Here is a 57,671-nt window from a genome sequence, read left to right on the forward strand (position 1 = left end):
AGGCGGCACTTGGTACGCGGTCTCGCCCGAAGGAAAGCTGGTCGGCGCGCCGAAGCAGTAGATCACCTCCCCAGGGTCGATCGCCTCACCCAGGCACCCTCGGAACGTGGAAGGGAGTGGACACAGACAGGCTGGAGTGCCGGAAGAGAAGAATTGCGCGCGCGGACCCAGGTCCGCTCCCTCCGCACCGCACGGAGGGAGCGGGCCACTTGGCGTGCCCGGACGAGGGAATCCCCGGCGACTCTTCGTAACTCCCGGAGCCTTTTTGGAATGCTTCGGAGCGATTTCACGGTTACGCCGGGCGGCGGGTTCGAAGGCTGTTCACAGGGCGCCAATTGGGCACTTGCCGGAGGCAGTGACCGGGAACGGACGGTCAATTTCCGTTTTGGCTCGCTCCTTTGGCAGGCGATCAGTAGCCTCAGCTCGAACACCGGATCGCCTACGCCGTCGACAACGCCTTGGAGAGATAGATGGAGCGTCCCGCCTGGGCCCCTCGGAGCATTGACATCTCAGTGCCGAGCGTGTCCCGCATATACGACTACTACCTGGGCGGTTCGCACAACTTCGAGGTCGACCGGGACGCGGCTCGCAGGGCGATGGAGTTCATGCCGGGACTTCCCAAGATCATGCAGGCGAACCGGGCGTTCATGCGCCGCGCGGTGCGCTTCGCGACCGGCGAGGGCATCACCCAGTTCCTCGACATCGGTTCCGGCATCCCGACCTTCGGCAACGTCCATGAGATCGCCCAGGAGTCCAGACCCGGCGCGCGCGTCGTCTACGTCGACAACGACCCCGTGGCCGTCGCGCACAGCCAGGCCGTCCTGGAGGGCAACGAGGACGCGGACGTCCTCGCCGCCGATCTGCTCAAGCCCCGGGAGATCCTGGCGAGTTCCCAGGTTCAGCGTCTGATAGACCTGAACCGGCCGGTCGCCCTCCTGCTCGTTGCCATACTTCACTTCGTGGAGGACGCGGACGACCCGTACGGAGCGGTGGCCGAGCTGCGCGACGCGCTCGCGCCGGGCAGCCTGCTCGTCGTCACACACGCCTCGTACGAGGGAATCCCACTTCCTCAGGAGCAGGCCGAGGGCACGGTCGACGTGTACAAGAACATCCGCAACCCGCTGATCATGCGCTCGCGCGAGGACATCGCGCGGTTCTTCGAGGGGTACGACATGGTGGAACCGGGACTGGTGCCGATGCCGAAGTGGCGGCCCGACACGGCACCAGAGGACGAGGATCCGTTTTCCTTCTCCGGTTTCGCCGGCGTGGGGCGCACGGCGTGACCGCCGAACCGGACGGGCCGGAGGACAGACTCCGCAGATTCGCGACGATCTGGAGCCGGGCGGTCTTTCCGGTCACTTCGACGTCGCTGACCAGGCTCGAGTTCGAGGTCCAACTGATGCCGCTCGCCCGGCGGTTGAGCGACGCGTTGCTGGCCAGGACCTTCGAGGGAGCCGAGGGCCAGGCGGTCGGCGCCGCGCTCATCGACGCGCACTGCACCGACCCGGAGGCGCTCAGCCGCACGCTGGACTGTGTCGACGCCTATCTGGTGCTCTACTGCGGCGAGGACGGGCCCCGGGAGGCGCTGCGGACTCGCTCGGCGCGCTTGCAGCACGCCATGGCCGCCGGGTTCGCGCAGGCGCTGCGGGAACGGACGCTGGCCGAGCAGGAGGCCATCTCCCGGGCCGCCCTGAACGCCCGCAGCCTGGTGGCGGAGGCGCTGCACGCGAGCGAGGCCCGCTTCCGCGCGGTGTTCGAGGGCGCGGCCATAGGGATCGGCATCGCCGACCTCGAAGGCAACATCCTTCAGGTCAACGGAGCGCTGCTGCGCATGTTCGGCGGCTCCGAGCAGGCGATGCGCGGCCGCCGGGTCCAGGAGTGGACGCACCCCGACGACGCTCCGCAAGTGTGGCCGCTGTACGAGGAGTTGGTACGCGGCGAGCGCGAGCACTACCACGTCGAAAAAGCCTTCTACCGTCCCGACGGCACGGCCTTGTGGACCAATCTGACGGTCTCTCTGCTGCGTGACGCGGACGGCACACCGCAGTACCAGCTCGCGCTCATGGAGGACACCACCGAGCGGCGGCTGCTCAATCTGCGGCTGCGCTACGAGGCCACCCACGACGCGCTCACCGGACTGCCCAACCGGACCCTGTTCTTCGAGCGCCTGGAGAAGGCGCTGTCCGCGGGCGCGGGCCAGCGCTTCGGGCTCTGCTATCTCGACCTCGACGGTTTCAAGACCATCAACGACAGCCTCGGGCACGCGGCCGGCGACCGGCTGCTCGTCGAGGTCGCCGACCGGCTGCAGTCCTGCGCGACGGCCTCCGGTGAGATGGTCGCCCGGCTCGGCGGTGACGAGTTCGTGGCGCTGACCACCGGACCCGACACCGAGCGAGAGGTCGACGAACTCGCCGGGCGCATCATGAACGCCCTGGTAACCCCGATCAGCATCGACGGACGTGACCTGACCGTGCGCGGCAGCATCGGCGTCGTAGAGGGTCCTGCCGGAGAGCGCGGCCCCGCGGAGGTGCTGCGCAGCGCGGACATCACCATGTACCGGGCGAAGTCCGCGGGCGGCAACCGCTTCGAGCTCGCCGACCCCGAGGCCGACGCCCGCGCCATCACGCGGCACGGGCTCACCACGGCGCTCCCGGCCGCCCTGGACCGGGGCGAGTTCTTCATCGAGTACCAGCCCCTGGTCCACCTCGGCGACGGCAGCGTGCGAGGCGCCGAGGCACTGGTGCGCTGGCTGCACCCGCAGCACGGTGTCCTCGGCCCCGACCAGTTCATCCCGCTCGCCGAGCACACCGGACTGATCGTGCCGCTCGGCCGCTGGGTTCTGGAGCAGTCGGTCCGTCAGGCCCGCCTCTGGCAGGATCGCCACGCCGACGCGGGTTCGCTGCGGATCAACGTCAACCTGTCGCCGTGCCAGCTGACCCACCCCGGCCTGGTTCAGGACACGGTCGACATCCTGGAGCGGTCCGGTCTCCACCCGGACGCGCTGTGCCTGGAGGTCACCGAGTCCGCGCTGATCGGTGCGGACGACGACCTCCTCAAGCCGCTGCGCCGGCTCGCCGAGATGGGCGTCGACATCGCGCTCGACGACTTCGGCACGGGCTACTCCAACCTCGCCAACCTGCGCCGTCTCCCGGTCAGTGTCCTCAAGCTGGACCGGTCCTTCACCCAGAGCATGCAGCAGTTCCCCGCGGACCCGGTCGACCTGAAGATCGTCGAGGGCATCGTCACCCTGGCCCACAGCCTCGACCTCGCGGTCACGGTCGAGGGCGTGGAAACCGGCGCTCAGGCCGAGCAGTTGCGGATCCTGGGCTGCGACACGGCCCAGGGCTGGTACTACGCCCGTCCGGGCCCGCCGGACCGGCTGCACGATCTGGCGCTGGTCGACGCGATCAGCTGACCTCGCGCCCGCGCCCCGCAAGGGGCGCGGGGCGGTTACATCATGCGGCTCCGCCGCGTGGGCGCGACCAGCCACGAACGACCCGCGGACCCGGATGGCGCTGAAACGTACGGCGCCGAAAGGTACGGCGCCGAAAGGTACGGCGCTGATGGGTACGGCGCTGGCGGGGACACGGCTTCCAGCGGAGCGTCACCGCTCCAGCAGCATCCGCTGGAGTTCGCGGGCCGCCCGCGGCGGAGCCACATCGCTGCGGTGCGCCAGCGCGATCGTGCGGTGGAGTCCGGGCCGGGCCAGCGGGGTCACCCGCAGTCCGCGCCCGGACCGGGTCGCGACCATACGGGGGACGACGGCCACGCCGAGCCCGGCCCGGACGAAGCCCAGGACCGCGTCCATCTCACCGCCCTCGACGGCGAAGTCGGGCTCGAAACCCTCGGCGCGGCACGCTGCGACCGTGAGTTCGCGCAGGTCGTAGCCGTGCCGGAACATCACCAGGCGCTCGCCCTCCAGATCCGAGACGCGTACGGTACTGCGACCCCACCCGGGCGCGGGCGCGGCTGGCGAGGACACCACCACCAGGTCCTCGCGCAGCAACTCCACCGTCGTCAGGGCCGGGGACGGCGTGGGCAGCGGCAGGACGACCAGGGCGAGGTCGAGGGCGCCGCGCGCGAGTTCCCGTACGAGATCGTGGGAGCCCCCTTCCTCGATCAGCAGCCGGATGCCCGGGTAGCGGTCGTGGAAGGCGCGCAGCACGTCCGGGAGCAGGCCCGTGCACAGGCTCGGCGTCGCGCCGAGGCGGACCCGGCCGCTGCGCAGCTGGGCCAGCTCCTGCACCTCCTGCCGGGCCGTGTCCGCGTCGGCGAGGATGCGGCGGGCCAGCGGGAGGAGCGCCTCCCCGGCGTCCGTGAGCGTGATGTTGCCCCGCGCCCGCAGGAACAGATCCGCCCCCAGCTCGCGCTCCAGCGACTTGATCTGCTGGGAGAGCGACGGCTGCGCGACATGGACCAGCTCGGCGGCCCGGGTGAAGTGCCGGGTCTCGGCGACCGCCACGAAGTACTGAAGCTGTTGGAACTGCACACCAGACACGATAGGGCATGCCTATGGAAACGAGCCGGACCATGTCTTGGACCGATCGCCCTCTTCGGCCCTAGCGTGCGTGGCATGGCACTGGCAACGCGGACGGACCGAAAGCCGTCCTTGACGCGCACTGTGTGGGACTCGTCCGTCGGCAAGAAGACCGTGATGGCCGTCAGCGGTCTGATCATGCTGCTGTACCTGGTCGTCCATATGCTCGGCAACCTGAAGATCTTCTTCGGGTCGTACGAGTTCAACCACTACGCGCACTGGCTGCGCACCCTCGGCGAGCCCTTCCTGCACTACGAGTGGGCGCTGTGGATCATCCGCGTCGTCCTCGTCGTGGCCGTCGTCGCGCACGCCACCGCCGCCTACCAGCTGAGCCGCCGCGACATCAGGGCGCGCCCCAGCGGTTACGTCCACAAGAAGCGGCGGGCCAGCTATGCCACCCGCACCATGCGCTGGGGCGGGATCATCCTCGGCCTCTTCATCGTCTGGCACATCCTCGACCTGACGACCGGCACCGTGCACCCGGACGGCTTCCAGGCCGGACACCCGTACCAGAACGTCATCGACACCTTCTCGACCTGGTACGGCGACACCATCTACATCGTCGCGATGCTCGCCCTCGGCCTGCACATCCGGCACGGCTTCTGGAGCGCCGCACAGACGCTGGGCGCCGGCAGCCGCTCCCGCGACCGCGCCCTCAAGACCGTCGCGAACGGCCTCGCACTGGTGCTGACGGCCGGCTTCCTCGCCGTACCCATCGGCGTCATGACCGGATTGGTGAGCTGACCATGACCTCTTACGCGGACTACGCGACCGGTGAGCCGGTTGTCGACGGCAAGGCCCCGCAGGGCCCGATCAACGAGCGCTGGGAGACCCGCCGTTTCGAGGCCAAGCTCGTCAACCCCGCCAACCGCCGCAAGCACACGGTGATCGTCGTCGGCACGGGCCTCGCGGGCGGCTCCGCAGGCGCCACGCTCGCCGAACAGGGCTACCACGTCGTGCAGTTCTGCTACCAGGACTCGCCCCGGCGCGCACACTCGATCGCCGCGCAGGGCGGCATCAACGCGGCGAAGAACTACCGGAACGACGGGGACTCCGTGCACCGGCTGTTCTACGACACCGTGAAAGGCGGCGACTTCAGGGCGCGGGAGTCCAACGTCCACCGGCTGGCCCAGATCTCGGTCGAGATCATCGACCAGTGCGTCGCCCAGGGCGTGCCCTTCGCGCGCGAGTACGGCGGCCTGCTCGACACCCGTTCCTTCGGCGGCGTCCAGGTGTCGCGGACCTTCTACGCCCGCGGGCAGACGGGCCAGCAACTCCTTCTCGGCGCGTACCAGGCGCTGTCGCGGCAGATCGCCGCGGGCAACATCGAGATGCACGCGCGGACCGAGATGCTCGACGTGATCGTCGTCGACGGCAGGGCGCGCGGAATCGTCGCCCGCGATCTGATCACCGGGAAGATCGACACGTACTTCGCGGACGCCGTCGTACTGGCGAGCGGCGGCTACGGCAACGTCTTCTACCTCTCGACCAACGCCATGAACTCCAACGCGACCGCGATCTGGCGGGCGCACCGGCGTGGCGCCTACTTCGCCAACCCCTGCTTCACCCAGATCCACCCCACCTGCATCCCGCGCACCGGCGAACACCAGTCGAAGCTCACCCTGATGAGCGAGTCGCTGCGCAACGACGGCCGGATCTGGGTACCGAAGGCGAAGGGCGACACCCGCCCCGCGAACGAGATCCCCGAGGACGAGCGCGACTACTACCTGGAGCGCATCTACCCGGCCTTCGGCAACCTCGTGCCCCGCGACATCGCCTCCCGGGCCGCCAAGAACGTGTGCGACGAAGGGCGCGGTGTCGGCCCCGGCGGCCAGGGCGTCTACCTGGACTTCGCCGACGCCACCCAGCGGATGGGCAAGGCCAAGGTCGAGGAGAAGTACGGCAACCTCTTCGACATGTACGCCCGGATCACCGCCGAGGATCCGTACACCGTGCCGATGCGGATCTACCCCGCCGTGCACTACACGATGGGCGGACTGTGGGTCGACTACGACCTCCAGACCACGATCCCCGGCCTGTTCGCGATCGGCGAGGCCAACTTCTCGGACCACGGCGCGAACCGGCTGGGTGCCTCGGCCCTGATGCAGGGTCTCGCCGACGGCTACTTCGTCCTGCCGTCGACCATCAACGACTACCTCGCCCGCGACCCCCACCACGCGCAGGTCACCGACCAACACCCCGACGTCCAGGAGGTGCTGGCCGAGACCGAGGACCGGCTGCGGCTGCTCCTGGCCGTCGACGGTGACCGCACCCCCGACTCCTTCCACCGCGAACTCGGCGAACTCATGTGGGAGTTCTGCGGAATGGCTCGCACGGAGACCGGGCTGCGCAAGGCACTTGAGCGCATCCCGCAGATCCGCGAGGAGTTCTGGCGGCGCATCAAGGTGCCCGGGACCGGCGAGGAGTTCAACCAGTCCCTGGAGAAGGCCAACCGGATCGTCGACTACCTGGAGCTCGCCGAGCTGATGTGCCTCGACGCGCTGCACCGCGACGAGTCCTGCGGCGGGCACTTCCGCGAGGAGTCCCAGACCCCGGAAGGCGAAGCGGCCCGCAGGGACGAGGAGTTCTCGTACGCGGCCGCCTGGGAGTTCAGCGCCACCGGCGAACCCCCCGTCCTGCACAAGGAAGACCTGGTCTTCGAGTACGTCCACCCCACTCAGCGGAGCTACGCATGAAGCTCACCCTGCGCGTCTGGCGGCAGCAGAGCGCCGACGCCGACGGAGCGATGTCCACCTACGAAGTGGACGACATCTCGGCCGACATGTCCTTCCTGGAGATGCTCGACACCCTCAACGAGGAACTCATCCTCAAGGGCGAGGACCCCGTCGCCTTCGACCACGACTGCCGCGAGGGCATCTGCGGCGCCTGCTCGCTCGTCATCAACGGCGACGCGCACGGCCCCGAGCGCACGACCTCCTGCCAGCTGCACATGCGGTCCTTCCGGGACGGCGACACCATCGACGTGGAGCCGTGGCGCGCCGCGGCGTTCCCGGTCGTGAAGGACCTCGTCGTCGACCGGTCCGCCTTCGACCGGATCATCCAGGCCGGCGGCTACATCACCGTCCCGACGGGCGCGGCCCCCGACGCCCACGCGACGCCCGTGCCCAAGCCGGACGCCGACTTCGCCTTCGAACACGCCGAGTGCATCGGCTGCGGCGCCTGCGTCGCGGCCTGCCCCAACGGCGCCGCGATGCTGTTCACTTCGGCGAAGATCAACCACCTCAACGTGCTGCCGCAGGGTGCGCCCGAGCGCGAGACCCGCGTCCTGGACATGGTGGCGCAGATGGACGACGAGGGCTTCGGCGGCTGCACTCTCGCCGGCGAGTGTGCGACCGCCTGCCCCAAGGGCATCCCGCTGGTCTCCATCACCAGCATGAACAAGGAGTGGCTCCGCGCGACCCGGAAGTCGGGCAAGCGGTAGCCGTAGGACGTTCGCCGTCAATGTGCGGACGGGCGGGACCGGGGGTGGTGCTCAGCCCCGGTCCCGTCTCGCGTTCGCTGAGGGACCGATTCCCTGCGGGCGCTCGTATCGGCCGTCCCCTGGCATTCAGCATCCTCACATCCTGGCTCTCGGCACAGGTCACGCGCAGGCCAACCGGCGTCGGAAGAACAGGAGCGCGCAGACCGAACAGATCCGGCCTGCCACCGCTCCGCCGAACCGGCCCGTGACCAGGAGAGTGCCATGACCGGCGTATCCACCCTCGACAGCCCCCCACTGTCGACCGCTCCCACCCGCTACACCGTGACCCTCGCCCGCGACGAGGACGACGTCCGCGCCGCACAGCGGCTGCGTCACGACGTGTTCGCGGGAGAGATGGGCGCCCTGCTGACCACCCCCCAGCCGGGTCTCGACATCGACGCCTTCGACGCGTACTGCGATCACCTCATGGTCCGTGACACGGTGACCGGTCAAGTCGTCGGAACCTACCGGCTGTTGCCGCCCGAGCGGGCCGCCCTCGCCGGACGCCTTTACTCGGAGAACGAGTTCGACCTCGGCCCGCTGGCCGCGATCCGCTCCGGGCTCGTCGAGGTCGGCCGCTCCTGCGTGCACCCCGACCACCGCGACGGCGCCGTCATCGGTCTCATCTGGGCCGGGATAGCGCGCTACATGGTCGAGGGCGGCCACGAGTGGCTGGCCGGCTGCTGCTCCATCCCGCTCGCCGACGGCGGCGCCCTCGCCGCGGGCACCTGGGACCGGGTCAGAGCCAAGCACCTCGCGCCCGAGGAGTACCGCGTACGGCCGCTGCTGCCCTGGAGCGCCGAGGGAGTCGCCCGGCCTACGCGCACCGAACTGCCCCCGCTGCTGCGCGGCTATCTGCGGCTCGGTGCCTGGGTCTGCGCGGAGCCCGCGCACGACGCGGACTTCGGCGTCGCCGACCTGTACGTGCTGCTGTCGATGCGCAAGGTCAACCCGCGCTATCTGCGGCACTTCCTCTCGCTCGTACCGGCCTGATGAACGCCTCCCGCACCGGCGTCCTGGGCGCCACTCGCAACGGGGTCATCCGCGCGTCCCGGGTGGGCGTGATGCTGCGCCCTCGCCGTGACACGGCGGCGCTCGTCGACCCGGGAGTCCGTACGGCGGCCTTCCTTGCCGCCCCCACAAAGGTGCCGTCGCCTCGCCGCGCCGGCGTGCGACCGATCGCCTTCCGGCCCGTTCAGACGCCCACCAGCGCCTGGCTGCCCAGCGCCCCGTGCACCCCGCGCCGCTGCGTGGACTCCACGGGGTCGACGGCCGGCGTGCCGCGTGCCGTACTGCGCCTTGCCACCCTCCTGGTCGTGCTCACCTTCGGGATCGTGCTGATCCCGGTCGTCGGCCGGATCCCGGCCGCACTTCGCGACCGGCTCATCAGGACGTGGTGCCGGACGATGGTGCGGGCCGCCGGCGTGCGCCTGCGGGTCACGGGTGCCACCCCTCCCACCGGCGGCCTGCTGCTGGTCGCCAACCACATCTCCTGGATGGACATCCCGCTGCTCGCCGCCGTCCGTCCCGGGCGGATGATCGCCAAGGCCGAGATCCGGCAGTGGCCCGTGGCGGGCGCGCTGACCGCGAGCAGCGGCGCGCTGTTCATCGAGCGCGACCGGCTGCGGGCACTGCCGCGGACGGTCGCGCGCATCGCGGACACCCTCCGCGACGGGTCCACGATGGTGGTGTTCCCGGAAGGCAGCACCTGGTGCGGCCGGGCACAGGGACACTTCCGGAGGGCCGTCTTCCAGGCCGCGCTGGACGCCGGCGTGCCCGTCCAGCCGGTGCGTATCCACTACCGGCTGGACGGGGGAGCGGCGAGCACCGCGCCCGCGTTCGTCGGGAGCGATTCCCTGCTCACCTCGGTGTGGCGGGTCGTCTCGGCCCGCGCCCTCGTCGCCGAGCTGGACCTGCGACCCGTACTCGCACCGGCCGACCACAAGGACCGCCGCGATCTGGCCCGCGCCGCGCAAGGAGGGCTGCGGTCGCCGGGCCCACACGCCCACCCTTACGGGGCTTGACAGAGCGCGGGCGAGGAGTGGGGAGCCGTCGTGCTCCCCTCCGCCCGCGACTCTAGGTCGCCGTCAGCCCCACGACCCGGGCGAGCCTCCGATAGGAGTCCAGGAGGGCGTCCCGGTCGTACGTACTGGTGGTGACCAGCACCTCCTGCGCGCCGGTCTCCTTGATCACCGTCTCCAGCTCATGGGCGACCTGTTCCTCGGTGCCCGTGATGTGACCCGTCAGCCCGGACTCGTAGAAACCCCGCTCCTTGCCCGTCATCGCCAGGCCCTCGACCCGTTCGGCGGGCGGCAGCGGGGGGAACGTGCCGTGGGTGCGGGAGTACGCCATCGACCAGGCCTCCGGGAGGAGGAGACGGCGGGCGTCCTGAGGGGTCGCGGCGACCGCGACCGTGCCGGAGATCACGACGTACGGTTCCCGGGCCCAGACGGACGGGCGGAACGTCTCGCGGTAGTGATCGATCCCGCGCCGCATCTTGTCGCGGTTCCTGAGGTCGCCGATGACCATGGGCAGGCCGGCCCGCGCGGCGATCGTGGCGCCCTCGCCCATGGCGAGTACGAAGGGCGGCACGGTCAGGCCTTCGGAGGGGCGGGCATGGACGCCCGTCGACGAGGTGCCGCGAAACCAGTCGAGCAGCTCGGCGAGTTGCGCCGCGAAGTCCTCGGCGTCGTCCTTCTCCCGGCCGAGTGCCTTGCGCACCCCGTCGGTGAAGCCGACGGAACGGCCCAGGCCCATGTCGATCCGGCCCGGGAACAAGGACTCCAGGACGCCGAACTGCTCAGCAACAACCAGCGGTTGGTGGTTCGGCAGCATTACGCCGCCGGTGCCGACCCGGATCGTATGGGTGGCGGCGGCGACCGCGGCGGCCAGTACGGTCGGCGCGGATCCTGCGACGCCCGGCACGCCGTGGTGCTCCGAGACCCAGAGCCGGTGGTAGCCGAGCGCCTCCAGGTCCTGGGCCAGCCGCACGGTGTCCCGCAGGGCCTCGGGAGCGTCGTGGCCCTCACGGGTGCGGGAGCGGTCGAGCACGGAGAAGCGCACGGCTTCAGGGCGCGGCCCCGGTGAGGCGGGGTGCTGGTGCGGGCTCGGCATGAGTGCTCCGGCGGGGATAGGTCGCTGTCGTCGTCACGGACGTCAACCACGGATCTCCGCCGGAGCTTCCCGGCCGCCGACCCTCAGACCTGAGGCTCGGCCGCCAAAAGCCGGCCGTCCCTCACACCTGGGGTTCGGCAGCCAAGAGCTGCGTCGCCGCCAGTTCCCGGTAGAGCTCGTCGTCGTCGACGAGGGTGCGGTGGGTGCCGACCGCGCGGACGTCACCGTGCTCCAGGACCACGATCTGGTCGGCCTCGGTCACCGTGGACAGCCGGTGCGCGATCAGGAGGACCGTGCACTGCCCGGCGGTACGGCCGACCAGTTCGCTCAGTGCCTGCTCATTGCGGGCGTCGAGCTGGGCCGTCGCCTCGTCGAGCAGCAGCACCTGCGGGCGGCGCAGCAGGGCGCGGGCGATGGCGAGGCGCTGGCGTTCGCCGCCGGAGAGTGTGACACCGCGCGGGCCCACCGCCGTGTCCAGGCCCATGGGCAGCCGGGCGACCAGACCGTCGAGGCGGGTGACGGCCAGGACCTCGGACAGCTGCTCGGCGGTGGCCTCAGGCGCGGCGTAGAGCAGGTTCTCGCGGAGGGTGCCGGACATGACCGGGGAGTCCTGCTCGACGTACGCGATACGGCGTCGCACCTCGCCGCGCGGCAGGGTGGAGATGTCCTGGCCGCCGATCCTGATCGAGCCCGCGGTCGGCTCGTAGAAGCGCTGGAGGAGCGAGAAGAGCGTGGTCTTGCCGGCGCCCGACAGACCGACGAGCGCGGTCTGGGTGCCGCCGGGGACGGTGAAGCTCACGCCGCGCAACGCAGGGGCGCGGCCGGGATAGGTGAACTCGACGTCGGTCAGCTCGATGTCCGGCGGGGGGCCGAAGGCGGAGGCGGCGGGGGAGTCGATGTCGTCCTCGATCGGCAGCCCGGCGGCCTCCTGGATCCTGCCCACCGCGCCGAGCCCCTGCTGAAGCTGGGCGGCGCCGCCGACGAGCTGGGAGACCGGGCTCGCCAGGAAGAACACGTACAGCAGGAAGGCGATCAGTTCGGAGACCGACATGGTGCCGTTCGCGACGAAGGCGCCGCCGACTCCGAGGACCACGAGGAAGGCGGTCTGGATGGAGGCACCGCCGACCATCGTGACCAAGGCGCTGTAGCGGGCGCCGACGAGTCCGGCGGCGTACGCCTCGTCGACCGCTTCCTCGGCGGCGCGGGTCTCGCGGCCCTCGGCGCCGTTGGCCTTGACCGTGCGGGCCGCGCCGAGGGTGCGGTCGAGTACGGCGCCGACCGCGCCGACCGACGCCTGCGAGCGGGCCACCGCGGCCTTGATCCGGGGCAGGATCATCGTGATCACGATGCCGACCACGGCCAGGACGAGAAGTGTGATGCCCAGCAGGCGTACGTCCAGCGTCGCCATCATGAACAGGGCCCCGACGAAGGTCAGTACGCCGTTGACGGTCATGATCAGGCCCTCGGTGGCGGCGCTCTTGAGGAGCGTGCTGTCGGAGGTGACGCGGGCGATGAGGTCGCCGGGCGCCCGTGTGTCGAGTTCGGAGACCCGCAGCCGGATCAGCCGGTGCACCAGGCCGGTCCTGACCTGCCGGACCACGCGCTCCGAAGTCCGTTGCTGGAGCCAGGCGTTGATGCCGGTGAGCAGGGCGCCCGCCGTCAGGAACACGGCGAGCAGCGCGACCGGTGCGCCCACGTCGGTGCCCTCGTCGAGCCGGTCCAGGATCGCCTGGGCGAACTTCGGCTGGACCAGGCCCGAGACGCTGGCCAGCAGGGTGAGGACGAGGGAGAGGAGCAACACCCGCCAGTGCGGCCTGGCGTAGCCGATCAGGGCGGCCAACGTGCCGGTGGGGGTGCCTGGTTGGGCAGGGGACGGGCTGATCTCGGTCATGCGCCTCGTACTCCGGTCACGGCCGATTCGGCCAGCACTGTTTTGAGCCGGGTGGCGGCGGCCGCGCTGCCGCCCGCTGCCCGGAAGGACTCCCCGATCGCCTCGGCCGCCTTGCGGTGACCGCCGGAGGGGTCGAGCACGGTCTCGACCGCGGCACCGATCTTCGCCGCGTCGGCCCGCCCGAAGCGCAGCCGCACTCCGGCGCCCGCGTCGACGACCTGGCCGGCCACGATCGGCTGGTCGTCCCGGATGGGGGCGACCACAAGGGGGACGCCGTGCCACAGCGCCTCGCAGACGGTGTTGTGGCCCGCGTGGCAGACGACCGCGTCGAGCCGTTCCAGCAGCGCGAGTTGAGGCACGTGCGGGCACAGCAGGATGTTGTCGGCGACCGGGCCTTCGACGACCCCGCCGGGATCGACGAGCACGGCACGCACCCGGTCCGCCATCCCGGCCAGCGCCTCGGCGGCCGTGTTGAGGAAGCGGGCACCCGCGTCCGTGTTCGCGGTGCCCAGGCTGACGAGGACCAGAGGCAGCGTGGACGCGTCCAGCCACTCCCAGGGAAAGTCGTCGGACCGCTTCGGGCGGGCGGCCACGGACGGGCCCACCAGCCAGACCCGGTCCGGGAGTTCGGCCGGCCCGAGCAGCGCGCGCGTCGTGTACGCGAGCACGCCGTGCGGCGAGAAGCGGGGGTCCGCCCCGCCCGAACCGCCCGCGATCCGCACGCGCAGGTCCGCCAGGAGTCCGTCCAGCCAGGCAGCGACCTTGGGCATGCCGGCCAGCGGGTCGATCAGCTCGGCGGAGGTGGTGGCCGAGGTCACCCAGGTCAGTCCCAGGGATTCGGCGATCAGCGCGCCCGCCACCGCCTGCTGGTCGCTGACGACGACATCGGGACCGTACGCCTCGATCGCCGCCCGCACCCCGGGCGCCATCGCGTCCGCGAGCGGGATCAGGAAGCTCTCCCAGAGGAACTGGAAGGCGGCGGGGCCCTTGAGCTCGGCGGGCCGGGACAGCGTGTCCTCGGGCAACGCGCACGGGAACACGACGGCGTCGGCTCCCGCGAGGCCCCGGATCAGCTCGGGGTGACCCGCCCAGGCGACGTCGTGCCCGCGGGCGGCCAGCGTCGCCGCGGTGCCCACCGCCGGGTTGACGTGCCCGACCAGCGGTGGCACCACGAACAGGAATCTGCCCATCTAGCGGGCCTCCCGCAGGGCGTGCGTCTCCTGGCCGAACAGCCAGTCGCGCACCAGGACGTACGTCTCCTTGGTGGCTTCCACCAGCACCGAGTGACCGCGGTCGGGCAGCACGACGGTACGGCAGTCCGCCAGTGAGGCCTCCAGCATCGCGGTCTGTGCGGAGAGCTTCGACGCGCCGCCGAAGACCGCGAAGACCGGGCAGCGGATCGCGGACAGGTCCTCGTCGATGAGGTCGCTCTGCGGGATCTCCTGGGCGAGGGCGGTCTCGTCGAGCACCCGGCCCGCGGCTCGGAACGGCCGGGCGTTGCGCTCACCCGGGTTGTCCCGCAGCCACTCGGTGACCTCCTGGACCACCAGGCCGCCCTGCTCGCCGACCAGGCCCTCGTACATGCTCTGCGCCCAGGGCCGGGCCGGCGGTTCGGCCTCGATGGCGACGACACTGGCGACCCGCTCGGGGTGCGCGGCGGCCATGCCGTACGCGACAGCTCCGCCGAAGGAGTTGCCGACGAGGTGCACCGGACGGTCGATGGCGAGCGCGTCGAGCAGCTCGTCCAGGTCGGTGACGAAGTCCTCGATCCGATAACCGGTCGCCGGTCTGGAGGTCTTGCCGTGCCCGCGCAGGTCGTACATCACGACGTCCATGCCCTCTTCGGCGAGCTGCGGGGCGAGGCTGAAGTAGTAGCTGGCGAGGCTGTCGATGAGCAGGCCGTGGATGAGGACGACGACGGGACGCGGTACGTCACCGGTGTGGCCGAGACGCTGGACGTGGACGTCGAGTCCGTTCACGTGGATCGTGGGCACGGTCAGCTCACCTCCGCGACGGCGAGGGAGCCCACCACATAGCCGACGAGATCGCCGACGGTCAGCGCGATGATCTCCTCCAGGCCGCGGTCGGCTATGAACGCGGCGAAGTTGACGCGCTCGCCGTAGAACTCGCGCAGCTGGGCGGAGAGCGTGACGAGGTCGATGCTCTCCAGCTCCAGGTCGTCGTGGAAGGACGTCTCCAGGGTGATCTCCGCGTCGTCGAGCCCGTACTCCTCCAGCACGGTGCGCAGGATGGCCGAGATGTCCGCGAGCGCGGTCGCCTCGTCGGGGGCGGCCGGGCGCGCGGCGACTACCAGTTCGGTGAGTTCAGTGGTCATCTTCGTTCTCCTGATCGTTGACGGCCGTCCAGGCCACGACGTACTCCTTGCCGAGGTGGCCGGACGGCTGGGGGGTGGTCAGCTCGCGATACCGCACGAGGTACTCCTCGCCCGCGGTGCGTACGGTCAACAGGGCGCCGTCCGCCGCGGTGATCTCGAACTGCTTGGGCTCGCCGCCGAGTCCGGTGCCGCGCGCCTTTGCAACGGCTTCCTTGGCGGCCCAGAACCGGGTGAACCAGAGTCGCTCCGGGGCGTCCTGCGAGAGCGCCTGGAGCAGCTCGCGCTCGTTGCGGGTGAGCGCGACGGCGAGGGTGCCCTCGGGGCGGTCGGCGATCTCCTCGATGTCGATACCGCAGGGCCCGTCCGTCCTGGCCATCGCCACCGCGGTCTCGCCGCGGTGGGCGAGGGAGACATGCAGCGCGGGCAGGGTCCTGCCGTAGCCGCCGGTGACGAAGGGGCGGCCGGTCGGGTCGTTGCCGACCCGCACCTCGGCGGGGAAGAGCGGACCCGCGCCGCCGTCCCACATCAGGTGCCGTACCGCGTCCTTGACCGCGATCCGGCCAAGGAGCCACTGCCGTCGGCCGCGCGGCGCGTGCGTCGCGTACCGCTCGCGCTCCTCGCCCGCCAGGACGTTCCGCATGATCAGTTCACGGGTGGCCAGGTCGGGCCACTCCTCGTGGACCAGCGCCCAGCCGCCGGGCTGCATCAGGGACAGGGTGTTGAGCTCGGGCTCCCGGTCCACCGCGCGGATCCGCGGATTGCTGTCGAAGCGGCGGTCCTGCCAGCCGGTGAACTCCGCCCACACCCGCCCCCGGTGGACCAGCTGCATGTCCGCTTCGAGGGCGGCGTCGGTGACGGACGTGATCTTGATCAGGCACTCCAGCTGCTCGCCGGGGGCCGGATGCGGTCCGTGGAAGCGGATCTCCTTCATCCCGACCGGGAACACCGTGGTGCGGACCGGAAGCCTGGACATGATCCAGTAGCCGAGCAGTTGCCCCACGTTGTCCAGCAGCGCGCCGGGCGCGGGCGGGGTGACGAGGACGCCACGCACATGCCGGTCGCCGACCGCCGTCAGCTCGCGCACCCCCTGGAACCGTGGCCCGTGGAACATCCAGCGGCGGGTGTACAGCTCCGCCGCCGTCATATCGGGCTTCTGCTCCTGTGCGGCAGGGAAGGTCCACGGGGTGGCGGGCGCGAACTGCCCGTGGTCGGGGGCGAGTTCGACGACGGCCTTCGCATAGGAGCCGAGCGAGGCGGTGACCCGGTCCGGGCCCTCGGGCACGATCCGTACCGGGATGTCGACCGACGGGGTGGCGGTGACCCACTGGTTCAGCTGTACGTCGTGGACGGCCACCGCGCGCTGACCGGGCGCGGCCCGCTCGGCGAAGTCCATGAGGTGGGCGATCACCGTGGTGCCGGGGACGACGGGCCAGCTGTCGGCCGGTTCGGCCTGGGCGGGCTGCTTGAAGAAGCAGTGGTCGAGGAGGTACGGCATGGTGTCGACGGAGACGTGGAGGGTGGATTCGAGGGGGCCGATGGGGCGAGGCAGGGGGGCCGGCTCGACCGGACGTGGCCGGTGATCCCGGTCGGCGGGGGCGGAACGCCCGGGCGCCGGCGGGCCGGGCCTGCGGCGGCCCGCCGTCACCACGTCCGAGGCGAGTGCGGACGCGTCCCGCAGAAGTGCCGTCAACTCCGCACCAAGAGCGCCCTGTTCGCCGAGTCCGGCCAGGTCCAGGCTCGTCTGCGGAACGGGCGTCCGGTGCAGCGCCGCTCCCACCCGCCGACGCGTCTCCGCGTCCAGGGAGACCGCCGCGCCCCCGAGGTCCAGCTTGATCGGGCGGCTCCGCCGCACAGGAGCCGCGGTCTTGAGCGTGCCAAGCAGCGGCGCCAGCTCAGGCGCCGCCCCGTCAGCCCACAACGCGCTTGCCACCCGGTGCAGTTGGGGTAGCCCCGGCCGGTGCGGCGAGTGCGCGGGGACGACGAGGTGGTCGCGTCCGTGGAGGGTGTCGGTGATGAGTGAGCCGAGTTGTCCGGCCCCGAGCTGGACGAAGGCGCGGAAGCCCGCCGCGTACATGGTGTCCATGAGCGGCCGGAAGCGGACCGGTTCCAGCAGGTGACGGACGAACAGCTCGCGGATCGCGTCGGGTTCGGCCGGGTACGGGGCGACGGTCGTCGCGGACCACAGGGGCAGCCGCGCCGGGTGCAGCGAGTAGGTCTCCGCCGCCTCCCTGATCGGATCCAGATACGGCTTCAGCATCGGGGTGTGGAAGCCGGACCGGAACGGCAGGATCTGCGAGATCACCGCCCGGGCACGGAACCGCTCGACGAGTTCGCCGACGGCGTCCTCCGGACCGCAGATCATCGACTGGTTGGGCGCGTTGTCGTGGGAGAGCACCACGTCGCTGTGGCCGGACAGCTCCGCCCGCACCTGCTCCGCGGGCGCGCCGACCACGGCGAAGGCCAGCCCGGGCACGCTCAGGGAGTCAGGGTCGAAGCCGGCGAGGAAGGCGTCCACCTCGTCCGGTGCGTGGATCCCGGCGGCGGCCATCGCCGTCCACTCGCCGAGGCTGTGCCCGGCGAGCGCGTCGGGTACGACCCCGAGCCGGCGCAGCGCGGTGTCGAGGAGCCGGCCCAGTTCGAAGACACCGGTGCCCTGGCGGCCCACGTCTCCCACGGTGGCCTCGGCGACGGCGGTGAGCCCGAAGTGCCGAGCGATGTCAGCGGAGTTGGGCGTGAACTCGGCCTCCAGGCCGGGGAAGACGAACGCGAGCTTCCCACCGCCGGGGCCGAGCAGCGGGCGCGGCACGAACCACACGTCGTTGCGGCCACGCCAGCCCTTGCCCTTGGCGACCGCCTTCCGCGCCAGCGCCAGCCGCTTCGCCGTGGGTCCGACGACCGCGAGCCGTACCGGGTCGGAGCCCGACACGACCGCACGCTCGTCGAGACCTGCCGCGAGGACGGTGGCGTCGTCGCGGTCCAGCAGTGCGGCCATCGCCTCGGCCGTCGGAGCGGTCAGCCGCAGCACCCGCTCCGGCTCGTAGACCTCGGTGACCGCGGCCACCGGCCTGCTCGCCACCTGTTCGATCACCACATGCGCGTTGATGCCGCCGAACCCGAAGGCGTTGACGGCGGCGCGGCGTACGGGCTGCCGTTCGTCGGCCTGCCAAGGGCGGGCGGTGTCGATCGGGGTGAACCGGGTACGGGCCAGCCCCGGATGCGGGTCCTCGCAGTGCAGGGTCGGCGGCAGTACGCCGTGATGGACGGCGAGCGCGGCCTTGACGAGCCCGGCGACGCCCGCGGCGGGCATGGTGTGGCCGATCATCGACTTCACCGAGCCGATGACGGCGGCCGGCCGGTCCGTGGTCGTCTCCTCCGGCGGCGGCCCGAACACCTCGGCCAGCGTGGTGAGTTCGGTCCCGTCACCGGCCGGGGTGGCGGTGCCGTGCGCCTCCAGGAGCCCGATCGAACCGGGCGCGGCCGGGTCGAGCCCGGCAGCCTCCCAGGCCTGCCGTACCGCTCGGACCTGGCCGCCCGAGTCGGGGGCCATCAGACTGGTCGTACGTCCGTCGGAGGCGACGCCGGTCCCGGTGATCGCGGCGTAGATCCGGTCGCCGTCGCGCTCGGCGTCGGCGAGCCGCTTGAGGACGACGACGCCGGTGCCCTCACCGATCAGCACGCCGTCCGCACCCTTGTGGAACGGCCGGATGCGCTCGCTCGGCGAGAGCGCCCCGAGCTGGCTGAACACGCTCCAGAAGGTGATGTCGTGGCAGTGGTGCACTCCGCCCGCGAGCATCACGTCGCAACGCCCACTGGCGAGTTCGCGCACCGCCTGGTCGACGGCGATGAGCGAGGAGGCGCAGGCGGCGTCCACGGTGTACGCCGGACCGCGCAGGTCGAGCCGCCCGGCCAGCCGGGACGCGGCCAGGTTGGGCACGAGCCCGATCGAGGACTCCGGCGCCTCGGGCCCGAGCCGGTCGGTGAACGCCTGCCGTACCGCTTCCAGTTGGTCGGCGCCCAGGTCGGGCAGCAGCTCGCCCAGGGTCCGTACCAGCTGGCTCGCGGTGCGGACCCGCTGGTCGAGCCTGACCAGGCCGGGGGTGAGGTAGCCGCCCCGGCCGAGCACCACGCCGATCCGGTGCCGGTCGACGGGAAGCCGGTCCGCGCCGCCCGCGTCGGCGATGGCCTGCGCGGCCACCTTCAGCGCGATGAGCTGGTCGGGCTCGGTGGCCGGCACCGCGGCCGGCATGATCCCGAACTCGGTGACGTCCACCTCGGCCAGCTCGTCCACGAAGCCGCCGCGTCGGCAGTAGACGCGGTCGGCGCGGGGCTCGGCGCCGGGAGCGTAGTGCTCCTCGACGTCCCAGCGGCCCGGCGGGACTTCGGTGATGGCGTCGGTGCCGGCGACCAGGTTCTGCCAGTACGTGGCGAGGTCGGGGGCACCGGGGAAGAGCACCGACATCCCGACGATGGCGATGGGTTCGGCGCGCGATCCTGTCATCAGGTTCACCAGCCGGAGGCGGTGTAGACGACGGCGGTGTCGCCCTCGGGGCCCCAGGCCAGTTCACGCAGCAGGCTCATGGTGCCCTCGTCGGGGTCGATGAGCTGGATGCCGCGGCCCGCGTAGTGCCGCATCAGCTCCGGCGTGACCATGCCGTGGTTGCCGTCGCCCGTCGGTGCCCAGGGGCCCCAGTGGACGGTCAGTCCGCGGCGGCCCGCGCCGTCGGCCGCCCAGTTGGTGCCGAGGGTTTCCAGCGCGTCGTTGGCGGCGGCGTAGTCGGACTGGCCGCGGTTGCCGAGGGTCGCCGCGATGCTGCCGAACAGCACCGCGAACCGGGGACCGTCCGCCAACTCGCTGATTGCGTCGAGCAGTTCACGCGCCCCGTCGACCTTCGTACGGAACACCCGGTCGTACGACGCCGGGCTCTTCTCCGCGATCAGCTTGTCCTCGATCACACCCGCCGCGTACACGACGCCGTCGAGCCTGCCGTGCTCGGCGTAGATCTCCTTGACCGCACCGCGTACGGCCTCACTGTCCAGTGCGTCGACAGCGCGGTAGCGCACCTGGGAGCCGAGCCCGGCGAGCTTGCGCAGCGTGCCGCGCACCTCGCGTTCGGCCTGGATCCGGCCGATCGCCCGCTCGATCTCGGCGGGCACCCGCAGTCCGCCCGCGATGAGCGCCGTCCGCAGTTCGCCCGCGGTGCTCGCGGCGGCGAGGGAGGGGTCCTCCTCGCCCTCGGGAAGGGCGGTACGGCCGAACAGTTCGATGCGGCAGCGGCTCGCCCCGGCGAGGGTGGCGGCGAAGCGGGCGGTGATCCCGCGCGCGCCGCCGACCAGGAGCACGACCGAGTCGGAGTCGAGGCCGAGGGCGGTCGCCTCGGCGGCGCCGTCCCCGGCCGGGCCCGCGCCCGTACTGCCGAGCAGGCCCAGGCCCTCCTCCGCCATACGCAGTCCGCGGCGGGTGCCGGGTGCGCGCAGGACGACCGGCTCGCGGTCGGGCGCGGTGAGTTCGGCGACGAGATCGGCGGCGATGTCCTCGGGCGCGGTACCGGGGGAGTGCTCGACCACCCGGGCGACCGTGTCGGGGTACTCGCGTGCGACCGACCGGAAGAATCCGCGCAGTCCGGCTGAGGCCCCGGAGGCCAGCACCCAGCGCGGGTTGTCCGCCAGCACACGCTGGTAGGCGGAGAAGACGTCCGGCAGGACGGGCGGGGCGTCCGGTGCGACGAGGTGGATGAGCCCGTCGAAGCTCCCGTCGGCGGGAGGCTCGACGGCGGTCAGGGCCTTGGCCCCGTACGCGGGGAGGAGGGCGGCCAGTGCGTCGGCCACCGGCCCTTCGCCGAGGACCAGGAAGCTACGGCCGGTCAGTTCACCCTCAGCGAGGTCTGCGGCGGCGAGGTCGAACTCCTGCATGACGAGACGCTTGGGGGCCACGACGACGGCGGGTGAGCCGGCCGGGGTGGATTCCAGGGGCTCGGGCTTGACCACTGCGGGAACGGCAGCGACTGCCTCGACCGGGGCCGCTCCGCCCCGGACGCCCGCCACCAGCGCGGCGATACCCGCGGCGGTACGTGCCTTCGCCAACTCCTCCACATCGGCCTCGCCCGTCGCGGTCAGGCCCAGCCGCCCTGCCAACTCTCCGGCGATCTCAGCCCGCTTGATGGAGTCGATGCTCAGGTCGGCTTCCAGGTCGAGGTCCGGTTCGATCATGTCGACCGGATATCCCGTCCGCTCACCGATCACGTCGAGCACCAGCGCGAGGACGGACTCGACGGTCGGTGTCTTCGGTCCGGCGGTGGTAGCGGTGGCGGCGGGGGCCGGGGCGGGAGTCGATCCGGGCCCGGTGAACCGCTCGACCAGGGCGGTGATGGCGGCGGCGGTACGTGCCTTCGCCAGCTCCTCCACATCGGCCTCGCCCGTCGCGGTCAGGCCCAGCCGCCCTGCCAACTCTCCGGCGATTTCGGCGCGTTTGATGGAGTCGACACTGAGGTCGGCTTCGAGGTCGAGGTCCGGTTCGATCATGTCGACCGGATATCCCGTCCGCTCACCGATCACGTCGAGCACGACCGACAGCACCGAGGCACCGGCGGTCACCGCCGCCAGGGCCGGTATCGGCTCTGCGGAAGGCCGCGGAGCCGGGACGGCGGGCAGCGCGGTCACGGTGACGGGAGCGTCCGCGTACGTGACCCGGGCGGGAGCGTCCGCGTACGTGACCCGGGCGGGAGTGTCCGCGTACGCGAGTGGGGCGGGAGCCAAGGGCCGTACCCCTGGATCCGTCCCCAGATACCCCAGCATCACATCCCGCTGAGCCGCGATCATCTCCCGGCTCGTCCGCAGGAACTCGGTTATCAGAGCCTCGGAGCCGGTGACGGCCACCGGTCCGGCTGACGTGCTGTGGGTCACGAGGGCCTCCGGGACACGCTGGGCGGGATGGAGTGCGGCGGCGGGGATCGCGCCGTCCGCCGCCTTACGGAGCAGATGGCCGTCGACGGTCCAGGCGGCGCGCTTGCGGCGGGGGGCGCGGGCGTCGGCGGTGACCGCGTCCCGGCCCTGGAAGAGCCAGGCGGTCCTGATGTCGACGCCGGCGACGGCCAGTTGGGCGAGCGCGGAGAGGAAACCGGTGAGCCCGCTGCGCGGGCCGTCCTCCAGCGCGACGGTCTGGTGCGGTCGGTCGCCGAGGATCCTGCCCACCAGCCGAGTGAGCACCGCGCCGGGGCCGGCCTCGACGAAGATCCTCGCCCCGGCCTCGTACATTGCCTCGATCTGGTCGGCGAACCGGACGGGTGCGCCGATCTGGGCGGCCAGTTCGGCCCGGATCGCCTCAGGTGTCTCGGGGTAGCGCTCGGCGGTGCGGTTCGACCACACGGGGAAGTCGGTCGCGCCGACCGGGACTTCGGCGAGTACCTCGGCGAACGTCTCGCCGGCCGCGGCGACCAGTGGGCTGTGGAACGCGCACGCCACGGGGATCCGCTTCGCGCTGAGCCCGTGCGCCTTCAGCCGTTCCACGGCCGTGAGGATGTCCTCGGTGGGGCCCGAGATCACCGTCTGGCGGGGCGAGTTGCGGTTCGCCGTCACCACTCTTCCGGCGAGGCCGGCGTCCGAGAGGGCCGCCGCGACCTCCGGCTCGCCCCCGGCGACGGCGGCCATTGTGCCGGGGTCGCCGTCACCGGTGGCGCCCAGGATGGCGGCGGCCCGGTCGCGGCTGGCCCGCAGCAGTACATCGGGTGTGAGAGCGCCCGCCGCGGCCAGTGCCGCCAGTTCTCCGTAGCTGTGTCCGGCCGCCATGGCCGGGCGTACGCCGGCCCGGGTGAGGAGCTGGTGTGCGGCGAGTCCGGTGAGGCCGAGGGCGGGCTGAGCGACGGTGGTGTCGGTGATCCGCGCCTGCTGCTCCTTGCGGCTCTTGTCGTCGAAGGCGGTCGGCGGGAAGAGCACCCGCGCCGTGTCCTCGTCGAGCCGCAGATGGCGCTGGAGTTCGGGGAAGGCCACGAACAGCTCGGCGAACATCCCGGGCCGCTGGCTGCCCTGCCCGGGAAAGAGCAGTGCCAGGTCGCCGGGCTCGGTGTCGTCGGCGGCGAACAGGCCTTCCTTCGGGGCGTGTTCACCCGCCACGGCGCGGCGAAGCAGCGCTGTCAGTTCCTCCGTCGATTCGGCCACGAGCGCGATCCAGACCCGCGCGCCACGAGTGGCGACGGACTCGGAGCGCCGGGACGCGGCGAGCGCGAAGTCCCGCAGCCGCCACGGCTCGTACGGGCCGGAGTCCCCCTCGACGAGGGTGAGCAGGTCCGCGGCGGCCCGTACGGCCGTGGCCCGGTCGGAGCCCCGGAAGGTGAACAGTTCGGCGGGCCACTGCTGGGCCGAGGTGACGGGCGGCGGACCGTCCTCGTAAGCACGCAGGACGACATGGAAGTTGGTGCCGCCGAAGCCGAAGGCACTGACCCCGGCGAACCGTTCGGCCGGAGCCGCCGCCCAGGGGCGGGCCTCGGTGTGGAAGGCGAACGGGCTGCTCTGCGCGTCCCAGGCCGGGTTCGGTTCGGTGAGGTGCAGGGTCGGCGGCTTCACGCCCGTGTGCAGGGCGAGCGAGGTCTTGATGAGCCCGGCGAGTCCGGCGGCGCACTTGGTGTGCCCGATCTGCGACTTGACCGAGCCGAGCGCGCAACTGCCGGGCTGTGCACCGGCGTCCTCGAACACCTTGGTCAGGGAGCCGAGTTCGGTGCGGTCACCGACGACGGTGCCGGTGCCGTGCGCCTCGACGAGACCCACCTCGGCGGGCGAGACACCCGCGTTGCGGTAGGCCCGGGCCAGCGCGTTGTACTGCCCCTCCGGCCGGGGCGCGGTGAGACCGAGCGCCCGGCCGTCGCTGGCGCTGCCGACACCCTTGATGACCGCGTACACCCGGTCGCCGTCGCGTTCGGCGTCGGCGAGCCGCTTGAGTACGACACAGCCGACGCCTTCGCCGAGCGCGATGCCGTCGGCCGCGCTGTCGAAGGGGGCGGAGCGGCCGGAGGGGGAGAGGGCGTGCGCGGAGGCGAAGAGCAGGTAGTCGTTGATGCCGTTGTGCAGATCGGCGCCACCGCACAGCACCAGGTCGCTGGTCCCGCTCACCAGTTCCTTGCACGCCACGTCGACGGCGGTGAGGGAGGAAGCGCAGGCCGCGTCCACGGTGTAGTTGGCGCCGCCGAGGTCGAGACGGTTGGCGATCCGGCCGGAGATGACGTTGGCCAGGATGCCCGGGAAGGAGTCCTCGGTCAGCCGTGGCAACTGCTCGTCGAGAGCGGGCGGCAACTCGCCCAGGTAGGCGGGCAGTACGGAACGCAGCGTCATGGCGTTCGACAGGTCGCTGCCGGCCTCCGCGCCGAACACGACCGACGCGCGGGCCCGGTCGAAGGCCCGGCTCCCGTAACCGGAGTCATCGAGGGCGCGGCGCGCGGCTTCGAGGGCCAGCAGCTGGACGGGCTCGATGGCGGGCAGCGAGGCCGGCGGAATCCCGTACCGCAGCGGCTCGAAGGGGATCTCGGGGAGGAAACCGCCCCAGCGGGACGGCGTCTTCTCACCCGCGCCGTCCGGGTCGTGGTAGAGATCCGCGTCCCAGCGGGTCGCGGGTACCTCGGTGACCGCGTCCTCGCCGGCGAGGACGTTCGCCCAGAAGGTGGCGAGGTCGGGGGCACCGGGGAACATGCAGGCCATCCCGACGATGGCGATGTCGAGCGGCTGGGGGGCGGCCGGTGCGGCCGGTTCCTCGATGCCCAGGCCGCGCAGCCGCGCCGAGAGGAAGTGCGCCGCACCCGTGGTGACAGCGGTGTGCAGCGCGGCGACAGTGGTGACCTCGGAGCGCAGCACGGCGACCTCACCGGCCATGAACATGCCCTCGGCGAGCTGCCGTTCCTCGCCGACGGCACTCAGCCCGCCCTCGACGCGCTCGATGCCCTTACTGGCCAGTCGCAGTCGCCCGACATTGAGCTGCTCCAGCTGCTCCCAGGCCTCCCGGCCGGGTATCTCGCGGGCCGCCAGGTCCTGCTTGACGGCGGCGAACTCGTCGGTGAACGGACTGTTCACGCAGCGGGTGGCGTGTCCGGGAGCGGTCTCCAGGAGATCGGTCCTCTCGGCTGCGATCACCTGCTGCTGGAACAGGGGCAGCACCGCGCCCGCGGTCACTGCCTCCTCGGTGAACAGATACGCCGTGCCCATCAGTACGCCGATGGCGGCACCCTGCGCGCTGAGTGGCGCGGCGAGGGCGGTGACCATGGCGGCGGACCGCTCGTCGTGCACCCCGCCGGCGAACAGCAGTTGTAGCTCGGCGGCCTTGGCGGACTTCGTCCCCGCCAGGAAGTCGTCGAGCACGCCGAGCTGCGCCTCCCACAGCGGGAAGCTGTTGCGCGGGCCGACATGGCCGCCGCATTCGGCGCCCTCGAAGATGAACTTGCGCGCGCCCGCTTCCAGGAACTGCTTCAGCAGCCCCGGCGACGGCACGTGCAGGAACGTGGAGATGCCCACTTCCTCCAGTGCGGCGGCCTGTGCGGGACGGCCGCCCGCGATGATCGCGTGGGAGGGGCGGATCTCTCGTACGACGTCGAGCTGGGCGGCCTTGATCTCCTCGTCGGCGAATCCGAGGACGCCGACACCCCACGGCTTGTCGCCGAGCGCGTCCCGGGTCTCCTCAAGGACGGCGCGGGTCTGCTCGGCGCCGGAGAGCGCGAGGGCGATAAAGGGCAGCGCACCCGCGCGGCCCACCTCGGCCGCGAACCCGGCCTGGTCGCTCACGCGGGTCATCGGTCCCTGGGCGACCGGCAGTTGGGTTCCGAGTGCCTGGCTGCCCGGGCCGCCGGGGGCGAGCGCGGGGCCGGCGTTCTTCAGAGCGTCGAGGACCGAGTCCCGTACGCCGCGCACCGCCGCGTGGACGGTGCCCCACTGCTCCTGGAAGCGAGCCGCGAGGAAGCCGTCCTGGCCGATCTCGGCGGCCGGGGAACCGCCCTCGGTGGGGACGGCGCCGGGTCTGCGGCGCCGTACGACGCGCCGGCCGTCCTCCACGGTGGTCTCGGAGCCGTCGAGCCCGGCAAGCAGCGTGGTGGTCTCGGCGGGCAGCTCGGACTCGGCCTCGGAGAGCAGGGCGAGCTGGGTGTCCAGGACGACACCGGCACCGCCGCCGGCGACGACGGCCGCCGCGGTGTGCGGGCCGGCACCGCCGCAGGCCCAGACCGGCAGGTCCAACTCCGCGTCGGCGAGCAGCTGTTGCACCAGTACGAAGGTGCTCAGTTCGCCGATGGGACCGCCGGCCTCATGACCCCGGGCGATCAGCCCGTGGGCCCCGGCCGCAGCGGCCCTCAAGGCCTGCTCGCGACCGGTCACCTCAACGAGCACGCGGCGGCCGGGGAACTCGGTGGCCGTGCACGAGGCGTCGCTGGTCAGCAGGACCGTGTGCACGGCGGCGGGCAGGTCCCGCGCGGGAAAGGCATCGTTGTCGGCCAGTCGTACGCCGAATCCGGCGGCCGACCACTCCTCGGCGAGCGTGAGTTGTGCCGCGGCACGGCGCCCGCCCGAGGTGAGGTCGAGCACGCCCAGACCACCGGCGTGTACGGCAGCCGCGGTGAGCCGTGCCGAAGCGACGGCGAACGGGTTCACGGCGATGACAATGTCTTCGACGGCGAACAGCCCGGAAGTAACGAAGTTCGGCACAGGCACGCGAACGCTCCAAATCACACAAGTGTGAGGGTGAGTGGGGGAGAGCGCTGGAACGCGCAGCGACTTCGGTGCGCGGCACGCTCATAGTCATTGCGCATCCCTGTGAAAGTCAAACTCTCAAAGGGCGGCCGACGTGCCTCATTTAACGTCGGCGACACAGCTCAGGGGGTCTGACTTACCAGCTGGTAACCAGGAACCCACCAGAAGCACAGCTGGAACTGGTCAGTCGTTCACTCTTGCCCGCGTCTGCCCCAACTCGTCTACCAACAAGCTGACTTGACGATACGTCAGAAACCGGTTCCTGTGGATCGCCCAGGAAGAGATTGTTTTCGGTCACGCCAATTGAATGTGCAACAAGTTTTTCTTCACATAGCCGAAACAGACTCTTGCGTAAAAGGGTGGGATCCGACACTTCGGCGTTTATGGTCGGCTTCATAATGTCCGGACCGGTCCGGTTCCACCCCCTCGACGTCATCTTTGTCCCACGCGCGGACATGGCGATTGGGTAAACGAGATTCAGCTCTTGTCGGGAGGACAGCTCTCCGGCGCCGCGCGGCATTGGCCTGACGGCCAGGCTGCTCCTCCACACCGACGCCTCCTCCGTGGCAGTCGGGCAGCCGCCGCGGCGGTGCCGGCCGTGCGTCTAAGGCGTCCGCGACCGGGAATGGCACTCTTGAAGGTCTGGACCGCGCCCGGCACGGCCGCCGCGCCGGGCCTCAGTCCCACCGTCTTGGAGAGCAGGAGTGAGCATGCAGTACGTGAAGCTCGGTTCGACGGGCCTGGACGTGTCCCGGATCTGCCTGGGCTGCATGAGCTTTGGGCTGCCGGATCGTGGCACCCATGAGTGGACGCTCGACGAGGAGGCGTCGCGTCCGTTGATCCGCCAGGCGCTGGAGGCCGGGATCAACTTCTTCGACACCGCGAACGTGTACTCCGACGGCACCAGCGAGGAGATCGTCGGCCGGGTGCTGGCGGACCTCACGCGCCGCGACGAAGTCGTCATCGCCACCAAGGTGAACGGCTCGATGCACGAGGGGCCCAACGCCCGCGGTCTGTCCCGTAAGGCGATCATGACGGAGATCGACAACAGCCTGCGCCGGCTGGACACCGATTATGTCGACCTGTACCAGATCCACCGCTTCGACCACGCCACCCCCATCGAGGAGACGATGGAGGCCCTTCATGACGTGGTGAAGGCGGGGAAGGTCCGGTACATCGGGGCGAGTTCGATGTACGCCTGGGAGTTCTCCAAGGCTCAGTACACGGCCCGGTTGAACGGCTGGACACGGTTCGTCTCCATGCAGAACCACTACAACCTCCTTTACCGGGAGGAGGAGCGCGAGATGCTGCCGCTCTGCGAGGACCAGGGCGTCGGCGTACTGCCCTGGAGTCCGCTGGCCCGCGGCCGACTCACCCGCGACTGGGACACCGCCACCGCGCGCAGCCGGACCGACGAGTACGGCAGGAACCTCTACCAGGACGGTGACCGCGAGATCGTCGACGCCGTCGCCCGGATCGCCGCGGCGCGTGACGTGCCGCGCGCGCGGATCGCCCTCGCTTGGCTGCTGCACCAGGATTCGGTCACCGCCCCCATCGTCGGCGCCACCAAGCCGCACCACGTCAAGGACGCGGTGGCCGCGCTCGCCGTGGAACTGACGGACAAGGAGATCGAGGAACTGGACGAGCCGTACGCGCCCCGGGCGATCAGCGGCCACTGACAGTTCGGGGGCCCGGCGCCCTTCGCACCAACGGGGCGGCTTCCTCGCGGCGCGGCGAAAGCAATGAGGCATGGGGAGTGCTCCCCATGCCTCATTGCATTGCATGGGCATGCCAGGGTGACAATGCCACTTGAGTGCCCTTTGGGTGGTTGAAGTGTTCGCCTGGTGGGCGGAGCGGCCAGTTCGGTGTGGTGGTCCCCGGCTGTCGCGCGAATCCGAATTTCATTTGCGGGACCCCTCGCGGTGACCGTCCGTCAATATCCTCACTCTCGAGGGAAAAGGGAAAATCACGAGACTGCTTGTTCCGACTCGTCACCCTGTGCAAAGGTGTGCGTTGTCGGCGTGCAGACAATATTTGCATCGTTCTGTACGCATACGGTGCACTCGTCCGCCCCTCGCCTGACCAGAGCCGCCTGAGGTGGTTGTTCGCGGTGCAACCCCCCATGGGTAGTCCCTCCGCTTTGCCGGGTGGGCTACATACCCATTGGTATGGACTATTCCTACGTTACCTCTGGGAGGAAAGCGGACGTGAATGACGCAGTCCTGTCCAATTCCCCAACACCCGCTCGCTTGTTCGAGATCTCAGATGAGCGACTCACCGCCGATCTGAAGAAGAGCCTGGGGAACACACCGGCGAACTTTCCCGTCGGTGAACTCCTCGACCGCCACTGGGAAGCGGTCTTCTCTTACGCGCGGCTGTGCACGAACGGTGTGCGTCCCGCCGGAATGCTCACCACGGCCACATTCACCAGACTGTTCGGGGAATCGCTGCGGCAGACCGGGCCGACGGCCGCATGGCGCCCGCAGTTGCTCGTCACCGTGCGCCGCATAGCCGCCGAGTGGCTCATGGACCAGCGGGCCGAACAAGTCCATCCCGAACTGTGGTCGGGCCCGGACCGTGACGAGCGGGCCGCCGCGCGGCTCCTTCTGCCCGCGAACAGACGCCTGCTGGCCAGAGCCTTCCAGCGGCTCCCGGAGCCGGCCCGCTGCCTGCTCTGGCACACCGAGGCCGAGGCGGAGCCACTGCACCTGCCCGCCGCCCTGTTGGGCCTCGCCGCCGACGACGCCGTCGTAGAACTGCGGCGGGCCCGCGAACGCCTGCGCGAGGGGTGCCTGGAATTCCATCGTGAACTGGCCCCCGCGGAGGAGTGCCGGCACTACAGCCGCATGCTCGACGCGTCCCTCAGACGCGGCGGCGCCGACCTCGACCCCGACCTCCGGCGCCACATGGCCAGATGCGAGCACTGCTGTTACGCCGCCGACCAGTTGAACCAGTTCAACGGCGAACTCGCCCTCGCACTGGCCGAAGCCGTACTCGGCTGGGGCGCGCGGGCCTATCTCGAAACGCGGCAGGGACGCGCCACCGAGATCGTGGAAGTGACCGAAACTCCCGAGGCCGCGGCAGCCGCCCCGACGGAATACCTCCACCTTCCGGCCGATGCTCCACGCCCCCCGAGCTTTCCCCCTCGGCCCGCGCCGCGCGGTCACACGCACACCGACTCCCGCTCGTCGACGCGCAAGGCCCACCGGCGCGCTCCACGTCGCCGGAACGTCGCCCTCGCCGTGCTGACCGTGAGCGGCCTGATCCTGGCCCCGCTCGTCCTGTGGGCCGGCCTGAGTTCCGGCGGCGAGGACAGCGCGGCCGACGGCACCTCGGGGGCGCCCAGTTCGGGTCCGGACAAGGCGCCGGGACCGAACCCGTCCTGGGTGGGGTCCGGTGACCAGTCGAACGGCGCCGCCGGAGGGCGGCTGCGCAACTCCGGCAACGGGCTGTGCATCGGCATCGTCGGCGACAAGCCCGTGAAGGGCGCCGAGACCGAACTCACGTCGTGCACCTCGAAGTCGGTCCAGCTGTGGACGTACGAGGAGGACGGGCTGCTGCGCAACGTGGCCGACCCCGACCTTTGCCTCGACTCCCACCTCGGCTATTCGGTCCAACTGGCCCCCTGCACGGGCGACTCCCAGCCGGGCACCAAGAACGTGCGCTACGACTTCACCCTCCAGGGCGCCCTCGTGCCGCGCTGGAACCAGGACCTGGCCCTCGCCCCCGCCTCCACCGAGGAAGCGGCGGCCCTGGTCCTCAAGGTCCGCGAGGACGAGTCGGCCCAGCGCTGGACGCTCGACACCACTTCGCCCTCCCTCCAGCTGGAGGCGGTCAACTGGGGCTCCACCAGCGAATCCAGGGCGCCCGTCCCCGGTCCTGTTACCACCCCCTCGAAGACACCGTCGCCCAGCGCCACACCCAAGCCGTCTGCGACAACGTCGTCCCCGAAGCCGACGCCGTCGGCGTCCGCTTCTCCGACGACCGGCTACTGCTACTACCCCTATTTCTACTGCCCGGGGGACGGGCAGTACGACGGGGGCGGCTACGACTACGGCTACGGAGACAGCAACGGCGGCGGAAACGACGGAGGCGGGGGAGGCCGCCGGTGAGTGCTCAGGACCCGGCCGCCCCCGAAGCCGCTTACGTGACAAACCGCCGCTGACCTGCGGCTATGGGGACGCCAAACCCCGCCGACCGGCTCTGCGGGCGGCGGGGTGGGGCGGGGGAGTGCGGCGAGCGAGTGGTCAGGAACCGGCGCCGGAGCGCACAACCGTCAGGGATACCGTCGAGAAGTTGCCGGAGACGGGAACCTTGCCCTGGGTCCACTTCACCTTGAGCGAGTCCTTCTCGTCGGGCGGTGTGACCAGCAGCGCGGCGGGAGTCGCCGTACGGGCCCCGCTGATCTCCGGGTTGGAGAACGTCAGCCCGGCCCAGGCCTGCTGCCCCGGTGCCAGCGTCACCGTCGTAGGCGACTCCGAGGAGCGCTCGGGATCGGGGCCCAGTTGCTTGCCGGACGCGTCGACGAAGGCCGCGCCGGGGAAGCCGCGCAGGGTGCAGGTGCGCTGGGAGCTGTTGGTCAGGTTGATCGGGAAGTTCTCCTGACCCGCGCCGGGGTCGTTGCCGCCGACCGACGCGGTCAGTTCGGAGGTGTGGCAGCGGGTGCTGGAGGCCGTCGTCGTGGACGAGGCCGGAGCGGTCGTGCCGGAATCGGACGAGGTGGTGCTGCCCGGTGTGCTCTCGGTGGGGCCGGCGGTGATGCTCCCGCCCGAGTCCGTGGTGTGGTCACCGGATGCGGGCTCGGCCGTACCGGGAAGCGTCTGCGGCGTACTGCTCGAGCTGTTGTCGGAACCACAGGCGGAGAGCAGGCCCACCATCGCGATGCCCGCGACCAGTGCCGCCAGACGAGCCGGGGTCGAGGTACTGCGTGTACGCACCGCGCCGGTCCGGTCCGAGTCAGGGGCCTGGTCCGCCGTGCCATGCCGGAAGGTCGCCATCTCACCACTCCTTGAGGAATTCACCGCACGCGTCCTGACGCGTACGCACGGCGCCACATGCCCCGTCATCAGTGTCCGATGCACCATGACGCCGAAAAGTTCGCGGGTTCGGCAGGTGATTCGCGTCAGCCGCCGACCCGCACCGAACCCAGCACACCGTCCGTCGCGTCGCTGCCGCCGTCCTGCCGGATCTGCACATACACCTGCGGCTGCTCGGCACCGTCCGCAGGCGTGAGCCCCGCCTCCGTCAGGGAGCCTGCGCCGCCCGGACAGTCGTCCCAGGTCCGTATCAGCCCGTGCCAGCGCGAGCCGGTGTAGGTGCGGCTGCCGCCGAAGTGGCATCCGGTGTGGGCGATCGAGCCGACCACGGCGGTGACATCGCCGTGCTCACTGAGACCGATGAACGCTCCGTTCACGCCGGAGCGCAGGTCCTGCCATTTCGCCAGATCGTCCGCGACAGCGAGACCGGGTTCCGTCCCGTCCGGCAGGCCAAGGGTCTTCGGATTCCATCCGGAGTCGCGCAGCTGACGGCCCCACGCGCGGGGTACCTCGGCCGTGACCCGTCCGGAGCTGTCCTGTACCTGGGCGACGGTCTCTGTGCTGTTGTCCCGGGTGACGACCAGGGCGGTGACACCGACTGCGGCGACCGCGACCATCGCCGCCAGCGCCGTGATCACGGCCCGTCCACGACGGCGCGGCCGACGAGCCGTGGACACCTGGCCGGCCAGCCGGTCGAGCTCCGCCGCGAACTCCAGCGCGGTGGGCCAGCGCCGCTCGCGGTCGGGTTCCATGGCGCGCAGCAGTGCCCGCTGGACGTCCGGCGCCAGGTCCGTACGCAGTCGGTCCGGCCGTACGACCTTGCCGGGCGCGCCGGGGACCGTGCCCGTGACGAGGTGGTAGCCGAGCGCGCCCAGGCTGTATACGTCGGCCCGCGCGTCGATCCCGGAACCGGGCTCGGCCTGCTCGGGCGGCGTGTAGCCCGCCGAGCCGGCCGCCATGGTGAGCCCGGACGCCTGGGCCAGGCTCTTGGCCAGGCCGAGGTCCGCGAGCAGGACGCGGTCGGAACCGCCGGGCGAGGAGCGCAGCAGTACATTGGACGGCTTGATGTCCCGGTGCACGATGCCGGCCTCGTGCAGCGCGGCCGCTCCCCGCGCCGCGAGCGCCGTCAGCCGCAGGGCCTCGGCGACGGGCAGTGGTCCGGCGGCGAGCCGGTCGGCGAGGGTGCCTCCGTCGGCGTACTCCATGACGAAGTAGGGCCTGCCGTCGGGGAGCTCACCGATGTCGTAGACCTGGACGACCCGGTTCGAGTCGGCGCGGCGCAGCAGGCGGGCCTCGGAGAGGAACCGCTCCCGGATGTCCAGCTGGTCGACCCAGTTGTCGGACAGCACCTTCACGGCGACAGCCGCTTCCAGTACGTCGTCGTGGGCGAGCCACACGACACCGAAGCCGCCGGCGCCCAGCCGCCGGTCCAGGCGGTAGCGTCCGATCCGATCGAGGGGATCCCTCAGCACGGGCGAGCCGCCGGAAAGGCGCAGTGGCTGTGGCCTGCCGGCCGCGTCCGCAGTGGCGTACGCCTCCTGTGGTCACCAGCGGGCATTTGCTCTCCAGGGCGGGGCGGAGGCCACGAGCGCGGCGCTGCGGCCGCTGTCCGTAGACGGGTTGCTGCTCGTGGCGTCGATCGGGCTGTTGAAGCCTACCCGTCACGTCGGCCGCCGAGTGCTCCGCACCCTGAGACGCCTCCCGGCTGATGCCGCGTCAGAAATAGGTTTGATGTTGTGGCAACCCGATGGCACTCCGGTTCGTATCTAGGGCGAGCCGTTGGGTGTACGGGTGAGGCACCGGGGTCCCCGGGGTCGCAGGACGGCTCCTGTCCGATTCCGAATCATCAGGAGTTCAGGTGGAGTTACGCAGTAGACGAAGGCGTGCGGTACTGGCGGCAGGGGTCGTTTCCACGGTCCTTGTGCTGGCCGGCGTCCCGGGCGGGGTGGCCCAGGCCGCGCCGACCGACGGGCCCGCGGGGGCGCTGTCCCAGAGCGCCGGCGGCGTGGGTGCGGCCGGGGCGGTGAAGACGGTGACGCTGATCACCGGCGACCGAGTCCTGGTGGACGGCGCGGGCCAGGTCACCGGGGTGGAGCGGGCCGAAGGCCGGGAGCGCGTGCAGTTCTCGGTCCGGGAGGTCGCCGGGCACACCCAGGTGGTGCCAGGTGACGCGGAACTCCTGCTGGCGCAGGGCAAGTTGGACACCCGGCTGTTCGACGTGACCCAGTTGGTGGCGGACGGTTACGACGACGCGGGCCGTTCCGATGTGCCGCTGATCGTCACCTTCCGGGGGAAGAAGGCGCCCTCGATGAGCCCGTTCACCGGGGCCGGGGCGCGGATGGGCCGTGCGCTGCCCGTCGTCAACGGGAAGGCGATGCGGTCCGTCAAGGAGCGTGGCGACGCGTTCTGGGAAGCCGTGACCGGCGCCGGCGCCGACACGTTCGTCGCCTCGACGGCCATCGAGAAAGTGTGGCTCGACGGTCGGCGCAAGGCCTCCCTCGACAAGAGCGTCCCGCAGATCGGCGCGCCGACCGCCTGGGCCGCCGGGTTCGACGGGACCGGCACCAAGGTGGCCGTACTGGACACCGGGATCGACACCAGCCATGCCGACCTGGCGGACCAGGTGATCGCGGAGCAGGACTTCTCCGGCAGCTCGGGCACCGGCGACAAGTTCGGCCACGGCACCCACGTGGCGTCCATCACGGCCGGTACGGGAGCCAAGTCCGGCGGTAAGTACAAGGGTGTCGCCCCGGGCGCGAAGCTTCTCAACGGCAAGGTCCTGGACGACGACGGCTTCGGCTCGGACTCCGGCATCATCGCGGGCATGGAGTGGGCGGTGGCCCAGGGCGCCGATGTCGTCAACCTCAGCCTCGGCGGCACGGACACGCCCGGTATCGACCCGATGGAGGAGACGGTCAACCGGCTCTCCGCCGAGTCGGACACACTCTTCGTCATCGCGGCCGGCAACGAAGGCGAGTTCGGCGAGCGGACCGTCGGCTCGCCCGGCAGCGCCGATGCCGCGCTCACCGTCGGAGCGGTCGACGACACCGACCAGCTCGCCGCGTTCTCCAGCCGTGGCCCGCGCGTCGGCGACGGCGGGACCAAGCCGGACCTGACCGCGCCCGGCGTCGCCATCACGGCCGCCGCAGCCGCCGGCAGCGTCCTGGAGGGCTATTTCCCCTCCGACATACCCGGCTACCTCACCCTCGACGGCACCTCCATGGCCACCCCGCATGTGGCCGGCGCCGCCGCCATCCTCGCCCAGCAGCACCCCGACTGGACCGGCGAGCGCCTCAAGGCCGTACTCACCGGTTCCGCGAAGCCGGGCTCGTACAGCTCCTTCCAGCAGGGCACCGGCCGTACCGACCTGGTCCGGGCGATCGAGCAGAGCGTCATCATCGAGCAGGGGCCGCTCGACTTCGGTGGCCAGCAGTGGCCGCACACCGACGACACTCCGGTGACCAAGCAGCTGACGTACCGCAACCTCGGTGCGGAGCCGGTCACCCTGGAGCTGTCCGTCGACGCGTACTCGGTGGACGGCAAGCCCGCCGCCGAGGGCATGTTCTCCGTGTCGCCGCAGCAGCTCACCGTCCCGGCGGGCGGCGAGGCGAGCGCCGACGTGACGGCGGACACCCGCGCCGGCGGTGCCGACGGCACCTTCGGCGGCTCGGTGCAAGCCGCCTCGGCGGACGGCAAGGTCCAGGTGCGTTCCGCCGTGGGGGCGGAGCGCGAGGTCGAGTCGTACGACCTGACGCTGAAGCACATCGACGAGAACGGTGAGCCCACCGGAGACGCCTCCACCTCCGTCATCGGCGTCGACAGCGACTTCTACGCCACCTACACCGACGAGCAGGACGGCGAGCTCACGGTGCGGCTGCCCAAGGGCGACTACACCATCAACGGGGTGATCCACCCCACCTACGAGTCCTCCACCCACGCCGTGCTGGTGCAGCCGAAGCTGAGCCTGGCGGCGGACACCAGCGTCACCGTCGACGCCAGGCAGGCGGAGCCGGTGGAGATCACCGTGCCGGACGCGGCGGCCGAGAACACCGAGGCCACGGTCGCGTTCGACTACCAGCGGGGCGAGGGCCTGCGCGCGGGCAACCTGGAGTACCTGCTGCCGACCTTCGCGGGGACCCGCTTCGGGCGACTCGGAACCGAGCAGTCCGAGAACGACGTCGCCGCGCTGTTCACCGGCGACTGGACCCGACAGGACGAAGAGGGCCGGCCGGTCACCTACCACCTCGGCTGGGAGCGTGCGAGCGACCTCGGCGGCTTCACCGCCGCGGTCGAGCAGAAGCAGCTCGCCAAGGTCGACCTCCAGGCGGGCGTGCCCGTCGAAGGCAGGAACGTCCAGATCGAGGTCAGCCCCCACACGGCCGACGGGAACCTGGTCAGCAGTTTCAGCGACCTGCGAGGGAGCCTGCCGCTGAGCACCACCGATTACGTTCTCGACAACGGTGTCAAGTGGTCCTTCCGCATGTGGCAGACCAGCGGCGAGGGCCGCGAAACGGTCTGGGAGAACTTCCTGATGCGCATGCCACAGACCTGGCAGGCCGGACAGACCTACCAGGAGCGGTTCAACATCGGCGTCTTCGGCCCGGTCCTGCCCGGCGCCACGGACTCCGGACCGGAACAGGGATTCCCCGGTGTCATCCGGCAGGGGAACACGATCCGGGCCTATGTGCCGCTGTTCGGCGACGGCGCCGGGCACTGGGGCATCAGCGACCACACCTCGCTGGAGAGCACGCTCCAGGTCGACGGCAAGGAGATCGCCGACGACTACGGAATCCCGGTGACCGACGGCGTCAGCGAGTTCACGGTTCCCGCCCAGGACAGTGCGTACAGGCTGTCCCTGGACAACACCCGTGACCCCGCGGTGTACCCGGTCAGCACTCACGTCCGGGCGGAGTGGACCTTCCGCTCCGTCACGACCTCCGACGACGAGTGGACCAAGCTGCCGCTCTCGGTGATCCGCTTCTCCCCCGAACTGAGCCTGTCCAGCACGGCGCGGGCGGGCAAGCGGTTCCAGGTGCCCTTCACGGTCGAGGGCGCGGCCGCCGGACAGCGGCTCAAGAAGCTTGCCTTCGAGGTCTCGTACGACGAGGGCACGACCTGGCAGTCCGTCAAGGCGGTCGGCGGTACGCACCTGTCGCTGACCCACCCCGCGGAGGCGGGCTCCGTCTCACTGCGGGCGAAGCTGACGGACCGTGCGGGCAACACGCTGGTCCAGACGATCGAGCGCGCCTACCTCACCCGGTAGTCCACCCGATCGCACACCTGGCCCCGCTCGGGGCGGCGCCGATGCCGCCCCGAGCGGGGCTGATACGCCCGGCGCCTGAGGCTCGGATAGCGGGCTTGCCGCTGTGCCGCAGGGTCTGGCACGATCGCTGCCCGTCCCCCCACTGCAACGGCGGATGGCCGTCAAGGAGGTCCGGTGTACAGGCGGTGGCTGTTCATATCGGCGGCTGCGGTGCTCGTGATCGTCTCCTTGGTCGTGGTGCTCCTCCCGGACCGAGAGGCCGACACCGGGCACTCCGCGGCCACGCCCGTCGTCGGCACCACGGCGAACGTCCCGCCCGCGACGGGGCCCCCGACTCCCTCCGCCAGTGCGGCCACCGCGTCGGCGAAGCCATCGGCAAAGAAGCCGTCGCGGACGGCGTCCGTCGGCGCGACCACGGCGTCGGCCAAGCCGCCGGCCACGGACACCTCGCAAGCGGCGTCCGCCGGTGCGCCGTTGGCGGGGCGCATACGGCCCGACGTCACCTACAAAGGAGTCGCCACCTTCTACGACTCGGACGGTGGAGGCGCCTGCCTGTACGACCCGAGCGGTGACGTCATGACCGGGGCGATGAACTCCACCGACTACGAGTCGGCCAAGGCCTGCGGCGCGTATGTGTCCGTCCGGGCGGCCAACGGGGCTTCCATCACGGTCCGCATCACCAACGAATGCCCGGGGGAGTGCGCACCCGGGCAGATCGACCTCAGCGCGGAGGCCTTCGCCAAGCTCGCCGACCCCGTGGCCGGCCTGATCCCGATCACCTGGCAGCTGGCGAGCCCCAGCGCTCCCGGCACGATGTCGCTCCGGTACAAGACCGGGTCCAGCCAGTACTGGTGCGGCATCCAGGTGATCGGCCACCGCAGTCCGGTGGCCCGGCTGGAGGTCCGTGCGGGCAGCGGCTGGCGTCAACTGCCGCGCACCGACTACAACTACTTCCTCTCCGAAGACGGCACCGGGTGCGGCAGCGCGATCAGGATCACCGACATCTTCGGAGAACGCCTCACTGTCGGCGGGATCGCGATCCGGCCGAACGTCGTGCAGCCGGCCAAGGTCCAGTTCGCCAGGCACTGACCCCGCGGTGTGCCGGCCATGGCTCCGTCAGCCGCTGGGCCGACGGCTGCGGTACGAGGTGAGCGCGGTCAGCACGAAGATCAAGGGTGCTCCCACGCCCATGACGGTGAGCGGTGTCAGGATCGACTCCAGCCACCCGGGCAGGTCGACGAAGAGCGGCAGCAGCATCAGCACGGTCAGTGGGATGAACGCCAGCATGACGGCGGAGAACCCCATCATGAGGGCCGCCTGGCGTGCGTCGCGCCGGTTGATGAGAACGGCGGCCTGCGGGTCATGAGCCCAGTCCGCACCGCGCAGTTCCTCCCAGGCCTCCAGCAGCAGCCCGAGTTCGCGCTCGACGTTCACGTGAACGTCGTCGACGAACGGCAGCAGCACCTTGGCACCGTTCCGGTCGTAGGCGTGCACCAGCACGTCGGGCGCACCGCTCTGCATCGCCGATGCCGGATTCAGCTCCGCCCTGATGTCCTGGATGTCCTCCCATGCCAGCCGTCGACGCCTGGCCATGCCGCGTACATGGATCGCCTTGATGTCCGCGGTGGTGGAGCAGCGCAGCGTGGCGTAGAAGAGCCACCCCATGAGCGCCACCCACGCCAGGAGGAAGGGGTATTTGAACGCGGCGGGCAGGTCGTCGGCGGGCAGCATGGCCAGCAGCATGCTCGCCGTCCCCGCGCCGATCACCCAGAGGAAGGCGTGCATCCGGGACCGTTTCATCCGGTACTCGCGCGGCAATCGTTCGTATCCCACAGCCACCCCCAGCTTGGCGTGCCTCATCCGTCGACATCACCGATGCGGCACCATGGGGGAGCCCCAACTCCCTTGTGTCGAGGGCTGTTTGTGACTTGGTAGCCATTCCGGGGTGCTTCTGTTTCGACCCCCGGACAATGCGGCCATCGCCCTGTTTCAGCGGCCCCGCTCCGAGCTCCCCAGCCACGTTCTCGGAGATCGCATGCGACTATCGTGCCTGGCCTCTGAACGACCCCGAGGGGAGCATCCTGTGCAGGACGCGGCGGAGACCGAGGAGCTGGCTCGGCGCGCGAGGCCGCCGGTGACGGGGAGGCGCTGAACGCGCTGCTACAGAAGGTGCGGCCCGAGGTCGTACGGCGCTGCGGGCGCTTCCTGCCCTGCCGTGAGGACGCCGAGGAAGCCGCGCAGGACGTGCTCCTCCAGGTGGCGCGGAAGATCACCACCTTCGAGGGCCGCAGCCGCTTCAGCACCTGGCTCTATACGGTGGTCGCCAACTGCGCTCGCCAGAAGTACCGCGAGCTGAAGCGTCGGGCGGTCGAACAGCCGATCGAGATCGACGCCTCGCAGCATGTCGATCCACGTACCACGAGCGTGATCGCGGGCTCCCGGGTCGACCTCCTGGAGGCGCTGGAACGCCTGGAGCGCGAACACCCGCATCTGGTCGCGCCGCTCGTCTACCGGGACATCTGCCAGTTGGACTACGCCGAGGTCGCCGAGCGTGTGGGTATCCCGCTGGGCACGCTCAAGTCGCGCCTCCACGAGGCGCGCAAGCAGGTCAGGCCCTGGCTCGCCGACGCCTCGCGATAGATCAACTCACGTCCACCGCACAACGGGCGGACCCCGTCACGCCCGTGGAGGCGTGACGGGGAGCCGGTCAGCGCTGGGTGTATACGAAACCGATCTTGTCGACCTCGTCGCCCGTGCGGCCGTGGAAGCCGGCGATCTGCCAGCCCGAGGGCGCGGTGCGGGTCACGCAGTCTGAGGTGGTCGTGCCGCCGGCCAGGCCCCGGCCGAGGTTGGTGGTGAACTTCGTATAGAAGATCCTGGTCCGGCCGTCCTTCACGCCCTGGCACAGCTGCGCCGAGGTGACGTACTCACCGCTGCCGAGGGTGAGGGACGACGCGGTGCCGCCCGTGCCGCCGTGCGCCAGCGTCGTGCCGTTGCTCAGCGTCAACGCCAGCTGGTCGACGCGTGAACCGGCGCGTAGCGAGACGGTGGTGGCGCGGGCGCCGGGCGGCACACTGTCGATGTCGGTGAAGTAGTCACCGTGCGGACCGCCGAACTGGTCGCTCAGCTGGAAGCCGGAGTTGCGCGACCAGGTGAACCTGGCGGTGATCGGGTCGTGGTCGGAGAGCATGAGGCCGTCGGAGGCAAGGAAGCCCGCGTGCTCGTTGTTGTAGCCGGTGGCGTCGAGCGAGACCAGCTTGCTGCCCCGGTAGAGGATCTTGTCGACGACCTCGCAGGTGTTGGGCACGGTCGCGCCGGTCTGGTCGCAGACCAGTGCGTCGCTGCCCTTGGCGGGCGGGGTGCCGCCGCGGATGAGCTGCACCCAGGTGTCGGTGAGGCCGTTGGCGGCGGCGAACTCGGCGATCGTGTCGCCGGAGCGGGTGTAGCGGGTGTTGGTGTCGCCCATGACCACGACGGCGTTGCCCGCGGAGTGGGTCTTGATGAAGGCGGTGAGCTGGTTGAGGTTGTCCGCGCGTGAGGCCAGATCGCCGTCACTGGTACCGGCGTTGGTATGCAGGTTGTAGAAGTCCACGTAGACGCCCTCGGCGAGACGCTCCCGCATGAACGTGAAGCCCTTCGGGGTGAGGCAGTCGCCCGAGTCGAGCTGGCAGGAGTTCCAGCCCACCCGTTCGAAGTCGTCGGCGTCGTAGGAGATCTTCGACAGGGTGTTGAGGCCGCTGCCTGTGCTGGCGCCGCCGCTGGTGGCCGTGCGGTAGGCGTGCGCGGTGTCGGCGGCGTAGAGGTAGGCGTGGTAGTTGAAGTCCTCCTGCGCGTGGACGATGTCGTACGGTGCGATCCGCTGCCCGATCGTCGTGGTGCTCGACTCACGGGGTGTCGGCGCGCTGGAGATGGCTTCCGGGAGTCCGGCGACGTTGTAGGAGAGCACGTTGAACGTGCCCGAGTCGGCGGCGGCCGCGGGGGGAGCGGCCGCCGTGAGTCCGCCCAGGGTGGCGGCTGCCGCTGCCAGACAGGCGAGAAGTCTGCGGTGAGGTGACATGGGAGTGTCTCCTGGGGACGAGGAGGGTCAGTGGCCGACCGAGAACGTGGCGTCGGCCCTGGCGGCGGCGGTGGCGATGGGATCGATGCGCAGCACGTAATCCGCGTGCCTGATGTAACGGTCCGGGTTGTTGTACGAGCGGAAAGACGACCACGCGGTGTCGGCCAGGCCCGCGGTCCGGTAGAACGTGGCGTCCTGCGTGAACGCGGTCGTGCTGTCGTTGGCGTCCAGCCGGAGCTGGTAGTTGTAGTGCCGCAGGTAGCGGGTCGGGTAGTTGACCGACTGGAAGGACACTCCCGAGGCGTCGGCGAGTCCCGGCACGAGCTTCCACTGCGAGTCGGCGAACGGGTCGAACGGGTACTCGTCGATCCTGCCGACGTAGTCGGCGTGGCGGACGTAACGGGCCGGGTAGTTGTAGGACTTGATCCGGTTCCAGGACGGAGTTCCGTACCTCGCCACGAGGTTGTCGTACTCGGTCGTGGTGATCGGCTGGATCGTGCAGTGCTTGGAGTTGAGCGGCTGGGTGTAGAGCCGCTGGTCGACCGCGGTCCAGGTGCCGGCGGCCAGGTCGGTCGACTGCCAGGCGTAGAAGACGCCGTTGGGCGTGTACGTGTCGCCCCAGAGGAACCAACTGCTGGTTGTCTGGGACTTCACGAGGGTCGGGGCCTCGGTGCCGCCATGGGCGACCGGCGTGCTGAACACGGTGAAGCTGCCCGGCGTCAGGGAGGTGGACCTGGAGCCCACCAGTGTCTGATCCTTCTTGAAGTACAGGTAGTTCACGCCGTTCACGCCGACGGCCAGGTCGCCGTCGATGACGTCGTAGCCGGGGTCGAAGAAGACCTGCGGGGCCGACGCCGTCACGAAGTCGGTGGTGTAGTTCACCATGATGACGTTGTGGCCAGTGGAGTTGACGGCCGAGTAGATGACTCCGTACTGGCCGCGGCTCGCGTCCCAGAACGCCTCGGGCGCCCAGCTGTGGGTGGCCATCTCGTGCAGCTTCAGCCGGCGGTAGTTGCTGAAGGAGAGCAGGTCGGTGGAGTCCCAGACGTGGATGTACTGGCTCTGCAGGCTCCAGTCGGTGCCTTTGAGGTCCGTGGCGATCACCACGAACGTGCTGTTCTGCTTGCGCAGGATGAACGGGTCGCGCAGGCCGCCGGTGCCTCCGGTCGGGGTCACGACGGGGTTGTTCTGGTTGAGCGGGGTCCACTGGAGGGAGTCGGTGCTGACGGCCAGGTGGAGGCCGTAGTCGGCACCGGTGAAGTTCGGGGACTCGGTGAAGTAGCCCATCACGTAAGCGGTTCCGTCCGCGGCGCGGGCGGACGGAGCGCCGATGGTCAGGCCGGCGGTGAGGGCGGCCATCGCTCCCAGCACACCGCGACGGGACGGGTTCGAGCTGTTGCTCATCCTGGTCTTCTCTCTCGCGGTGTTGGTCATGCCCAGGCGGTGACAGGGACGAAGGAGCTGTCCTGGCGGAACAGGTCGGTGCCGGCCGTCAGGTCCACGCGGAGCTGGTAGTTGTAGTGGCGCAGGAAGTAGCCCGGGTAGTTGTACGACTCCAGGCGGACGGCGCCGGTGCTCGCGCCGGTCCTGGCGACGAACGTGGCATCCCTGGCGAACGTCGACGTCGCGTCGTTGGCGTCGAAGCGGGCGCGGAAGTCCCAGTGCCGCAGGTAGTTGCCGGCCGCGTCCCGGAAGGAGTAGCCGTTCGCGTCGGCGAGGCCCGCCACGATCGTGAAGGTGGACGCCTGCTTCTCCACGGTGGTGCTGGAGCCGGTCACCACGGGCAGGTTGAGCAGCGCGGACTGCTCCTGCCAGTGGCGGGTGGTGTAGTTGCCCGACCGGAAGGAACGGGTGACGCCGGTCGGCAGGGTCACGCCGCCGGCGACCGTCTCCCTGATCACGGTGAAGTGCCGGGCGGTGCCGGAGACGACCGGCAGTTTCTTCGGGGCGCTCCAGGTGGCGAACGTGTCGTAGCTGTCGCTGAAGTAGTAACTGCCGTCGCCGTAGCCGTCGAAGAAGATCCGCCATCCGCCGTTGTCGAGCTGGACCAGGGCGGGCCCCTCACGCGTGCCGCCCCAGCCCGCCCAGTCGCCGGTCCGGCGAATCGTGTACGTGCCGGTGAGGCCGGCGGCGGTCGCGTACTCGATGTACTTCGTCGTCTCGTTCTTCGTGAACGCGTGATAGGTGGAGCCGATCTTCACGATGAACGTGTCGATGTGGTTGGCGCCGATACCGGACAGGGCAACGGGTGAACTCCACGCCGTGAGAGCAGAGTTGGTGGCCTTGAGCAGATACGGCGTAAAGACCCACTCGTCACTGGTGACCGAGCAGGAGACGATGATGTTCACGCTGCCGTCGCTGTCGACGAACCACTCGGGCGCCCACGCGCGCGAGAGATCGGTGATGGGGACCGTGTAGTCGTACAGGAACGTCCAGTTGAGCCGGTCGGAGCTGCGGGCGAAGCCGAGGGTGGTGCTGGTGTCCTGCCAGGTGTGCGTGGTGTAGGTGATGTAGTAGTAGCCGTCGGTGTGCCGGAAGATGCCGGCGTCTCGGATCCGGTTGCTGGGCGGTGTGTACGCGGATGCCTTCAGGAGTCTGAAGTCGGTCGCGTCGTCGGACTCGTAGACGTTGACGGTGCCGTCGTCGCTGTTGAGGAAGGGCACGATGGTGTAGCGGGTGGCGTAGCCCCGGGCGGGTGCCGCCGCGGCGGCGGTGCCGAGCGTTCCGGGCAGTCCGCCCAGGACGAGCGCGGTGGCGGGCAGGGCGGCCATGGCCCGCAGCAGGCTGCGGCGGGAGGGCGAATCGGGCTGTGCGGGCGTGTCCGATGTGATCATGTGCGGCTCCTTCACGATGACCTCCGCATGGCGGGGAACCGGAGCGGCGGTGTCCCTCCACCCGCTCCGGTCTGTTCGATATATCGAATGCTGTGCGACATGCTGTGCGAGGCATTACGGTAAGGGCTTGCTGCTGCGCTGAACAGAGCCCGCGGAGACGGAAGTTGGGCGAGTGCACGCGAGGGATCGGCCGCCATCGCGCTCCGGGCGACACAGGCCCTGCCTAGTCTGGTCCGCGTGACGCAGAAGAGCAGCAGACCACTCGCCGTGTTCGACCTGGACGGGACCCTCGCGGACTCCGCGCACCGGCAACGGTTCCTGGAGCGCAAGCCACGGGACTGGGACGCCTTCTTCGCGGCCGCGCCGCAGGATCCGCCGCTCGCCGAAGGCGTCGCGCTGGCGCTGAAGAGCGCGGAGGAGTGCGAGGTGGTCTACGTCACCGGCCGCCCCGAGCGGTGCCGCCGCGACACCCTCGCCTGGCTCGCCGCACAGGGGCTGCCCGAAGGCCGCATCTGGATGCGGCGCAACGACGACCGCAGGCCGGCCCGCCGCACCAAGCTGGAGACCCTCAGGCGACTCGCCCGCGACCACGAGATCCGCGTCCTCGTGGACGACGACGAACTCGTCTGCGAGGACGCGGAGCGGGCGGGCTTCACGGTCGTACGGGCACGCTGGACCGGCGCGTCCGAGGCGCTGAAGGACGCGCAGGAGCGGGAGGGGCGGACCTGAAAGCCGCCGCCGAGTTCCCGGGGGAGCTGTGTCGCCGAGTTCCTGGTGGAGCTATGCCGCCGGGCCCTCGGTGGAGCTGTGCCCGCCGTGCCCGGCGAGGCTACGGGATGATCAGGCGCCGTCCTCCAGGCGGAAGCCGACCTTCAGACCGACCTGGTAGTGCTCGATCTGCCCGTTCACGATCTGCCCCCTGACCTGCGTGACCTCGAACCAGTCCAGCCCGCGCAGGGTCTGCGAGGCGCGGGTGATGCCATTGTGAATGGCCTGGTCGATGCCTTCGTGGGAGGTGCCGACGATCTCGGTGACCCGGTACGTGTGGTCGGACATGCGGGTGCTCCTCTCCGCCGTGGCGGGTGTGCCACGCGTCATTCCACGGTGCCCCACAGCGCGGCGGTCCGCGAGGTGTAGGGGCATACCGTGGATGACGTATGTGCCCGCCGCTACCCGGCGGTGCTCAGCGACAGTGCGAAACGGCCCTCCTGGTCGGTCCACCAGTGGGCCAACTCGAAGCCCGCCGTGGCCAGTTCACCGCGGACGCCCTCCTCGCGGAACTTCGCCGAGATCTCGGTGCGCAGTTCCTCGCCCTCGGTGAAGTCGATGGCGAGGTCGAGGGCGGGGATCTTCACGGTCTGCTCGGTGCCCGAGCGCAGCCGCATCTCGATCCACTCGTTCTCGGCGTCCCAGAGGGCGACATGCTCGAACGCGTCGGGGTCGAAGTCGGCGCCGAGCTCGCGGTTGACGACGCTGAGCACGTTCTTGTTGAACGCGGCGGTCACCCCGGCCGCGTCGTCGTACGCGGCGACGAGGACCGACTCGTCCTTGACCAGGTCGGTGCCGAGCAGCAGCGCGTCACCGGGCGACAGCAGGGATCGTACGGAAGACAGGAACGTGGCGCGTTCGGCGGGCAGCAGGTTGCCGATCGTGCCGCCGAGGAACGCCACCAGCCGCGGTCCGGGCGTGCCGGGGAGGCCGAGACCGCCGGTGAAGTCGGCGATCAGAGCGTGCACGCTGAGCTCCGGGCGCTCGGCGATCAGGGCGTGTCCGGCCTGGGTGAGGGCGGATTCGCTGACGTCGACGGGCACGTACGTGTGCAGCCCCGGCAGTGCGTCGAGCAGGAGCCGGGTCTTTTCCGACGAGCCGGAACCCAGCTCGACGAGGGTGCGCGCGCCGGTCGCCCCGGCGATCTCGGCGGCCCGGGCGATGAGGATCTCGCGCTCCGCCCGGGTGGGGTAGTACTCGGGCAGTTCGGTGATCTTCTCGAAGAGTTCGCTGCCGTGAGCGTCGTAGAACCACTTCGGCGGCAGGGATTTCGGGGTGCGGTTGAGACCGTGCAGCACATCGGCGCGCAGGGCGGCCTCCGTGGCGCCCTCGGTCAGGGTGCGGGTGAGAAGGAACGGACTCACGTGCGGGGCTCCTTCGATGGTGCGGATGCCATGGGGGCGTGCGGATCCTTCAGCGGGCTGAGCAGGACGTCGTCGCGGGTCGCCGACAGCAGCGTGCGGTCCGGCACCTCCTGCCAGCGCGGGTCGTCGTCGTACGGCTCGGAAGCCACGACGGTGCGGTGGCCGGGCTCGGTGAGGTACCAGAGGGTGTCGCCCCACGCCGTCGCCGTGATCGAATCACCGTTGGTGAGAAGCAGGTTGAGGCGGGACCCGGGCGCCGCCTCGGCCACCTCGACGACCGTGTCGGCCAGCGCCTGGCTCTCGCCGTCGCCCTCGCGCAGCCGGTGCAGCAGCAGCGCCCAGACGAGCGCGGAGTCGCAGCGCGCCTCCATCGACAGCAACTCCACGGCGGGCAGGCCCTGGACGAGCGGGGCGAGGGAGCGCGGCCACCCGAGCACCGCGCCGTTGTGGCTGAGCAGCCAGGGTCCCGCGGCGAAGGGCGCCGCGGCGGCTTCCCCGTCCGCGCCCGCCAAGGTCGCGTCCCGGACCGCCGCGAGCAGCGCGGTGGTCCTGATGACACGGGACAGGTCGGCGAACGACTGGTCGCCCCAGATGGGCCCCGCACGGCGGTAACGGGCGGGTACCGGGTCGCCATCCGCGTACCAACCCACCCCGAAACCATCGGCGTTGACCGTGCCATGCCGCTGCCGCCGGGGTGTCCAGGACTGCCGGAACAGGCTGTGCGGCGGTTCCACGAGCAGGCTGCCCATCGCCTCCGGGGGCCCCAGGAACGCCAGGTGACGGCACATCAGGCGTCGCCCGAGCGGGCCGTACGGAACCCGGAGAAGATCTGCCGCCGGATCGGATAGTCCCAGTTGCGGAACGTACCCCGGCAGGCGACCGAGTCCACCGCGAACGAACCGCCGCGCAGCACCTTGTGGTCCGGCCCGAAGAACACCTCCGAGTACTCCTTGTACGGGAAGGCCGCGAACCCCGGGTAGGGCGACAGCTCGCTCGACGTCCACTCCCACACGTCGCCGATCAACTGCCGTACTCCGAGCGGGGATTCACCGGCCGGATAGCTGCCTGCCGGGGCCGGGCGCAGATGGCGCTGCCCCAGGTTGGCGTGTTCGGGGGTGGGGTCGGCGTCGCCCCACGGGTAGCGGGTGGAGCGGCCGGACGCCGGGTCGTGGCGGGCCGCCTTCTCCCACTCGAACTCGGTGGGCAGCCGCCGCCCAGCCCAGCGGGCGTACGCGTCGGCCTCGTACCAGCTGACATGCAGCACCGGCTCGTCGGGCGGCACCAGCTCGGTGACGCCGAAGCGGCGCCGCAGCCACTGCCCGCCTTCGCGGCGCCAGAACAGTGGTGCCTCGATGCCGTGCGACCGGATGTGGTCCCAGCCCTCCGGCGCCCACCAACGTGCGGTGCCGTAACCGCCGTCCGCGATGAAGGCCTGGTACGCGGCGTTCGTCACCGGAGTGGTGTCGATGAAGAACGACGGGACCATGCGCTGGTGCGCGGGCCTTTCGTTGTCCAGCGCCCACGGCTCGGTGGACGTGCCCATCGTGAACGGGCCGCCCGGAACGAGGACTTCGGCGGGTCCGGTGAACAGGGGCGCGGGCGCGGGGTCCGAAGCTGTCAGGGCCGCCGGTCCCTTGCGGAGCTGATGGGTGATCAGCATGGTCTCGTCGTGCTGCTGTTCGTGCTGCGCGATCATTCCGAAGGCGAAGCCGGCCTCGGTCAGCCGGGTGGAGCCGAACGCGGTGCTCTCCAGGATGTCCAGCGCCCGTCCGCGCACCTCGGCGGCGTACTGGCGGGCTTCCCCGGGCGGCAGCAGCGGCAGCGAGGGACGCTCGGCGCGCGGATGTTCGAACGCGTCGTACAGCCCGTCGATCTCCGGCCGCATCGCGTCACGTCCGGCGACCGCCCGCAGCAGCCACAGCTCCTCCTGGTTGCCGATGTGCGCCAGGTCCCACACCAGTGGGGACATCAACGGCGAGTGCTGCGCCGTCAGTTCGGGCTCCTCGACGCACGAGGTGAGGAGCGCGGTGCGCTCGCGGGCGGTGACGAGCGCGTCGAGGGCGCGCTCCCTGAGCGACTCAGGATCCGTGGGTGACGCGGATTCCGTGAGGGATTCGGGGGCGGTCATGAGCCGATGTCCTTCCCGTGGAACTGACCGTGGAGCTGACCATTGGGGTGGTCGTTGCGCTGGTCGTTGTGCTGGTCATGGAACTGATCGCGGGGCTGGTCGCGGCGCTGATCGTCGGACCCGTCCTGGAGTTGGGCGAGCAGATCGTCGGCTGGGCAGCGGCCCCGGGCCACAAAGCGGTCGGTGTACTCCGCGACGGCGTCCAGGACCTCGGTCGTGGCGCCGAGCCGGGGCAGGGCCTCGGCCGCCGCCGCGAAACAGATGACGGCGGCCTCGCGCAGCTCGGGATCGGTCAGGCCGAGCCGTGCGGCGTCCTCCCACAGCGGATTGCGCGGCGCGGGCAGCGAGTCCGCACGCTCCGCGAGGGGCTTGACGGTCCGGTAGGCGATCTCGGCGGCCTCCGGGTCGTCGAAGAGCGCCGTCGTGACGGCGAGCGGGACGATCCAGCCGTCGTCGCCCGGCTGCGCGTCGATCATGCGGAGTTCCAGATGGCCCCGCGGGCGCACCGGCGGGAACAGGGTCGTCAGGTGGTAGTCGAGGTCGGCCCGGTCCGGCGGGTTGTCGGAGCGGGTCCACTCCCGGAAGGTCATGCTGTCAGGTACGCCCCAGGGGCCCTCCGGCGCCCGTACGCACATCACCGGCGCGTCCAGCACGCGCTCGACCCAGGCGGCACGCGGCTCGGGCCCCAGGGTCGGCGCGTCGGACCTCCCGGGATCCATCGCCGCCCACAGCGACTGCCGCGTGGAGCGCCAGCCGGTGAGCTCCCCCCGGGCCATCGGCGAGTGGGCGAACGCGGCCACCAGGACCGCACCCAGCTGGTGCGCCATCCACCAGCGGCGCCCGTGCCCGAGCGGGCCCGGCTCCTCGTACCCGGCGTCCAGGCACACCTGGACGGAGGCGGAGGTGCACATCATGGCGCGGCCCTCGGGGCCCGCGCGGTCGAGATACCGCTCCATGGCGTCGTACCGCGGCTCATGGAGGAAGCGACTCGGGGGGTTCCAGGGGTCCTGGCCGTAACCACTGAGGCCGAGACCCGCCTCGCGCAGTACCGCGCGTACGGCGTCGAGGTCGGCGGACACGGACCCGATGCACTCCATCAGGGAGGCGGCGGGAAGGGAGCTGAGCTCCAGCTGTCCGCCGGGTTCGACGGTGAGCGCCGAACGCAGGGGCAGGGTCCGCAGTGCGGCGTAGGCCGCTTCCAGTCGTTCTGGTGTTACCGGGAGCTGCGGCAGCCGCAGCTCGTGGACGAGCCATTCCACTTCGACGCCGAGATATCGAGGTGGTCCGGTCTTGAAGCAGATGCCTCGGACCAGCGCTTCCACCTCGGCCTCGGTGACGGTGGAGCGGTGCTCCGTACAGTCACTCACCGAATCGGACATGTCGGGATCCTCCTGAGATTCCACCATGCCGCCGGACCGGCATCTGTGGCGCCGGACCGGCAGTGCTCGTCCCACCCAAGACCACATACGCCGGTTCGCACAAGGGTGCGTTTTGCCGCTTTGGAGGGACGGGAAACACTGTTTGCAAGCCCGGGAAACTCTGTTGCGCCGCACGACCAGCATCGCTCACGATGCGTTCATGAGCACGACGGGGGAGATCGCGCGGGACGCACTCATGGCGCATACGGGGGTGGCGCCATGAGTGCGCGCCTGCGCGGTATCGCGCACCACACGGAAGAGATCGTCGCGGCGGGTTCGTACCGCGCTTCCGACGGGCGCGAGGTGCCGATCGCCGCGGCGATCGAGGCCGCGCGGGCGGGGACGCGGATGTACGGGCCGCAGCCCGTGGAGACACCCCAGGTCAGCGCCGTGGACACGACGTACGAGGTCACGGGCGAGAGCAGCCTGGAGGCCGCCCGGCGGCTGGTGGCCGGAACGGACCCCGTCGCCGTCCTGAACTTCTCCTCGGCGCGCAATCCCGGCGGCGGCTACCTCAAGGGCGCGCAGGCCCAGGAAGAGGCCCTGTGCCGGGCCTCCGCGCTGTACACCTGCCTGCTGCGGGCCCGGCCGTTCTACGACCACCACCGCGCACACCGTGATCCGTTCTACACGGACCGTGTCATCCACTCACCCGCCGTGCCCGTCTTCCGTGACGACCGCGGGCGACTCCTCGACGAGCCGTACCCGGCCGGTTTCCTGACGGCCGCGGCACCCAATGCCGGGGTCGTCCTGCGCACCGCTCCGGAGCGCGCGGCCGAACTGCCGCACGCCCTGGCGGTACGCGCCGAGCGGGTCCTGGAGACCGCCGCGGCCCATGGCTACCGGCGGCTGGTGCTGGGCGCGTGGGGCTGCGGGGTCTTCCAGAACGACCCGGCGCAGGTGGCGGGCGTTTTCCACGGCCTGCTGGTCAAGGGCCGCTTCGAGGGGTACTTCGAGCACGTCGTGTTCGGAGTCCTGGACCGTACGGCGGGATCGGCGACGCGCGGTGCATTCGAGCAGGAGTTCGTATCCGAGCTCCGGGTCGGGTGACGCGCCCCCTTTTGGGGGCGCGGGGAACTGCGCGACCAGCCACGACGGACCCGCGGCGAAGCCACGACCCCTACGGCGCAGCGGTCAACGCCACCCGTACAGCTCCTGCAGCCGGCGCACCACGGAGTTGAACCGCATCCGGTCCAGCGCGCACGCCTCGCGCCGCATCCCGTCCTCGTGCAGTCGCAGTACGCGATCCACGTCCACCCATGAGTCCCGGCCGGAGCGGTCCCACGGCCCGTTCCCGATCGGTACCCACTCCCGGTCGCCGTCGTGCCGCTTGCTCGACAGCTGGACGGCGAGAAAGGTCCCCGTGGCCTCCCGGGCGACGACGAGCACCGGGCGGTCCTTGCCCCGGCCGTCGTTCTCCTCATAGGGCACCCATGTCCAGACGATCTCGCCGGGGTCGGGGTCACCGTCGTGCGCGGGGGAGTACTCGGTCCGCACCCGGCCCACCTCGCGGGGCTCGGCCTCCGTGGTCGCGGAGGGGCCGGAACGGCCCGGGACGTCTTCATCGGTCGATGCAGTCACGAGGGTCACGTTACTTCGGGGACAAGGGGGCCAAAGCCCGGGGGCAGGGAGGTCAACTCCCCTGCCCCCGAAGCTCAGCGCCTCACGCCTTGTCCTGTTCCACCGGCACCCTCTCCGAACGCGGCGGCGACACAACGCCGTTGAGCCCCGCGGACCCACTCTCCGCCCCCGTGCCGTTCTGGTTCATGGACGAGAGCAGCTGCCGTGCCAGGCCAAGCCCCGTACCGCCCATGGTGAGTGCCTTGGCGAACATGTCCGACATGCCGTCCGCGCCGTTGAGCAGCACCATGTGCTCGACGTTGCCGAAGGCGCTCGCGCCCGCACGGACGATCTCCGGCCAGTTCTCGGCGAGTTGCTGGGCGACCACGGCCTCCTGGTTCTCGGCGAGGGCGGCGGCCCTCGCCTTGATGGCCTCGGCCTCCGCGAGACCTTGGGCGCGCGTCGCCTCGGCGGCGGCGAGTCCCTTGGCCTGAGCGGCGGCGGCCTCGGCCTCACCGGTGGCCCGGGTCGCCGTCGCGGCGGCAGCGCCCCGCGCCTTCGTCGCCTCGGCCTCGGCGCCCGCGGCCGCCTTGACCCGGTTCGCTTCGGCGGCTGCCGCGAGTTCGGTCTCCTGTGCCTTGGCCTGCGCGGCGGAGATCCGCGCGTCACGCTCGGCCTCGGCCCGTGCGCGCGTCTCGTACGCCTTGGCGTCGGCCGGCTTGCGGACGTCCGCCTGGAGCTGCTGCTCGCGGCGCTGCGCCTCGAGTTCGGCGATCCGCGTCTCCTGGACGACGACGTCCTGCCGGGCGGCGGCATCCGCGAGCGGTCCGGCCTGCTGTGCCTTGGCGGACGCCTTGTCGCGCTCGGCCTGGTAGCCGGCCTGGAGGATCTCGCTGTCCCGGGTCGCCTCCGACATCCGGGCCGCGGCCTTCTGTTCGGCCTCGGTGGCGAGCCGGTTCGCCTCGGCCTGTGCGATCCGCGCGTCGCGCTGTACGGCCGCGGCGTGCGGCATGGCGAGGTTCTTGATGTACCCGGTCGGATCCTCGATCTCGTGGATCTGTAGCGAGTCCACGATCAGACCCAGCTTCTCCATCTCCGTCCCGCAGGCGGCCCGTGTCTGACCGGTCAGCTTCTCCCGGTCGCGGATCATTTCCTCGACGGTCAACCCGCCGACGATGGACCGCAGATGACCGGCGAACACGTTGTGCACCCGCTCCGACATCAGCTTCTGCTGGTCGAGGAAGCGGCGGCCCGCGTTGGCGATCGACACGAAGTCGTCGCCCACCTTGAAGATGACCACGCCCCGCACCTTGAGCGGAATGCCCTGGTGCGTCACGCAGTCCACGTGCAGTTCGGTCTCGTTGAGGTCGAGCGAGATCTTGCGCACCGCCTGCACACCTGGCATGACCAGCGTGCCGCGCCCCGTCACGATGCGGAATCCCATGCCCTCTTCAAGGCCTTCGGTCCGATGCTTCGAACCGGAGATGATCAGCGCTTCGTTGGGCTCAGCGACCCGCCACATGAGCTTGAAGACCACCACGATGAAGATGAGTGCGAGGACAACCGCCCCCGCCACGACGCCGACAACCATCGGCATACGCCCCCTTTTGATGGTGCCCTTTCGGCACCGAACGAGGGGAGTGTGCTCCTGCGCAAGACCGGGGTACAGACGCTGACGGATCCTTGTTGCAATCTTGACGCATACGCCTCTCACCTGGGACGAGAGGCGCACAGACGAGCCAATGGCGCGTCAACTGCCGTACGCCACGGGCGAGTCGGCTGTCGTACGCCCGCTGACACGTCAACTGCCATACGCCGAGAATGCGTTGACGGTCGTACGACAGCTGACGCGTCAGCTGTCGTACGCCGCGGAGACGTACACGGTCCGCGGCGGCAGGTACTCCACCACCATCACCACCGTGCCCGGCTCGATGCGGTCCTTCGCGATGGAGGGATACGCGAGAAAATGTTCGGCGCCGCCACGCACCCGGACGATCACCTCGCCGACAAGCCCGGGCCCGATCGTGCCGGTGACCCGCCCCATCAACCCGACCATCGACGCATCGCCCATCGTCACAGACTACGTGCGGTAGCCGCTGGTCACAGCGTGGCGGACGAACTCCCTTACGCCGTGCCGGACGAACTCCCTTACGACGCAGGGGAGTCCGCGGCGGTCGCGGGCGGCGGCCACAGTTCGTGCCAGCGCTGGTCCGCCTCCAACTGGGCGACCAGGGAGACAAGCAGCGGCTCGCTGTTCGCGGGACCGAGCAGTTGCGCCCCGACGGGCAGGCCGTCGCCCACGAAGCCCGCGGGGACGTTGACCCCGGCCCAGCCCAGCACGTTCCACGGCCAGGCGAACGGGCACGCGGCGATCATGGCCCGGTCGGTGCCGAAGCCGCTCAGGTTCACCATCGAGCCGACGCGCGGCGGGGGAGCGGCGGTCGTCGGCGCGAGGAGAACGTCGTACGTCTCGAACAGGGCGCCGATTCGCCGGTGCAGCGTGGCCTCGGCCCGGCGGGCCAACCGGAGCGGGGCTCCGCCGAGGACCCGTCCCAGCCGGGCGGCGTCGCGGCTCCGCCGGTCGAGGAGGTCCTGCCGCGGCGCGTCGCGTACCCGTTCGGCGAGGCCGACCGTCGCGCGCGGGATGAACGACAGCCCGATCTGCCCGTACCGCGGCTCCGCCTCCTCCACCACGTGCCCGAGCGCCGTCAGCCGCTCCGCGAGCGCGAGGACCCGTTCCCGTACGGCGGGATCGAGGTGGGCGGGCAGCGCCGTGAACGGCGGCTTGAGCGACAGCGCGATCCGCAGCCGGCCCGGATCACGGCCCACCGCGTCCGACACGCGCAGCGCGGGGGGCCGGTGCAGATCGCCGTCGTGCTGACCGCTCGCCGCGTCCAGGAGAAGGGCCGCGTCGGCGACCGTACGCGCGAGCGTTCCGTTGACCGTGATGCCCTGGAACGACTCCGGGCGCGGCCAGGTCGAGATTCGGCCACGCTGCGGTTTGATCCCGATCAGATGGGTCCAGGAGGCCGGGATGCGGACGGAGCCGGCGCCGTCCGAGCCCAGCGCGGCCGGGACGAGACCCGCGGCCACGGCTGCGGCGGAGCCTCCGGAGGAGCCGCCCGGCGTGTGGTCGGCGTGCCAGGGGTTGCGGGTGGCGCCGAAGGCGGGTCCCTCGGTGAAGGGCCACTGCCCGAATTCGCAGGTGTTGGTCTTGCCGATGACGATCGCGCCGGCCGCGCGCAGGCGGCGTACGGCCTCCCCGTCCGCGTCCTGGGGCGGGAACTCGCCCCGGCAGCCGAACGCGGTCGGCTCGCCCGCCACGTCCATGTCGTCCTTCACCGCCACGGGCACCCCGAGCAGCGGCCTTCGCACCCCGGCGGCCAGTTCCCTGTCCGCCGCGTCGGCCTCGGCGAGCGCCGCTTCGGCGCGCACCAGGCGGAAGGCGTTCAGGGAGGGCTGGGTGGCCTCGATCCGGGCCAGCGTCCGTTCGACCGTCTCGCGCGCGGTCACCTCGCCGTCGGCAAGGGAACGGGCGCATTCGGCCAGACCTGCGGCACGGTCGGGCGCTGTGTCTGGAGCCATGTCGGGAGTCAACGGCGGACACCTCCGAAGCACGTCGTCTACCGAACGGTAACCTCCGGACGGGCCGTCCGGTACGGGATGTCGAACATCCTTTGCGGAAGGGGGAGTTCCGGCCACCTGGGGTCGCCCGACGCAAAGCCGCGGGCCGTGATTCTGCAAGGATGCGTCACGTCATGGTGCAGATACCGAAGCAGTCCACCCCGCCGGCGCCCGCACAAAGACCCGTGCCGACGAGTGCCGATGTGGCCCGCCTGGCGGGCGTCTCCCGCGCGACCGTCTCGTACGTCCTGAACAACACCAGTGCCGTCCGGATCAGCGAACCCACCCGCCGCCGTGTCCACGAAGCGGCCAAGGAGCTCGGGTACGTCCCGCACGCCGCCGCCCGTAGCCTGCGCGCCGGCCACAGCCGTGTGGTCCTGATGCCCGCGCCTTCCGTGCCCGTGGGCCTGCTCTACAGCCAGTTCTTCAACGAACTCCAGTGGGCTCTGAGCCGACTCGAGTACACCGTCGTGCAGCACGGCAGCGCCGGACTGCACGACGACGAGGCCGCCCGTGTCTGGGCCGAGCTGCGGCCGGTCGCCGTACTCGTGCCCGGCAGCAGGCTCGGCCCGGAGGGCGTGGCCGTCCTCAAAGGCTCCGGTGCCCGTGCGGTGGTCACGCTGGGTCCCGAGCGCGTCGAGGGCGCGCACGCGCTGCTCATGGACCAGGAACGGGTCGGCCACTGCGCGGGCGCCCACCTCGCGGCCCGTGGCCGGCGCCGCATCGGCGTCGTGGTGCCCCGGGAGGCCGGCCTGGAGGTCTTCTCCGGGCCCCGCCTCGAAGGCGTACGACGTGCCCTGCACGGCACCGGCGCGACGGTGACCGAGCTGTCGCTCGCGTATGAGGAGCAGGCCGCCGCGCGGCTCGCGGCGCGCTGGCGCTCCCTCGACCTGGACGCCGTGTTCGCCTACAACGACGAGTACGCGATGCTGCTGAGCCGCGCGCTCCAGGACGAGGGCATCGGCATCCCGGACGAGACGGCTGTCATCGGCGCCGACGACCTGATGCTCGGGAGGCTGCTGCGGCCCCGGCTGAGCACCGTGCACATCGAGCTGCCCTCGGGTCGCGATCTCGCCGAGCTGGTGGACCGTGTGGTGCGCGAGCCCGGTGCCGCAACCGAAGCGCACGAGGTGCTGGGCGCGAGAATCGTGCATCGCGAGTCGAGCTGAGAGAGGCTGGGACTGTTCCCCGGCTGAATGGGGACTATTCTCCGGCTGAATCGGACACGGAGGCGCGCCATGCGGACCACGGTCGGCATCATCGGCGGGGGTCCCGCCGGGCTGCTGCTGGCCCGGCTGCTGCACCTGACGGGCGTCGACTGTGTCGTCCTGGAGGGCAGGACCCGGGCGTACGCCGAGCAGCGCCAGCGCGCCGGGATGCTGGAGCAGGGCACGGTCGACGCGCTGCGCGAGGGCGGCGCCGCAGACCGGCTGGACGCCGAGGGTCTGATCCACCACGGCATCGAGCTGCGCTTCGACCGCGAACGCCATCACATCGACTTTCCCACCCTCACCGGTGGCCGTACTGTCACGATCTACGCCCAGACGGAGATCGTCAAGGATCTCATCGCCCTCCAACTCGCCGACGGACCAACGCTGTTGTTCGAGGCCGAGGCGATCGCCATCGAGAAGCCGGACAGCGACGCACCCCTCGTCCGCTTTGTGCACCAGGGGCGCGAGCAGACCCTGAGCTGCGACTACGTGGTGGGCTGCGACGGTTCCCACGGCATCGCGCGCGAGGCGTTCCCGGCCGGGGCGAGCCGCACTTACGCGCACGACTACCCCTACTCCTGGCTCGGGATCCTCGCCGACGTGCCGCCCTCCTGCGAGGAGTTGATCTACGCGCGCGGTGACGGGGGCTTCGCCCTGCACAGCATGCGCTCACCGTCCGTGTCACGGCTGTACCTCCAGGTCCCGAACGGCACCGATGTCCACGACTGGCCCGACGAGCGCATCTGGGACGAGCTCGCCTCGCGTTTCGCGATCGACGGCGACTGGCGGTTGGAGCGCGGTCCCATCACGTCCAAGTCTGTGACGACGATGCGGAGTTACGTCCACGAGCCGATGCGCTACGGACGGCTCTTCCTCGCCGGGGACGCCGCCCACATCGTGCCGCCGACCGGCGCCAAGGGACTCAACCTCGCGGTGTCCGACGTTCGGGTACTGGCGCGTGGCTTCGCGGCGCTGCACCGCACGGGCTCGGCCGAACTCCTCGACCGGTACTCGGAGTTGAGCCTCGACAGAGTCTGGCAGGCCACCCGCTTCTCGTACGACATGACTAGGATGTTGCACGCTCATCCAGACGGGGATGCCTTCGAACGCCAGGTGCAGCTCGCACGTCTGCGCCGGATCACGGCATCCCGTCCCGCGGCCGCCGAACTGGCCGCGAACTACACGGGATTACCCCTCGCCCTGTGATGTCCCGCTGCTGATCAGCGATCGATCGGAGAGCCGTCATGCCGCTGCTCGACCCAAAGACCTGGCAGTCCCGCACGTTGTCGGGCGGTGAGTACGCGGTCACCGAGCCCGCCACCGGCGAGGCGCTCGGGA

Annotated in this window: 41 protein-coding genes and 1 pseudogene (2 of these 42 cut by a window edge); 19 read left to right on the top strand and 23 right to left on the bottom strand. The window is 70.7% G+C overall.

Annotated features, from left to right (window positions below; all coding sequences use genetic code 11):
* The 3 genes from AB0N66_RS22140 to AB0N66_RS22150 all read left to right on the top strand — a co-directional run.
* On the top strand, nt 1-61 hold the 3' portion of the coding sequence (locus tag AB0N66_RS22140; protein ID WP_365437693.1) for an SCO0930 family lipoprotein. The gene continues 872 nt to the left of window position 1, outside the view; 61 of the gene's 933 nt are visible here — the last part of the coding sequence; its start codon lies off the left edge, out of view; it ends in the stop codon at nt 59-61.
* A 409-nt stretch (nt 62-470) separates the two neighbouring features.
* On the top strand, nt 471-1,283 hold the full coding sequence (locus AB0N66_RS22145) for an SAM-dependent methyltransferase (protein WP_365437696.1): 813 nt from the start codon (nt 471-473) through the stop codon (nt 1,281-1,283).
* Nucleotides 1,280-3,415 carry an EAL domain-containing protein gene (locus AB0N66_RS22150; protein WP_365437698.1) on the top strand — a complete coding sequence of 712 codons (2,136 nt, stop codon included), beginning with the start codon at nt 1,280-1,282 and terminating at the stop codon, nt 3,413-3,415. The genes AB0N66_RS22145 and AB0N66_RS22150 overlap by 4 nt, the downstream gene beginning before the upstream one ends.
* A gap of 189 nt (nt 3,416-3,604) precedes the next feature.
* On the opposite strand, the gene AB0N66_RS22155 is transcribed toward AB0N66_RS22150, so the two are convergent.
* Nucleotides 3,605-4,489: a LysR substrate-binding domain-containing protein gene (locus tag AB0N66_RS22155; protein ID WP_365437701.1), complete on the bottom strand. Its 885-nt coding sequence runs from the start codon at nt 4,487-4,489 to the stop codon at nt 3,605-3,607.
* Between the two features lie 120 nt (nt 4,490-4,609).
* On the opposite strand from AB0N66_RS22155, the gene AB0N66_RS22160 reads away from it, so the two are divergent.
* The 5 genes from AB0N66_RS22160 (at nt 4,610) to AB0N66_RS22180 (ending at nt 10,042) form a co-directional block, all read left to right on the top strand.
* Complete coding sequence (locus tag AB0N66_RS22160) at nt 4,610-5,281, top strand: succinate dehydrogenase (RefSeq protein ID WP_365438111.1); 672 nt, start codon at nt 4,610-4,612, stop codon at nt 5,279-5,281.
* Between the two features lie 2 nt (nt 5,282-5,283).
* Complete coding sequence (locus AB0N66_RS22165; RefSeq protein ID WP_365437704.1) at nt 5,284-7,233, top strand: fumarate reductase/succinate dehydrogenase flavoprotein subunit; 1,950 nt, start codon at nt 5,284-5,286, stop codon at nt 7,231-7,233.
* A complete protein-coding gene (locus AB0N66_RS22170; RefSeq protein ID WP_365437707.1) occupies nt 7,230-7,979 on the top strand; it encodes a succinate dehydrogenase/fumarate reductase iron-sulfur subunit in 750 nt (249 codons plus the stop codon). The genes AB0N66_RS22165 and AB0N66_RS22170 overlap by 4 nt, the downstream gene beginning before the upstream one ends.
* A 261-nt stretch (nt 7,980-8,240) precedes the next feature.
* Complete coding sequence (locus AB0N66_RS22175; RefSeq protein ID WP_365437710.1) at nt 8,241-9,011, top strand: GNAT family N-acyltransferase; 771 nt, start codon at nt 8,241-8,243, stop codon at nt 9,009-9,011.
* Nucleotides 9,011-10,042, top strand: a complete 1,032-nt coding sequence (locus AB0N66_RS22180) for a lysophospholipid acyltransferase family protein (RefSeq protein ID WP_365437713.1) — start codon at nt 9,011-9,013, stop codon at nt 10,040-10,042. Before AB0N66_RS22175 ends, AB0N66_RS22180 begins: the two co-directional genes overlap by 1 nt.
* A gap of 52 nt (nt 10,043-10,094) precedes the next feature.
* Here AB0N66_RS22180 and AB0N66_RS22185 read toward each other — a convergent pair whose 3' ends face one another.
* From AB0N66_RS22185 to AB0N66_RS22215, 7 genes are all read right to left on the bottom strand, one after another.
* Nucleotides 10,095-11,132, bottom strand: a complete 1,038-nt coding sequence (locus tag AB0N66_RS22185; protein WP_365437716.1) for an LLM class flavin-dependent oxidoreductase — start codon at nt 11,130-11,132, stop codon at nt 10,095-10,097.
* 121 nt (nt 11,133-11,253) lie between these two features.
* Nucleotides 11,254-13,023 carry an ABC transporter ATP-binding protein gene (locus AB0N66_RS22190; RefSeq protein WP_365437719.1) on the bottom strand — a complete coding sequence of 590 codons (1,770 nt, stop codon included), beginning with the start codon at nt 13,021-13,023 and terminating at the stop codon, nt 11,254-11,256.
* On the bottom strand, nt 13,020-14,213 hold the full coding sequence (locus AB0N66_RS22195; RefSeq protein ID WP_365437722.1) for a glycosyltransferase: 1,194 nt from the start codon (nt 14,211-14,213) through the stop codon (nt 13,020-13,022). Before AB0N66_RS22195 ends, AB0N66_RS22190 begins: the two co-directional genes overlap by 4 nt.
* On the bottom strand, nt 14,214-15,017 hold the full coding sequence (locus AB0N66_RS22200) for an alpha/beta hydrolase (protein ID WP_365437724.1): 804 nt from the start codon (nt 15,015-15,017) through the stop codon (nt 14,214-14,216).
* A gap of 2 nt (nt 15,018-15,019) precedes the next feature.
* Complete coding sequence (locus AB0N66_RS22205; protein ID WP_365437726.1) at nt 15,020-15,358, bottom strand: phosphopantetheine-binding protein; 339 nt, start codon at nt 15,356-15,358, stop codon at nt 15,020-15,022.
* The gene (locus AB0N66_RS22210; protein ID WP_365437729.1) at nt 15,348-19,856 is read right to left on the bottom strand and encodes a beta-ketoacyl synthase N-terminal-like domain-containing protein; all 4,509 of its coding nucleotides are present in this window, start codon (nt 19,854-19,856) and stop codon (nt 15,348-15,350) included. The genes AB0N66_RS22205 and AB0N66_RS22210 overlap by 11 nt, the downstream gene beginning before the upstream one ends.
* Nucleotides 19,857-19,861: 5 nt before the next feature.
* Complete coding sequence (locus AB0N66_RS22215) at nt 19,862-27,031, bottom strand: SDR family oxidoreductase (protein ID WP_365437732.1); 7,170 nt, start codon at nt 27,029-27,031, stop codon at nt 19,862-19,864.
* 749 nt (nt 27,032-27,780) lie between these two features.
* Here AB0N66_RS22215 and AB0N66_RS22220 point away from each other — a divergent pair.
* Both AB0N66_RS22220 and AB0N66_RS22225 read left to right on the top strand, forming a co-directional pair.
* A complete protein-coding gene (locus AB0N66_RS22220) occupies nt 27,781-28,749 on the top strand; it encodes an aldo/keto reductase (protein ID WP_365437734.1) in 969 nt (322 codons plus the stop codon).
* Nucleotides 28,750-29,319: 570 nt separating this feature from the next.
* Nucleotides 29,320-31,182: a ricin-type beta-trefoil lectin domain protein gene (locus tag AB0N66_RS22225; RefSeq protein WP_365437737.1), complete on the top strand. Its 1,863-nt coding sequence runs from the start codon at nt 29,320-29,322 to the stop codon at nt 31,180-31,182.
* A 135-nt stretch (nt 31,183-31,317) separates the two neighbouring features.
* Here the strand turns inward: AB0N66_RS22225 and AB0N66_RS22230 are convergent, their stop codons facing one another.
* Both AB0N66_RS22230 and AB0N66_RS22235 read right to left on the bottom strand, forming a co-directional pair.
* Nucleotides 31,318-31,947, bottom strand: coding sequence for a DUF4232 domain-containing protein (locus tag AB0N66_RS22230; RefSeq protein WP_365438114.1), 630 nt, complete (start codon nt 31,945-31,947; stop codon nt 31,318-31,320).
* Nucleotides 31,948-32,192: 245 nt separating this feature from the next.
* Nucleotides 32,193-33,578, bottom strand: coding sequence for a serine/threonine-protein kinase (locus tag AB0N66_RS22235; RefSeq protein WP_365437740.1), 1,386 nt, complete (start codon nt 33,576-33,578; stop codon nt 32,193-32,195).
* Between the two features lie 52 nt (nt 33,579-33,630).
* On the opposite strand from AB0N66_RS22235, the gene AB0N66_RS22240 reads away from it, so the two are divergent.
* The 3 genes from AB0N66_RS22240 (at nt 33,631) to AB0N66_RS22250 (ending at nt 38,458) form a co-directional block, all read left to right on the top strand.
* Nucleotides 33,631-33,876, top strand: coding sequence for a DUF2637 domain-containing protein (locus AB0N66_RS22240; protein ID WP_365437743.1), 246 nt, complete (start codon nt 33,631-33,633; stop codon nt 33,874-33,876).
* A gap of 88 nt (nt 33,877-33,964) precedes the next feature.
* Nucleotides 33,965-37,369: a S8 family serine peptidase gene (locus AB0N66_RS22245; protein ID WP_365437745.1), complete on the top strand. Its 3,405-nt coding sequence runs from the start codon at nt 33,965-33,967 to the stop codon at nt 37,367-37,369.
* A 174-nt stretch (nt 37,370-37,543) separates the two neighbouring features.
* The gene (locus tag AB0N66_RS22250; RefSeq protein WP_365437748.1) at nt 37,544-38,458 is read left to right on the top strand and encodes an expansin EXLX1 family cellulose-binding protein; all 915 of its coding nucleotides are present in this window, start codon (nt 37,544-37,546) and stop codon (nt 38,456-38,458) included.
* A 27-nt stretch (nt 38,459-38,485) separates the two neighbouring features.
* Here AB0N66_RS22250 and AB0N66_RS22255 read toward each other — a convergent pair whose 3' ends face one another.
* A complete protein-coding gene (locus AB0N66_RS22255; RefSeq protein ID WP_365437751.1) occupies nt 38,486-39,229 on the bottom strand; it encodes a PH domain-containing protein in 744 nt (247 codons plus the stop codon).
* Nucleotides 39,230-39,452: 223 nt separating this feature from the next.
* On the opposite strand from AB0N66_RS22255, the pseudogene AB0N66_RS22260 reads away from it, so the two are divergent.
* A pseudogene (locus AB0N66_RS22260) lies at nt 39,453-40,009 on the top strand (RNA polymerase sigma factor).
* A 67-nt stretch (nt 40,010-40,076) separates the two neighbouring features.
* Here the strand turns inward: AB0N66_RS22260 and AB0N66_RS22265 are convergent.
* The 3 genes from AB0N66_RS22265 to AB0N66_RS22275 are packed head-to-tail and all read right to left on the bottom strand — an operon-like array spanning nt 40,077 to nt 44,260.
* A complete protein-coding gene (locus AB0N66_RS22265) occupies nt 40,077-41,426 on the bottom strand; it encodes a jacalin-like lectin (protein ID WP_365437754.1) in 1,350 nt (449 codons plus the stop codon).
* A gap of 27 nt (nt 41,427-41,453) precedes the next feature.
* A complete protein-coding gene (locus AB0N66_RS22270) occupies nt 41,454-42,830 on the bottom strand; it encodes a glycoside hydrolase family 43 protein (protein ID WP_365437757.1) in 1,377 nt (458 codons plus the stop codon).
* A 26-nt stretch (nt 42,831-42,856) separates the two neighbouring features.
* Complete coding sequence (locus tag AB0N66_RS22275; RefSeq protein WP_365437760.1) at nt 42,857-44,260, bottom strand: glycoside hydrolase family 43 protein; 1,404 nt, start codon at nt 44,258-44,260, stop codon at nt 42,857-42,859.
* Between the two features lie 219 nt (nt 44,261-44,479).
* Between AB0N66_RS22275 and AB0N66_RS22280 the strand changes: the two genes are divergently transcribed.
* Nucleotides 44,480-44,989, top strand: coding sequence for an HAD family acid phosphatase (locus AB0N66_RS22280; protein WP_365438117.1), 510 nt, complete (start codon nt 44,480-44,482; stop codon nt 44,987-44,989).
* A 111-nt stretch (nt 44,990-45,100) separates the two neighbouring features.
* Here AB0N66_RS22280 and AB0N66_RS22285 read toward each other — a convergent pair whose 3' ends face one another.
* From AB0N66_RS22285 to egtA, 5 genes are all read right to left on the bottom strand, one after another.
* Nucleotides 45,101-45,316: a dodecin gene (locus AB0N66_RS22285; protein WP_365437763.1), complete on the bottom strand. Its 216-nt coding sequence runs from the start codon at nt 45,314-45,316 to the stop codon at nt 45,101-45,103.
* Between the two features lie 113 nt (nt 45,317-45,429).
* Nucleotides 45,430-46,392, bottom strand: a complete 963-nt coding sequence (gene egtD / locus AB0N66_RS22290) for an L-histidine N(alpha)-methyltransferase (protein WP_365437765.1) — start codon at nt 46,390-46,392, stop codon at nt 45,430-45,432.
* Nucleotides 46,389-47,180, bottom strand: a complete 792-nt coding sequence (egtC, locus tag AB0N66_RS22295) for an ergothioneine biosynthesis protein EgtC (protein ID WP_365437768.1) — start codon at nt 47,178-47,180, stop codon at nt 46,389-46,391. The genes egtD and egtC overlap by 4 nt, the downstream gene beginning before the upstream one ends.
* Nucleotides 47,180-48,520: an ergothioneine biosynthesis protein EgtB gene (gene egtB, locus AB0N66_RS22300; protein ID WP_365437771.1), complete on the bottom strand. Its 1,341-nt coding sequence runs from the start codon at nt 48,518-48,520 to the stop codon at nt 47,180-47,182. Before egtB ends, egtC begins: the two co-directional genes overlap by 1 nt.
* A complete protein-coding gene (egtA, locus tag AB0N66_RS22305; RefSeq protein ID WP_365437774.1) occupies nt 48,517-49,899 on the bottom strand; it encodes an ergothioneine biosynthesis glutamate--cysteine ligase EgtA in 1,383 nt (460 codons plus the stop codon). Before egtA ends, egtB begins: the two co-directional genes overlap by 4 nt.
* 258 nt (nt 49,900-50,157) lie before the next feature.
* On the opposite strand from egtA, the gene AB0N66_RS22310 reads away from it, so the two are divergent.
* On the top strand, nt 50,158-50,988 hold the full coding sequence (locus AB0N66_RS22310) for a TIGR02452 family protein (RefSeq protein WP_365437777.1): 831 nt from the start codon (nt 50,158-50,160) through the stop codon (nt 50,986-50,988).
* 84 nt (nt 50,989-51,072) lie between these two features.
* Here AB0N66_RS22310 and AB0N66_RS22315 read toward each other — a convergent pair whose 3' ends face one another.
* The 4 genes from AB0N66_RS22315 to AB0N66_RS22330 form a co-directional block, all read right to left on the bottom strand.
* The gene (locus AB0N66_RS22315; RefSeq protein ID WP_365437780.1) at nt 51,073-51,519 is read right to left on the bottom strand and encodes a type II toxin-antitoxin system PemK/MazF family toxin; all 447 of its coding nucleotides are present in this window, start codon (nt 51,517-51,519) and stop codon (nt 51,073-51,075) included.
* A gap of 82 nt (nt 51,520-51,601) precedes the next feature.
* Entirely contained in the window at nt 51,602-53,095 is a 1,494-nt protein-coding gene (locus tag AB0N66_RS22320; protein WP_365437783.1) for an SPFH domain-containing protein, read from the bottom strand.
* A 255-nt stretch (nt 53,096-53,350) separates the two neighbouring features.
* A complete protein-coding gene (locus AB0N66_RS22325) occupies nt 53,351-53,575 on the bottom strand; it encodes a hypothetical protein (RefSeq protein WP_365437786.1) in 225 nt (74 codons plus the stop codon).
* A gap of 71 nt (nt 53,576-53,646) precedes the next feature.
* A complete protein-coding gene (locus AB0N66_RS22330; protein ID WP_365437789.1) occupies nt 53,647-55,083 on the bottom strand; it encodes an amidase in 1,437 nt (478 codons plus the stop codon).
* Between the two features lie 173 nt (nt 55,084-55,256).
* On the opposite strand from AB0N66_RS22330, the gene AB0N66_RS22335 reads away from it, so the two are divergent.
* From AB0N66_RS22335 to AB0N66_RS22345, 3 genes are all read left to right on the top strand, one after another.
* Nucleotides 55,257-56,291 carry a LacI family DNA-binding transcriptional regulator gene (locus tag AB0N66_RS22335; RefSeq protein WP_365437792.1) on the top strand — a complete coding sequence of 345 codons (1,035 nt, stop codon included), beginning with the start codon at nt 55,257-55,259 and terminating at the stop codon, nt 56,289-56,291.
* Nucleotides 56,292-56,360: 69 nt separating this feature from the next.
* A complete protein-coding gene (locus AB0N66_RS22340; protein ID WP_365437795.1) occupies nt 56,361-57,539 on the top strand; it encodes a 4-hydroxybenzoate 3-monooxygenase in 1,179 nt (392 codons plus the stop codon).
* A gap of 38 nt (nt 57,540-57,577) precedes the next feature.
* Nucleotides 57,578-57,671, top strand: the 5' end (the start) of a protein-coding gene (locus AB0N66_RS22345) for a benzaldehyde dehydrogenase (protein WP_365437797.1). Its footprint extends 1,343 nt past the window's final position; the window shows 94 of its 1,437 coding nt (coding positions 1-94); the start codon lies at nt 57,578-57,580; its stop codon lies beyond the right edge, outside the window.

Source organism: Streptomyces sp. NPDC093544 (genome assembly GCF_040683495.1).
Classification (GTDB): Bacteria; Actinomycetota; Actinomycetes; order Streptomycetales; family Streptomycetaceae; genus Streptomyces.

Excerpts from the sequence above, each read along its gene's own strand:
- AB0N66_RS22145 (WP_365437696.1), top strand. The coding sequence starts at position 471 with ATGGAGCGTCCCGCCTGGGCCCCTCGGAGCATTGACATCTCAGTGCCG.
- AB0N66_RS22165 (WP_365437704.1), top strand. The coding sequence starts at position 5,284 with ATGACCTCTTACGCGGACTACGCGACCGGTGAGCCGGTTGTCGACGGC.
- AB0N66_RS22170 (WP_365437707.1), top strand. The coding sequence starts at position 7,230 with ATGAAGCTCACCCTGCGCGTCTGGCGGCAGCAGAGCGCCGACGCCGAC.
- AB0N66_RS22175 (WP_365437710.1), top strand. The coding sequence starts at position 8,241 with ATGACCGGCGTATCCACCCTCGACAGCCCCCCACTGTCGACCGCTCCC.
- AB0N66_RS22180 (WP_365437713.1), top strand. The coding sequence starts at position 9,011 with ATGAACGCCTCCCGCACCGGCGTCCTGGGCGCCACTCGCAACGGGGTC.
- AB0N66_RS22185 (WP_365437716.1), bottom strand. The coding sequence starts at position 11,132 with ATGCCGAGCCCGCACCAGCACCCCGCCTCACCGGGGCCGCGCCCTGAA.
- AB0N66_RS22190 (WP_365437719.1), bottom strand. The coding sequence starts at position 13,023 with ATGACCGAGATCAGCCCGTCCCCTGCCCAACCAGGCACCCCCACCGGC.
- AB0N66_RS22195 (WP_365437722.1), bottom strand. The coding sequence starts at position 14,213 with ATGGGCAGATTCCTGTTCGTGGTGCCACCGCTGGTCGGGCACGTCAAC.
- AB0N66_RS22205 (WP_365437726.1), bottom strand. The coding sequence starts at position 15,358 with ATGACCACTGAACTCACCGAACTGGTAGTCGCCGCGCGCCCGGCCGCC.
- AB0N66_RS22210 (WP_365437729.1), bottom strand. The coding sequence starts at position 19,856 with ATGACAGGATCGCGCGCCGAACCCATCGCCATCGTCGGGATGTCGGTG.
- AB0N66_RS22220 (WP_365437734.1), top strand. The coding sequence starts at position 27,781 with ATGCAGTACGTGAAGCTCGGTTCGACGGGCCTGGACGTGTCCCGGATC.
- AB0N66_RS22230 (WP_365438114.1), bottom strand. The coding sequence starts at position 31,947 with ATGGTGGGCCTGCTCTCCGCCTGTGGTTCCGACAACAGCTCGAGCAGT.
- AB0N66_RS22255 (WP_365437751.1), bottom strand. The coding sequence starts at position 39,229 with ATGAGGCACGCCAAGCTGGGGGTGGCTGTGGGATACGAACGATTGCCG.
- AB0N66_RS22265 (WP_365437754.1), bottom strand. The coding sequence starts at position 41,426 with ATGTCACCTCACCGCAGACTTCTCGCCTGTCTGGCAGCGGCAGCCGCC.
- AB0N66_RS22270 (WP_365437757.1), bottom strand. The coding sequence starts at position 42,830 with ATGAGCAACAGCTCGAACCCGTCCCGTCGCGGTGTGCTGGGAGCGATG.
- AB0N66_RS22275 (WP_365437760.1), bottom strand. The coding sequence starts at position 44,260 with ATGATCACATCGGACACGCCCGCACAGCCCGATTCGCCCTCCCGCCGC.
- AB0N66_RS22285 (WP_365437763.1), bottom strand. The coding sequence starts at position 45,316 with ATGTCCGACCACACGTACCGGGTCACCGAGATCGTCGGCACCTCCCAC.
- egtC (WP_365437768.1), bottom strand. The coding sequence starts at position 47,180 with ATGTGCCGTCACCTGGCGTTCCTGGGGCCCCCGGAGGCGATGGGCAGC.
- egtB (WP_365437771.1), bottom strand. The coding sequence starts at position 48,520 with ATGACCGCCCCCGAATCCCTCACGGAATCCGCGTCACCCACGGATCCT.
- egtA (WP_365437774.1), bottom strand. The coding sequence starts at position 49,899 with ATGTCCGATTCGGTGAGTGACTGTACGGAGCACCGCTCCACCGTCACC.
- AB0N66_RS22310 (WP_365437777.1), top strand. The coding sequence starts at position 50,158 with ATGAGTGCGCGCCTGCGCGGTATCGCGCACCACACGGAAGAGATCGTC.
- AB0N66_RS22320 (WP_365437783.1), bottom strand. The coding sequence starts at position 53,095 with ATGCCGATGGTTGTCGGCGTCGTGGCGGGGGCGGTTGTCCTCGCACTC.
- AB0N66_RS22330 (WP_365437789.1), bottom strand. The coding sequence starts at position 55,083 with ATGGCTCCAGACACAGCGCCCGACCGTGCCGCAGGTCTGGCCGAATGC.
- AB0N66_RS22335 (WP_365437792.1), top strand. The coding sequence starts at position 55,257 with ATGGTGCAGATACCGAAGCAGTCCACCCCGCCGGCGCCCGCACAAAGA.
- AB0N66_RS22340 (WP_365437795.1), top strand. The coding sequence starts at position 56,361 with ATGCGGACCACGGTCGGCATCATCGGCGGGGGTCCCGCCGGGCTGCTG.